45 protein-coding genes (1 of these 45 cut by a window edge) are annotated in these 48910 nt (G+C 66.2%); 38 read left to right on the forward strand and 7 right to left on the reverse strand.

Translation table 11 applies throughout. From position 1 onward, the window contains the following. From BM127_RS16930 to mobF, 4 genes are all read right to left on the reverse strand, one after another. Nucleotides 1-358 carry the 5' end (the start) of a cation diffusion facilitator family transporter gene (locus tag BM127_RS16930; protein ID WP_091200405.1) on the reverse strand. The gene continues 440 nt to the left of window position 1, outside the view, so 358 of the gene's 798 nt are visible here — the first part of the coding sequence; its start codon is at nt 356-358; its stop codon lies beyond the left edge, outside the window. Further along, nucleotides 358-735: an ArsR/SmtB family transcription factor gene (locus tag BM127_RS16935; protein ID WP_091200407.1), complete on the reverse strand. Its 378-nt coding sequence runs from the start codon at nt 733-735 to the stop codon at nt 358-360. The genes BM127_RS16930 and BM127_RS16935 overlap by 1 nt, the downstream gene beginning before the upstream one ends. A gap of 61 nt (nt 736-796) precedes the next feature. Continuing rightward, nucleotides 797-1114 carry a sulfate permease gene (locus BM127_RS16940; protein WP_139227769.1) on the reverse strand — a complete coding sequence of 106 codons (318 nt, stop codon included), beginning with the start codon at nt 1112-1114 and terminating at the stop codon, nt 797-799. Between the two features lie 114 nt (nt 1115-1228). Next, entirely contained in the window at nt 1229-4759 is a 3531-nt protein-coding gene (gene mobF, locus BM127_RS16945; protein WP_198554302.1) for a MobF family relaxase, read from the reverse strand. Nucleotides 4760-5169: 410 nt separating this feature from the next. On the opposite strand from mobF, the gene BM127_RS21935 reads away from it, so the two are divergent. The 34 genes from BM127_RS21935 to BM127_RS17115 all read left to right on the forward strand — a co-directional run bounded on the left by BM127_RS21935 (nt 5170) and on the right by BM127_RS17115 (nt 38543). Beyond that, nucleotides 5170-5739 (forward strand): hypothetical protein, encoded by a 570-nt coding sequence (locus BM127_RS21935; RefSeq protein WP_139227770.1) that lies wholly within the window; start codon nt 5170-5172, stop codon nt 5737-5739. Between the two features lie 14 nt (nt 5740-5753). Further along, nucleotides 5754-6680 carry a hypothetical protein gene (locus BM127_RS16955; RefSeq protein ID WP_231263394.1) on the forward strand — a complete coding sequence of 309 codons (927 nt, stop codon included), beginning with the start codon at nt 5754-5756 and terminating at the stop codon, nt 6678-6680. Between the two features lie 29 nt (nt 6681-6709). Continuing rightward, nucleotides 6710-7384, forward strand: coding sequence for an SAF domain-containing protein (locus BM127_RS16960; RefSeq protein ID WP_091200414.1), 675 nt, complete (start codon nt 6710-6712; stop codon nt 7382-7384). 4 nt (nt 7385-7388) lie between these two features. Continuing rightward, nucleotides 7389-8150, forward strand: a complete 762-nt coding sequence (locus BM127_RS16965; RefSeq protein ID WP_091200416.1) for a CpaE/TadZ family protein — start codon at nt 7389-7391, stop codon at nt 8148-8150. After that, nucleotides 8147-9622, forward strand: a complete 1476-nt coding sequence (locus BM127_RS16970; protein ID WP_091200417.1) for a TadA family conjugal transfer-associated ATPase — start codon at nt 8147-8149, stop codon at nt 9620-9622. The genes BM127_RS16965 and BM127_RS16970 overlap by 4 nt, the downstream gene beginning before the upstream one ends. After that, nucleotides 9619-10476, forward strand: coding sequence for a type II secretion system F family protein (locus tag BM127_RS16975; RefSeq protein ID WP_091200419.1), 858 nt, complete (start codon nt 9619-9621; stop codon nt 10474-10476). Before BM127_RS16970 ends, BM127_RS16975 begins: the two co-directional genes overlap by 4 nt. Further along, entirely contained in the window at nt 10473-11375 is a 903-nt protein-coding gene (locus BM127_RS16980; RefSeq protein ID WP_091200421.1) for a type II secretion system F family protein, read from the forward strand. Before BM127_RS16975 ends, BM127_RS16980 begins: the two co-directional genes overlap by 4 nt. 31 nt (nt 11376-11406) lie before the next feature. Continuing rightward, nucleotides 11407-11592: a hypothetical protein gene (locus BM127_RS16985; protein ID WP_091200423.1), complete on the forward strand. Its 186-nt coding sequence runs from the start codon at nt 11407-11409 to the stop codon at nt 11590-11592. Further along, nucleotides 11561-11965: a TadE family protein gene (locus tag BM127_RS16990; RefSeq protein ID WP_091200424.1), complete on the forward strand. Its 405-nt coding sequence runs from the start codon at nt 11561-11563 to the stop codon at nt 11963-11965. The genes BM127_RS16985 and BM127_RS16990 overlap by 32 nt, the downstream gene beginning before the upstream one ends. An 8-nt stretch (nt 11966-11973) precedes the next feature. Continuing rightward, nucleotides 11974-12414: a TadE/TadG family type IV pilus assembly protein gene (locus tag BM127_RS16995; protein WP_091200426.1), complete on the forward strand. Its 441-nt coding sequence runs from the start codon at nt 11974-11976 to the stop codon at nt 12412-12414. Then, nucleotides 12411-12827, forward strand: a complete 417-nt coding sequence (locus BM127_RS17000; protein WP_091200511.1) for a TadE/TadG family type IV pilus assembly protein — start codon at nt 12411-12413, stop codon at nt 12825-12827. Before BM127_RS16995 ends, BM127_RS17000 begins: the two co-directional genes overlap by 4 nt. After that, entirely contained in the window at nt 12824-15934 is a 3111-nt protein-coding gene (locus BM127_RS17005) for a LysM peptidoglycan-binding domain-containing protein (protein WP_091200428.1), read from the forward strand. The genes BM127_RS17000 and BM127_RS17005 overlap by 4 nt, the downstream gene beginning before the upstream one ends. 124 nt (nt 15935-16058) lie before the next feature. Continuing rightward, on the forward strand, nt 16059-16742 hold the full coding sequence (locus BM127_RS17010; protein ID WP_157829558.1) for a DUF305 domain-containing protein: 684 nt from the start codon (nt 16059-16061) through the stop codon (nt 16740-16742). 387 nt (nt 16743-17129) lie between these two features. Beyond that, a complete protein-coding gene (locus BM127_RS17015) occupies nt 17130-18056 on the forward strand; it encodes a bifunctional DNA primase/polymerase (protein ID WP_091200433.1) in 927 nt (308 codons plus the stop codon). A gap of 364 nt (nt 18057-18420) precedes the next feature. After that, entirely contained in the window at nt 18421-19266 is an 846-nt protein-coding gene (locus BM127_RS17020) for a hypothetical protein (RefSeq protein ID WP_091200435.1), read from the forward strand. Then, on the forward strand, nt 19259-20293 hold the full coding sequence (locus tag BM127_RS17025) for a ParB N-terminal domain-containing protein (protein WP_091200437.1): 1035 nt from the start codon (nt 19259-19261) through the stop codon (nt 20291-20293). Before BM127_RS17020 ends, BM127_RS17025 begins: the two co-directional genes overlap by 8 nt. Before the next feature lie 119 nt (nt 20294-20412). Continuing rightward, the gene (locus tag BM127_RS17030) at nt 20413-20928 is read left to right on the forward strand and encodes a hypothetical protein (RefSeq protein ID WP_139227771.1); all 516 of its coding nucleotides are present in this window, start codon (nt 20413-20415) and stop codon (nt 20926-20928) included. Between the two features lie 2 nt (nt 20929-20930). Then, nucleotides 20931-22010, forward strand: a complete 1080-nt coding sequence (locus BM127_RS17035) for a M23 family metallopeptidase (protein WP_091200439.1) — start codon at nt 20931-20933, stop codon at nt 22008-22010. A 56-nt stretch (nt 22011-22066) separates the two neighbouring features. Further along, nucleotides 22067-22357: a DUF6112 family protein gene (locus tag BM127_RS17040; RefSeq protein WP_198554301.1), complete on the forward strand. Its 291-nt coding sequence runs from the start codon at nt 22067-22069 to the stop codon at nt 22355-22357. Nucleotides 22358-22453: 96 nt separating this feature from the next. Then, nucleotides 22454-22753 carry a DUF6112 family protein gene (locus tag BM127_RS17045; protein WP_091200440.1) on the forward strand — a complete coding sequence of 100 codons (300 nt, stop codon included), beginning with the start codon at nt 22454-22456 and terminating at the stop codon, nt 22751-22753. A gap of 28 nt (nt 22754-22781) precedes the next feature. After that, nucleotides 22782-24203 carry a TrbL/VirB6 family protein gene (locus BM127_RS17050; protein WP_091200441.1) on the forward strand — a complete coding sequence of 474 codons (1422 nt, stop codon included), beginning with the start codon at nt 22782-22784 and terminating at the stop codon, nt 24201-24203. Continuing rightward, the gene (locus BM127_RS17055) at nt 24200-25663 is read left to right on the forward strand and encodes an SCO6880 family protein (RefSeq protein WP_091200443.1); all 1464 of its coding nucleotides are present in this window, start codon (nt 24200-24202) and stop codon (nt 25661-25663) included. Before BM127_RS17050 ends, BM127_RS17055 begins: the two co-directional genes overlap by 4 nt. A gap of 570 nt (nt 25664-26233) precedes the next feature. Then, nucleotides 26234-27343 (forward strand): ATP-binding protein, encoded by a 1110-nt coding sequence (locus tag BM127_RS17060; RefSeq protein WP_338061339.1) that lies wholly within the window; start codon nt 26234-26236, stop codon nt 27341-27343. A 257-nt stretch (nt 27344-27600) separates the two neighbouring features. Further along, nucleotides 27601-28092, forward strand: coding sequence for a SigE family RNA polymerase sigma factor (locus BM127_RS17065; RefSeq protein ID WP_091200447.1), 492 nt, complete (start codon nt 27601-27603; stop codon nt 28090-28092). Next, the gene (locus BM127_RS21940; protein WP_139227772.1) at nt 28089-29150 is read left to right on the forward strand and encodes a hypothetical protein; all 1062 of its coding nucleotides are present in this window, start codon (nt 28089-28091) and stop codon (nt 29148-29150) included. Before BM127_RS17065 ends, BM127_RS21940 begins: the two co-directional genes overlap by 4 nt. A 310-nt stretch (nt 29151-29460) precedes the next feature. Beyond that, nucleotides 29461-30519 carry an ArdC-like ssDNA-binding domain-containing protein gene (locus tag BM127_RS17075; RefSeq protein WP_091200452.1) on the forward strand — a complete coding sequence of 353 codons (1059 nt, stop codon included), beginning with the start codon at nt 29461-29463 and terminating at the stop codon, nt 30517-30519. After that, nucleotides 30516-31058 (forward strand): hypothetical protein, encoded by a 543-nt coding sequence (locus BM127_RS17080; RefSeq protein WP_139227773.1) that lies wholly within the window; start codon nt 30516-30518, stop codon nt 31056-31058. Before BM127_RS17075 ends, BM127_RS17080 begins: the two co-directional genes overlap by 4 nt. Nucleotides 31059-31270: 212 nt before the next feature. Then, complete coding sequence (locus BM127_RS17085) at nt 31271-32839, forward strand: type IV secretory system conjugative DNA transfer family protein (RefSeq protein WP_231263364.1); 1569 nt, start codon at nt 31271-31273, stop codon at nt 32837-32839. 43 nt (nt 32840-32882) lie between these two features. After that, complete coding sequence (locus tag BM127_RS17090) at nt 32883-33314, forward strand: single-stranded DNA-binding protein (RefSeq protein ID WP_091200456.1); 432 nt, start codon at nt 32883-32885, stop codon at nt 33312-33314. Nucleotides 33315-33328: 14 nt separating this feature from the next. Beyond that, nucleotides 33329-33988, forward strand: a complete 660-nt coding sequence (locus BM127_RS17095) for a hypothetical protein (protein WP_175507436.1) — start codon at nt 33329-33331, stop codon at nt 33986-33988. A gap of 39 nt (nt 33989-34027) precedes the next feature. Continuing rightward, complete coding sequence (locus BM127_RS17100) at nt 34028-34333, forward strand: hypothetical protein (protein WP_231263363.1); 306 nt, start codon at nt 34028-34030, stop codon at nt 34331-34333. A gap of 353 nt (nt 34334-34686) precedes the next feature. Beyond that, nucleotides 34687-35670: a hypothetical protein gene (locus tag BM127_RS17105; protein ID WP_139227774.1), complete on the forward strand. Its 984-nt coding sequence runs from the start codon at nt 34687-34689 to the stop codon at nt 35668-35670. A gap of 316 nt (nt 35671-35986) precedes the next feature. Then, nucleotides 35987-37708, forward strand: coding sequence for an Eco57I restriction-modification methylase domain-containing protein (locus tag BM127_RS17110; protein WP_091200460.1), 1722 nt, complete (start codon nt 35987-35989; stop codon nt 37706-37708). Between the two features lie 376 nt (nt 37709-38084). Beyond that, nucleotides 38085-38543 carry a hypothetical protein gene (locus BM127_RS17115; RefSeq protein WP_139227775.1) on the forward strand — a complete coding sequence of 153 codons (459 nt, stop codon included), beginning with the start codon at nt 38085-38087 and terminating at the stop codon, nt 38541-38543. Between the two features lie 198 nt (nt 38544-38741). Here BM127_RS17115 and BM127_RS17120 read toward each other — a convergent pair whose 3' ends face one another. Together BM127_RS17120 and BM127_RS17125 are read right to left on the reverse strand one after the other, a co-directional pair. Beyond that, a complete protein-coding gene (locus tag BM127_RS17120; RefSeq protein WP_139227776.1) occupies nt 38742-39251 on the reverse strand; it encodes a hypothetical protein in 510 nt (169 codons plus the stop codon). A 189-nt stretch (nt 39252-39440) separates the two neighbouring features. After that, the gene (locus BM127_RS17125) at nt 39441-42002 is read right to left on the reverse strand and encodes an AAA family ATPase (protein ID WP_091200466.1); all 2562 of its coding nucleotides are present in this window, start codon (nt 42000-42002) and stop codon (nt 39441-39443) included. 438 nt (nt 42003-42440) lie between these two features. On the opposite strand from BM127_RS17125, the gene BM127_RS17130 reads away from it, so the two are divergent. From BM127_RS17130 to BM127_RS17140, 3 genes are read left to right on the forward strand one after another with little or no spacing between them, the layout of a single operon-like run. Further along, on the forward strand, nt 42441-43250 hold the full coding sequence (locus tag BM127_RS17130) for an adenylate/guanylate cyclase domain-containing protein (protein WP_198554300.1): 810 nt from the start codon (nt 42441-42443) through the stop codon (nt 43248-43250). Nucleotides 43251-43255: 5 nt separating this feature from the next. Next, entirely contained in the window at nt 43256-43870 is a 615-nt protein-coding gene (locus BM127_RS17135; RefSeq protein WP_139227777.1) for a type II CBASS E2 protein, read from the forward strand. A gap of 40 nt (nt 43871-43910) precedes the next feature. After that, a complete protein-coding gene (locus tag BM127_RS17140; RefSeq protein WP_091200469.1) occupies nt 43911-44390 on the forward strand; it encodes a Pycsar system effector family protein in 480 nt (159 codons plus the stop codon). Between the two features lie 618 nt (nt 44391-45008). Here BM127_RS17140 and BM127_RS17145 read toward each other — a convergent pair. After that, a complete protein-coding gene (locus tag BM127_RS17145) occupies nt 45009-47705 on the reverse strand; it encodes an ATP-dependent DNA helicase (RefSeq protein ID WP_198554299.1) in 2697 nt (898 codons plus the stop codon). Between the two features lie 970 nt (nt 47706-48675). On the opposite strand from BM127_RS17145, the gene BM127_RS17150 reads away from it, so the two are divergent. Then, the coding region (locus BM127_RS17150) for a leucine zipper domain-containing protein (RefSeq protein WP_175507437.1) at nt 48676-48910 on the forward strand (235 nt) is incomplete at its 3' end.

The following is a 48910-nucleotide window of genomic DNA, read 5'->3' on the forward strand; positions in this document are numbered from 1 at the left end:
CTACCGGCGATGAGTCCGGATCGTGGCCACTGGCAAGCGTCCGAACGGACTCGAAGGTCACGTAGGCAGCGAGACCGAAGAAGGAGAGCGCCATCAGGCGCAGGGCGGATCGCTCACGCGACTCCGGGATGGGGTGCCGGAACTGCCACAGGATGATGAGCCCGGAGGACACCTCGACGATGGAGTCCAAACCGAACCCGACGAGGGCGACCGAGCCGGCGACGATGCCCGCCGTGATGGCGACAACGGCCTCGATGGCGTTGTATGCCACGGACGCGCCGGCAAGGAGCTGAGCCCGTCGACCTAGCCGCCTCCTTTCGGCGGAATCCAAGGCGGGGGCGTGCGCGTGCGCGCTCATCAGGATTCCTTGCCCTTCGTGGTTCCGAAGGTCGGGCAGAGCGTGACTGCGTCTCCGGTCAGCGCGAGCAGCCGCTCCGCTGAAGCGAGCAGGTCAATCACGGTCTCGGCGTGGTTGAGGGTCCACATCGATGCGCGTCCTTCTGGACGAGAGGTCACCAGCCCACAGTCACGCAGGCACGCCAAGTGCTTCGAGACGGTGCTCTGAGCAAGGCCCAGGTGAGCCGTCAAGTCCACAACTCGATGCTCGCCAAGTGCCAGGTGTCGGAGGATCGCCAATCTCGAGGGCTCGGAGAACCCATGGAAGAGGCAGGCTGCTGCCGTGAGCGCGGCCGCTTCGTCGAGGTTTGGACCCGCGTCCCGAATTTGCATCGTCATGTGGCGATGTTAGCGCCTTTGAGGCATTTCCGGCAAGTTGCTGACCGGGTCCCATCGTTCCCTATCCGTGCCTCGACGACCTCTCAAGCCACGGGGTCGACGAACGCACAAGAGCCCACAGCCCCGCACCGGCGAACTTGATCGAGTTCCAGGCGAAGATCGCCACCAGACAGTTGAGATACCCCGGACCACCTCGCTCGACGAGCGTGGCGCAGATGCTCATGGCGAACAGGTACGCCGGGACCGCAACCACGGCAACAGGGATTGCCCACACCGTGCCGCCCGGGGTGCGGAGCCAGTCGACGACACGGTTGGTGGGCATGTGCGAGCGCAGGCAGCCACGCAGGGAAGTGCTGGTGTTCCACAGCAGTGCGAGCATGGAGGTCCCCTTCGCGAGACGGTTTAACCGCACCTTGCACACCACATTCGTGAGGACGGGCGCTGGCGTGCCCGTCCTGTGGAGAAGTCCCGCACGACAGTCCCGTGGACCCGGTTAGACGATCGCCCGTCTTTGTCGATCGATGCTGAGGTCACCGCCGTTCTGCGTGTGGCGCGTGTTGTCAGCGATTGCCCGCGCTCGCCGGATTGCCTGCCGTGCTCGGGCCGCATCGAATTTTTGCGCCGTGTGCCGGACCTCTCCGAGAGCGCTTCGACCGTCAACCCGGTAGCGATCGCGATAGGCGGCGACAGTCCTGACTTCGTTGAGCCAGCTGCTGCGGGCTGCATCGCTCCTGGGCGGCGCCCCAAGGCGCTTGAGCCAGGGCGCGTCCGCCTCGACCGCGTTGAAGGCCAATGCGGCGGCCCGCGACTCCATCAGCGTGTGTCGCTCGGTGAGGGCGGTCATCATCTCCGAGCTGATCGGCCCCACGGCCATAGGCACCAGCCCGACGATGTGTCTGGGCTCGGCGCGGCACTTCCCATCCTTGGGCGGCGATGTCTTCCGGAGTCGACTGATCAGCACGGCCCCCACGTCGTCAGCATCTTCAAACGATCGCCGGCCGACGAGCACCGGCAATAGCCGGTCGACGTCATGACGGTTCGCCTCAGCACGTCGCAGCTCGGCAGTGAGCGGACCGAACGAGTCGGACCCCAGAACTGAGTCGACCTGCTCGTCGGTCAACCCGCAATTTCTCACCAGTCCGACCCATCGGTCCCGCTGTGCAACAGCAGCGATGGTCTCGTATTCCGCCGCGAGCTGCGCGATGGATGACCACTTCTCCTGCTCCTCAACGATCATCTGGTGGGCGGACAGTTCCGCGCCGGAGTGCTTGAGCACGCCGTACAACACGGTGCGTGCGTTCACCTCGTCGGACTCTGGCGGGGCGTGAACCTCATCGGGCTTGTCGAGTGCGACGTAGGCGATGTTCGCCTCTCTCCCCCGTGTCATGGAGACGTAGAGATTCTCGCGAGTGGTTGCGCATGAGACGACGACGTGCGAAGTCTCGACGGTGAGCCCCTGGGCGCGGTGAGCCGTCACGGCGTACCCAAGGTCGACGTGCTCTGCGACGTAAGCTGCTGGCAGCGTCACGCTTTCCCCCTTCGCGTCGAGCCGCTGGACAGTCATCGAGCCGTCCTTGTTCACATTGGTGACGCGCCAGCGGTCGCCGTTGCGGACCCATCCGCCACGCATCGTTGACAGACGACGGTCGTTGCTGCGGGTGATGACGAGATCACCCGTCGACGCACGCGTGCCCTCTGCGAGATTCACCTCGATGCTTCCCGCTGGATCGCCCCCGGCGATGCGGTCGGCGCGGGCTCGTGTGTTGAGGTACTTCACCGTCTCGGTCGCCTCTGCCACGAGGATCGCGGCGCGACCGGACCGCACGTCGTCGCTCCAGGCGAGGTAGGCGGCATCCATCATCTCGTCAGTGGTGCCCTCACGGACCCGGTCGTGCCGGACGTACGTGCCGATGACCTCGGTGCGGCCGAAACGCAGGTCGAGCGACGCGGTCTTCTCCCACTCGTTGGTGAAGCGGTGGACCTCGGTGAGCTCGGGAGTGTCGGGACGGGCGGCGGCCAGGATGGTGAACGCCCCTCCGGCCTCGACGGACTGGAGCTGCGCCCAATCCCCCACCAGCAGTACCTTCGCGCCGGCTTCGGCTGCGAGGGTGGCGAGCCGGTCGAGAGCCAAGGTGCCGGCCAGTGTGGCTTCGTCGATGATCACGAGTTGTCCGTGCCGGAATTGCGCCCGTCCGCGTTCGTACTCATGGAGCCACTTAGCGGTGTTCTCGCACCCGATGCCGAGGTCTTCCGCGAGCACGTGAGCGGCGACAGCGCTCGGGGCGAGGCCGACGACGCTGCCCCTCCCGTGCTCCTCCGTCCATGCTGTCTTCAGAGCGTGCATGGCGGTGGTCTTGCCCGCACCAGCCGGGCCGACGAGAAGGTCGATCTGCCGCCCGGACGCGGCAATCCGCGCGAGCGTCTCGACCTGCTCAGCACTCAACCGGCGTTGCCTGCGTCCCACGCGCTCGAGGACATCCAGGCTGACTGACGGACCGGTGAGGTCGGTCGATCGAGCCAGCAACCGGTCCTCAGCCGCGAGCAACTCCTCGGACGTAAAGACCACCGAGTGCCGCGGTCGGAACACGGTGGAGTCGTCCTCTCGACGGAAGACCTCGGGGCTGATGGCCAACTCTGGCGGGGTCAGGGACTGCGACTCCCCTTTCGCAGCATCGACGACCATCCCAATGACTGCTTCGCGGTCCTCGACACTGGCAAAGCGCCATCCCATCGTCTGCCGAGACGCCTCGGCCCAGAGGTTCCAGTGCCGCCACGTGGAACGCTTCTCGCTGACCGCCCCGACTACCGAGATCCCCACCTCAGCGACGACGTTCAGCGGTATGTCGTCGGCCTGGAGAGTTGGGCTGGCGACCGGACCAGCCGTGACCCTGCGTGCCCATTCAGCTGCGCTGGCACCAAGAATCGGGTGCGCCCGTTCCCTCCATTCCGTGGTGAGGTCGAAGAGCGATCGAATGACCTTCTCGGGACGCGTGGACAGGGTCGCCCCCGCTCGCAGCTCGATGATTCGCGTCGCGGAGGGGCGGCGCCCGCGCCGGGCGACATATTCGTCGATGAGTCGGTCGGTCTCTTCATCGACCATCCGTGAGCGACTGGAGAACTCCCGGATGAGCGATTCTGGGACGGGCTCCAGCTCCCAGGCAGCGTTGTGGTTCTTGCCTCTGTCGCGCTGCTCCCACTCGATCCCGAAGGTGCGGGTCATGCGGTCAGCGAGCACCGCGTTGTAGTGCGCCGACAGCGCCACCACCGCCGCATGAAGCGGCCGTCCGTCCAGGCTGCGCCACCGCCCGTCCTCTGCGGTTCTAACCTTGTTGGAGATGACGACGTGGGTGTGGAGCTGCGGGTCACCAAGACGTGAGTCCCAATGGTCGTACGCCGTCGCGACAATCCCGACGATGTCGGCCTGCGCCACGGCACCGTCACCGGCCGCGACGCCTCTTCGAGTCGTGGCGACCTCACGCTCGAGAAACGCGACTACCTCGTAGAGCGCCTGGTGGTGAGCTTCGAGGATGAGCGCCTGGGTTCCCTCGTCCGCGACACCCCAGAGCGCAGAGACCGACTTGGGCACGCTGAAGGTGAAGTCGTAGCCCGCGACGGCACGTCGCGTGCCGGCCGCGACCTCCTCGTGCGCGATCGTGGCCGTGGCCTCGCGTCGCTGCTCCTCGCTGAGGTCAAGAGGGAGATTGGCTACCCGGGTCGCCACCCGAGCCTTCGCCGCGTCGTACTCCGGGAAAGCTCGACCGAGCGATTCGCCAGTCACGGGATCCCGACCTGAGCCGAGCAGCAACGCGAGCTGCTGGGGCGTCACCTCGTCCCCTCGTTTGATCTCGCCACCACCGAGTGCATGGAGTCCCGAGCCGAGCCAGCGGCCGGGTGGCGTGCCCTCCTCGGTGTAGTACCTCGTGAGCGGGGTAAACCCGCCCATGTCGCGATCCCGACGGACCACGCTCTTGAGCAGGTAGTCGTATCCCCTGCCCGCCGACATCACCCGCATCGAGACGGTCACCGGTGCACACCTCCCTGGCATGCAGGTGCCGAAGTTGTTCCACAGGTCGGCCAAACGCCCGGTTGTCCACAGGCCGCAGGCCCACAGAGCCCCCCTCGTTCTGCAAACGGTGTATGTCGAGAAGGACGACGAGCTCGAGGAGGACGGGCGAGCGACGGCGGATCGACCACCGCACCTGGAGGACAGCGAGCAGATCAGGTCAGAAGCGAGGAGGGAAAATCATGGGAGACAGTTGCGTGGGACGAGTAGTCAGTGCGTCAATTGGTCCTGACGGAGTTCAATCCGGAAGTCACAAAGTTCTCCGCCAGTTCCTTCTCGGGGCGCCCTCGAGAGGGGAAGTCAGGAACTCGGCGATGACAATCTCACGGGGAGCCCGCGCACTCGCGGCTGCAGCACTCCTGCTGGCCGCGATGACTGCATGCGCCGGCGACCGCAACAGCAACAGCCCCGGCGCGCCGACCAGTCCCGCCTCGAGCACGCCGGACTCAACCGGGTCGACGACCCCGCCGCCTACGGAGACCGAACTTGCCTCCCGGGCCGCGTCCGAGATTCTCCGCAGGTACTACGGGGTCCGCAACGACCTGCGGCAGGACCCGAAACTGCCTTTGACGCGTCTGGGCACGGTGGCAGTCAGCGGCGAGCTCACTGCACAACGTCTTCTCGTGAAGAAGGAGCGAGAGGCCGGGCACCGTCAGGTGGGTGACACCAAGGTCGCCCAGTTCAAGGTCCAGTCGGTCAACCTCGACAACTCCGACCCGGCGTCCGGGAAGGTCCCCACCGTCCAGATCGATGTCTGCGCCGACGTGAGTGACGTGGACTTCATCGACTCCGGCGGCGACTCGATCATCAGTTCTGACCGTCCCGACAGCGGATGGATTCGATTCCTCGTGTCGAACTACGAATGGGACGCTGATCCCGATGGCGGATGGCGGGTTGCTTCCAGCCAGGACCTCGAGCGCGAGCCATGCGACGTGTCGTAGGAACCACGTTGGTGATGTTGCTCGCGCTTGCGGGCTTGCTGCTCGTTGCCGAACCGGCGTACGCCGACCAGGTCTGCCAGGTCACTGATCTGGAGACAGGTGTGTGCGTCGTCTGGGTCGAGGTGCCTGGCACTCCAGGCACCCCCGGCGAAGAAGGTGATGACGTTCCGGAGCAGACGGGCGGCGGCGAGGGCTGCGTCTGGGATGGCACGGCTCTCGGCATCACGCAGCCCCCGCCAGGGCCGGTGCCATGTTCGACGGATGCTGGCTATTGGTCCAACGGCTTGAACTGCTACATCCAGCTGGCGACGCCGGTGCCACCAGCTGGCGACCCCGCGTGGCAGGGACACGAACCAGGCGACGGCGCCGTCTATCACTGCTACCAACCGCAGACCGGGATCTTGGTCTACCTCTGGTCGCAGGATCCGCCGCCCGACTCGGGCACCACGGCGACACCCGGAGAGGTCGCCCGGATTGCGATTGAGGACATGGAGCTCAAGGCGATCAACATCGGACTGGCCCCCGAACCTGGTCCGGGCAGTGTCGGCCTGGTCGGGATGCCGGTCTGGATGTGGGCGGCCAGTCCGGACGACCACACGTTCGGGCCGATCACGGCGAGCGCCTCGGCCGGCGGGATCACGATCACAGCCACGGCGAGGGTTCACAAGGTCACGTGGGACATGGGGGACGGCACCCAGGTGGTGTGTCGCAACGCGGGAACTCCATACAGGGCGGAGTACGGCAAGCAGGAGTCGCCCAGCTGCGGCCATGTCTACGTGACGTCGAGCTCACGAGAGCAGGACGGCAAGTTCTCCGTCACTGCGAGTTCGGACTGGGTCGTGGAGTGGACAGGGGCTGGGCAGTCGGGAGTGATCCGGCTGAACGGACTGAGGCGATCGGTCGCGATCGCGGTCGGGGAAGCGCAGGTGCTCGTGCAGTAGCGAGCGCCGCGACGGGAGAGGTATCGAACATGACCAGCACCATCACGAGGGACGGTAGGAGCGTCGCCCACGGGTCGACACCGCCCTCCCTTCCGCTCGTACCGCCTCCCAAACTCCGTCGCAGGCCAGCCTTGGTGGCGGGTGCTGTCGCCGCGATCTGTCTCGGGGCACTGCTCGCCGCTTGGGCGTGGACGTCGACCACGAACACGCAGGAGGTTCTGGTCGCGCGGTCCACCATCGAGCGCGGCTCACTGATCACGGAAGACGACCTCGCGCGGGTCCGGATCAGCGCTGATCCAGCCCTCTCCCCCGTGGCTGCCTCCGCGTTCGACGACCTGGTCGGGAAGCGGGCAGCGCTCGACATCGCTGAAGGTGGGCTGATCACGGCTGGGGCCACCACGACGGAAGCGGTTCCTAGGGACGGGGCATCGATCATCGGGGTGGCTCTCTCCGCAGCCCAGTCGCCGGGAATGGCGCTCCAGGCCGGAGACCGTGTACGGCTCGTGGTCACCCCACCGCCCGGTGGTGAGCAGTCGTCAGGACCCCCAGCGTTCAACAATGCCGAGGTCGTGGAGGTCAACTACGACTCCGAGAGCGGCGTCTTGGTCGTCGACGTACTGGTCCCGCATGCCGACGCCACGGTGCTCGCCGCCCGTGCCGCGACCGGCAACGTCGCGCTCATCCTTGATTCGCGGGAGAGGTGAGGTCGTGGCCGTCATCGCGCTCACTTCGGCGTCCGGGTCGCCGGGTGTCACCACGACCGCAGTGGGCCTGACGCTTCTATGGCCGCGACCTGTGTTGCTGGTTGAGGCCGATCCGACGGGAGGCTCGGGTCTCCTGTCCGGCTTCTTCCGCGGCGCACGGGAGTACGACTTCGGGCTGATCGAGCTCGCCTTGTCGTCGTACGACATCACCGACGCGCTACCGGGGGTGGTCCAGCGGTTCGAAGGCTCTGCGGCGGGGTTCATCGCTGGCACCCGGTCTCACGCTCAGTCCGCGGGCCTGCGCGACCTGTGGCAGCCACTGGCGGGAGCGTTGGCCGATCTCGACGCGACTGGACAGGACGTGATCGTCGACGCCGGACGTCTCGGTCTGGTCGGGGCGCCCGAACCGCTGCTTGCGAACGCAGACGTGTCTCTCCTTGTCACCCGGACCACGCTCCCCGCCCTGGCTGCGGCGCGATCGTGGTCCGAGACGGTGAGGAAGGCCGCCTCATGGCGTGATGCATGCGTCCTGCTCGTGGGTGAGGGCCAGCCCTACTCCCGCAGGGAGGTGGCGTCCGTGCTGGGGCTGCCGGTGGTGTGCGCTGTCGCCGATGACAGGGACGCCGCAGCTGTCTACCACCGTGGAACGTCTCCCCCGCGGCGCTTCGAAACCGGTCCGCTTGTACGGAGTCTGCGGGCGGCAATCGAGGCGATCCGGGCACGCATTGCTAGCGAGCGCATCGAGCTGGCGGAGGCCACTCGATGACCAGCCGGGCTGAGATCGACATCCCCGTCGACGCGGCCGACGTCGCCAAGCTGCCGCTGTTCGCGCAACCCATCCCGCCGCTCGAAGGCCCCGTGGTTGGACGTGAGCCGGCAGGCGATAGCCCCCAGGATCCGTCAGAACCGAACCTCGACTGGGGTTTGGTGGCTGCACTGCGTGCTCAAGCCTCCGAGCAGCTGAGCCAGTCGATCGCTGCCGATCGCGCTCGCCTTGGTCCGGCATCGCAGCAGGAGCTCGGCCGCTCGATCGTGCTGGAGCTGATCGACGGCGCACTGGCCGACGAGGTCAACGCCGGTGGCATGGCCTGGACGATCGCCCATCAGGACGCCATGGCACGTGCGGTCTTCGACGCCCTGTTCCGGCTCGGTCGTCTCCAGCCGCTCGTGGACGACGACCGGGTGGAGAACATCATCATCACCGGGCACGACCGAGTCATGCTCGAGCTCATCGATGGTTCCGTCACCCGAGGAACGGCCGTCGCGGACTCCGACGAGGAGCTCATCGACTTCCTGGTCTTCCTCGCCTCCCGTAGCGAGGTCAATGCCCGCGGTTTCTCCGCGGCCCAGCCGAAGCTGCACCTGCGCCTCGACGGCGGTGCGAGGCTGGCCGCGGCGGCGTGGGTGACGCCTCGACCGTCGGTAGTGATCCGCCGCCACCGCCTGATGAGCATCACTCTCGATGAGCTCGTCGATCGAGACATGCTGTCGCCGGTCGCGGCCTCCTTCCTTCGCGCCGCCGTACGGGCTCGCAAGAGCATCGTCGTGTCCGGCAGTCAGGGAGCCGGCAAGACCACGTTGGTGCGCGCCTTGTGTGCCGAGATCGACTCGCTCGAGGCCATCGGAACGTTCGAGACCGAGTACGAGCTGCACCTCCACGAGCTCGATCGCCACGAGATCGTCCACGCCTGGGAGGCCCGACCAGGCTCAGGCGAGCGGGGCCTCGACGGCAGGCAGGCCGGGGAGTTCACCCTCGACGAGGCCCTGGTCGACTCGTTCCGCTTCAACCTGTCGCGCCAGATCGTCGGCGAGGTCCGAGGCAGGGAGATCTGGGCGATGATCAAGGCGATGGAGTCCGGGACTGGCTCCATCTCCACCACCCACGCCTCGGACGCGGTGGCAGCTGTCCGCAAGCTGGTCACCTGCGCGATGGAGGCCGGGCCCCACGTCACCCACGGCTTGGCGACCAGCAAGCTCGCCGCCACGATCGACCTGATCGTGCACCTCGACCTCCGCACGACGACCTCCGACGGGGTCTCACATCGGCACCGGCAGGTCGCCGAGATCATCGCCATCGAACCGGGTGAACGCGACACCGGCTACGCCACCACGCACGTCTTCACCCCCGATCGCAGCGGTAGGGCCGCGCCGGCGGTGTTGCCCGACGCCTACCGGAGTCTTGTCGCTGAAGGCTTCGATCTCTCCGGCTTCCTCACCCAGCAGGACGCGCGGTCATGATCGTCCTCGTCCCTGCACTCAGTGGCGCGCTGATCGTGGCCGGGATCCTTGGACTCGCCGCCGGACTACGACGCGTGGAGATCCCCGCAACCAAGCCGTCGACGGCGCGCTGGGTACGGCTCGGTGGCATGTCCCGGCGAACGCGGACCCTTCTGGCGGCGGGTGTGGTGTCCGGGCTGGTGGCATTCCTAGTCACCGGGTGGGCCCTCGCCCTCGTCGCCCTCCCCGTCGCTGTCGTCGGACTGCCGACTCTGCTCTCCTCGCCGCCCGCAGCTGCTCGCATCCGCCGGCTGGAGGCGATGGAGGAATGGACCCGCGCCTTGTCCGGCGTACTGACGGTCGGCGTCGGTCTCGAGCAGGCCCTCGTGGCCACGTTGCGCTCGACCCCGGACGCGATCGCTCCCGAGGTCACTCGACTGGTGGCTCGCCTCCGTGCCCGCTGGGTCACCGAGGACGCCATCCGTGCCTTCGCCGACGAGCTCGACGACGCCACTGGCGACCTCGTCGCAGCCAATCTGATCCTCGGTGCTCGCCGACGCGGCGCAGGGCTGGCAGCGGTGCTGGAAGGACTGGCCGAGTCGGTCGCAGCCGACGTCCGGGCCCGCCGCCAGGTCGAGGCCGACCGGGCCAAGCCCCGCTCGACGGCACGGTGGGTCACCATCATCAGCGTCGGGGTCCTCGTGATCCTGGCGGTCTCTGGGACGTACGTCGAGCCATATCGCAGCCCGTTCGGTCAGATCATCCTCGCGGTCCTCCTCTCGGCCTATGTCGCCACACTCGTGTGGATGCGGCAGATGGCGATCGGTCGTCCACTCCCCCGCTTCCTTGACCACCAGCCGGGAGCGAACCGATGACGACCGGGCTGCAGCTCGCGCTGCTCGCGGGAGCCATGGTCGGGCTGGGCCTCGTCCTCCTGACGGCCCGGCTGATGCCGGCCGAACCCGACCTCGCCGACGCCCTCCGCCGCTTGACGCCGACCCGCGCGCCGCGGGCAGAGACGTCAGGATCCGCGGCCGCAGGCAAGGAACGCATCGGGGTCTGGGCAATCCGCGCGCTCCCTCCCGGCGTGTGGGTCCGCACCCCCACACGGGAGCTGGCGCTCCTGCGAGTCCCGCTCGCACGGTTCTACGGGGACAAGATCGTCTTCGCGTTCCTCGGATTGCTCATCCCACCCCTTCTCGCCGCCTTCCTGGAGTTCCTCGACCTCGGGCTCCCGGCGACGATCCCCGCCTTCGCGTCCCTGGGGCTGGCCGTAGTGATGTTCTTCCTGCCCAACTACAACGCCATCGATGAGGCGAAGAAGGCGCGCCTCGAGTTCACCCGCGCACTCGGCGCCTACATCGAGCTCGTCGCTCTGGAGCGCAACAACGGCTCGGGTGTACGCCAGGCCATGGAGGCAGCGGCCGAGATCGGCGACTCGTGGGTCTTCCAACGCCTCAAAGAAGAGCTGACGCGCTCCCGATGGTCCGGGCTCCCACCCTGGGAGGCCCTGCACACATTGGCCGACGAACTCGGGCTCCCCGAGTTGGACGACTTCGCCGACATCATGCGTCTGTCCGGTGAGGAAGGCGCGAGCGTGTACGCCAACCTTCGTGCCCGCTCCGCAGCGATGCGCACCGCGATGCTCAACGACGAGCTCACCCAGGCCAACGCAATCGGCGAGCGGATGACCATCCCCGGCTCATTGCTGGGCGTCATCTTCATGGCGCTGCTCGTCGCCCCATCGCTGCTCCGGATGTTCAGCAACACCTAACCCAGAACGAACCAGAGGAAGGAAGCAAACGATGCTCCAGATCTGCACTGCACTGATCAGACTCAAGATCGAGTTGACTGCCCGGGCGGGCCCCGACGAGCGTGGTTCGGTCACCACCGAGCACGTCCTGTGGGCCGTGGCCGTGATCGGGATCGTGGCCATCGTCGTCGCGGCGGTGAGGACCTATGTCACGACGCAGGCCGGAAACATCCAGTAGGCGCGGCGACCGCGGCTCGGCCACCATCGAGCTGGTCATCCTGCTGCCCGCACTGTTTGCGGTCATGTTCATCGGAGTTCAGGCCGCGCTCTACCACCACGCCCGCGAGGTGGCTATCGCTGCCGCCCAGGAGGGCGCTCGCGCCGCCGCAGGCGAACACGGCAGCGAAGCCGCAGGAACCACGGCCGCGACGTCATTCGTCGCCGATGCCGGCGGTGACGACGTCCTGGCCAATGCCACTGTCTCGACGAGCCGCTCCGCCGGCACCGCGGTCGTCATCGTGACCGGACGCAGCCTCAGCGTGGTTCCCGGCTGGAACCCCGTCGTACGGCAACGCGCCAGCATGCCGGTGGAGAGAGTGACGTCTCCGTGAGCTGGCCAATGAGACCGCCGGCCAGCAGGCGCGGCAGCGAACGTGGATCCGCGTCAGTCGAGGCAGCGATTGCCGTGCCCGCTTTCGCGTTGTTCGTGGGCCTGATCATCTTCGGTGGCCGTACGACGGTTGCCCACCAGGCCGTCGAGTCGGCGGCTGTGGACGCCGCCCGATCCGCGTCGCTTGCACGAACCAGGTCGACCGCCGAGACCGCCGCCGCCGCGGCCGCCACGAACAGCTTGGCGAATCAGAATGTGGCCTGCGTGAAGGTCACCGTCAAGGTCGACACCGCCGCCTTCGCCGCTGCAGTAGGCCAGAACGCTGCTGTGCACGTCACCGTCGGCTGCCTGCTGGACCTTGAGGATCTTGCTGTGCCGGGCGTACCAGGTAAGCGCACCCTCGAAGCGAGAGCGAGTAGCTCTCTCGACACGTGGCGGGAGCGCTCATGATCCGCGATGAGGATGGCTCGATAACACTGTGGATGGTCACCGCGAGCTTCGCGATGATGATGCTCGTCGGGCTTGCCGTCGACCTCGGCGGGCAGGTCCACGCCCAACAGCGCGCCCACAACGTCGCTGGCCAGGCTGCGCGCGCCGGCGGCCAGGAAGTCCAAGCCGCACCGGCAGTCCAGGGACGCTACGTGGCCATCAACGCTGCGGCCGCGCGCAACGCTGCCCGGGACTATCTCTCCACCGCCGGCGTCAACGGGAGCGTGTCCATCACCGACGGCACCACCATCACCGTGAACGTGACCGACACCTATCGCCCCAAGTTCCTGAGCATCATCGGCCTCGGCGACCTGCCCGTCACGGGTGAGGCCTCGGCACGACTGATCCGCACCGTCGCAGGGAGCGAACAATGACCCCGCCCACCCTCCGCCAGAGACTCCACGGACTCGCGGCCACGCTCGTCATCCTGCTGCTCGTGATCGGCATGCCGCTCATGCTGATCGGGATCGGCGCCCACCCGTGGGACACCGAGTTCAGCGAGCTCGGACTTCTGCTTTCCGCCCGAGACGACGGCACCCTCGCCCTCACCGTCATCGCCGTGGCCGCGTGGACGGCGTGGATCGTGGTCGCAGTCTCGGTGGTCGTCGAAGGCGTCGCCCGCTTACGCGGACTGCCGGCCCCGTCGCTTCCCGGGCTCGGCCTCCCGCAGCACGGTGCCAGCCAACTTGTCGCTGTCGCCGCCCTGTTGTTCATCGCGACTCCGACGGTTTCCCTCGCAGTCTCGCCTGCGCCCGTCCACGCGGCCTCCGCGGCGCCCGTGCCGCACACGCCGCACACGCCGCAACTAGAGTCCGCTGACACTGCGCCCGTCCTCGTCGAGTCAGCGCCTGCCGCGACCGGTGTCTCTGCGGCTCCAGTGCCGTCGTTCATCGACTACACCGTCAAACGGGGCGACAGCTTGTGGCGGATTGCTGAACGCATGCTCGGTGAGGGTGGGCGATACACCGAGATCGTCGAGCTGAATCGCGAGGTGCTCCACGGGCGACCTGACTTCATCGTCGCTGGCACTGTGCTCAAGGTCCCTCAGGAAGCGGACTCCTCTTCCACCAACCACCCGGTCGAGGAGTACGAGGTGCAACCCGGCGACACTCTCTCCGAGATTGCTGAAACGCAGCTGGGCGACCCGCTGCGCTACCCCGACTTGTTCGAGGCATCGAGCGACACGATCCAGCACAACGGGGCACATCTCACGGACCCCGACCTGATCCAGCCCGGATGGACGATCACGATTCCCAACACCACGCATCGCGGCGGTAAGACCGGGGCACCTCAAGACCGAGTACCACTAGTCGTCGTCCCGCCGGAGTTGCAGCCCACTCCTGAGGCCGACCCCACCCGGGCAGCGGTGCCGGAGCCAGAGCCGACGCCTTCGGCGGAGGCGACGGCCCCAGCGGCCGACGAGACCGCTACCCCCGGCTGGCTGCTGCCCGGCCTCACGGGCGCCGGCGCACTGCTCGCCGGTCTGGTCCTGCTCGCGGTAAGAGCCCACCGCAACACCCAGCTCCGCTACCGCCGCCCCGGTCAGACCATCGCACCTCCCCCGCCAGAGCTGCGCGCCGTCGAGAAGACAGCGATGCACGCGGGAGCCCCGATGACAGGAACCATCAAGCAACTCGACCAGGCATTGCGTGCGCTCGCCGCCGACACGGCAGCCGCCGGGCGCGCCGTTCCACGCCTGGTGCGGGCGGTCCTCGCAGACGACACCGTCACACTGCATCTCGCAGAGGACTCCGAGCTCCCTGCTCCGTGGGCCGGCGCCGGTCAGGTGTGGTCGACACAGTTGCGCTCGGACGGGCCAGTGACCGACGTGCTCGCCCCGTACCCCCTGCTCGTCTCAACCGGCCAGGACGAAGCAGGCGGGCTCCACCTGCTGAATCTGGAGGCGTTCGGTGTGGCAGACCTGAGCGGTGACATCGACGCTGCGACGGCCCTCGCACGCCACATGGCCGCGGAGCTCGCACTCAACCCGTGGTCGGTGCTCGTGAACGTCAACGTCATCGGATTCGGGCAAGAGCTGGCCGAGCTCGACACCCTGCGCCTTCATCACCACGACAACGGGGACAAGGTCATCGCCTCGATCGCCGAGACCCTCGCCACGGCCCAGGAATCGGACTCCAACGAACCCGATCCGTTTTGGGCAGTGATCACCACCGGCGACGGTGCTAGCGAACTCGCGATGCTGCTGACTGCCTCTGCGACCGCTCGACTGGGCGCAGCCCTCGTGACCGTCAACGTGCCCGTCCCCGGATCGCTCCTCCTCGAGATAGACAGCCGCGGACGCCTGCTCGCGCCCGCCTTTGGTCTGGACCTACAAGCCGCCGGCCTCACCGCCCTCGAAGCGTCGGCGTGTGCGGCCATTGTCGATCTCACCCGCGAGAGCGAAGCGATACGCATCCCCACTACCACCTCGGTCCCGGGCGGGTGGCGGGCCATGACAGATCACGCAGGAGCCATTCGCTCCGACCTAGCAAAAGCCCGCGAGGTTCAGGGAACCAGCGAGGGCTCACTACTGCCACGACCGGTCGAGGAGTACCTCGACGCTGCCGCCACAACAGCGAAGGACGTGGTCACCCTCGCTCCGGTCGTTCCTGCACAGGTGCGCAGGCAGGTCGAGCAGTCCGACCCCACCCTGGACCAGGACGTTGCCGACTGGTTCGACACCGAAAGCGTCCGTCCCCGATTGATTCTGCTGGGCCCGGTCACCGCCCGCGCGTACGGCATCGTCGCCCCAGCGATCACCAAGCGCAGGCCCTACTTCGTCGAGCTGCTTGCCTTCCTTGCCCTGCATCCTGAAGGCGTCACCGGCAGCGCGGTGGCCGACGCCTTCTCGATCGCGGGCTCGCGAGCAAGAACTGACCTCGGCTCGCTGCGTGCCTGGCTGGGAGAGAGCCACCGAACCGGCCACGAACACCTGCCGCCAGCAAACGGTTCCCCGACCTTCCGAAGGACCGGAGTTAAGGCCTACCAGGTCCAAGACGTGCTGGTCGACCTCGACCTCTTCCGCCGACTGCGCGCCCGAGGCGAAGCCCGCGGCTCAGAGGGCATCAGCGATCTCAAGACCGCGCTGAGCCTGGTCGAGGGCTTGCCCTTCAGTCACTTGCGTGAACGAGGATGGAGCTGGTTGCTCGACGGCGAACGCCTTCACGAAACAATCGGCTGCGCGATCGTCGACACCGCACACGTCATCGTCGTCGACGCACTGGCAAACGACGACCTGACCACGGCCCGGAGATCCGCCGAGACCGCGTGCAAGGCAGCGCCGTACGACGACATCTGCCGCCTCGACCTGGTGAAGGTCACGGCCGCCGAAGGGCACGGCGAAGCTGCTGACCGGATGCTCGACGACGACATCTTCAACCGGACGGACGACCACCTCCCGCCCATCGACCTGCCCGTCAGGACGGTCGACGTAGTCGGTAATGCGGGCTGGAACACCCGGCGCCCATCCCAGCAGACCTGACGAGGGTCTTGTGGCGGGCGTGTGGGCCTTATGGCACTGGGTTGTCCCGTCGAGCAGGCGCAGAGTGGAGTCATACCGAGGCTTGGAGGCCGTGATGAGACGCCGCGTTGCTGTGCTTGTGGCTGTGCTGGCTGTACTGCTGGCAAGTGTGACTGCCGCCGTTGCCGTCAGTGTCACGAACGATGACGAAGACCGGTTCGGTCACCGCGACGGAATGATGTCGTCGCAGTGGGACGACCGGACGGACCGGCCCGGTGACAGCGGGCAGCGGGGCTGGCGGGGACCGGGCGGGATGATGTCCGGCTCAGGCACCATGCATGGGATGCGGGCGGGTAGCGAGTACGCCTACCTTGCTGCGATGGTCGCCCACCATCAGGAAGCGGTCTCCGCTGCGCGGCAGTTGGAACGCTCCGACCGCGCCAAGATGCGTGAGCTCGGTCGATCGATCGTCGCCTCTCAGACCGCGCAGATCGACCAGATGCAGGGGTGGCTCGCCGACTGGTACCCCAACCGTCCGGGCCAGGTGGCCTATCAGCCGATGATGCGGGACCTGAGCGGCCTCGAGGGTGATCGGCTCGACCGGGCGTTCCTGCAGGACATGCTCGGGCACCACACGGGCGCGGTCATGATGTCGCAGCAGTTGCTGATACGCGGGGTGGCCGACCATGACCAGGTCGAGGTCCTGGCAAGGACCATCCGCGACGAGCAGCGCGCCGAGATCTTCCAGATGCAGCGGTGGCTGCAGGCGTGGTTCGGCGGAGACTGGCAGCAGGGCCTCTGCGGCGGCGGGATGCACGGCGCGCGATAGGACGATCACAGGACGATTGGTGGCGGTGTCGTCGCGCCGTGTGTGATCGGTGCCAGTCCGAATCGGGGCGCCTTCGGCGTCCTGCTTGGCTTGACCAAACGCAGCCTACCTACGCGCCCTGCATGGGCACGCGAACACCCGGTACGAGGCCACCACCGGTCGGTGCTTGCCCGCGGTGGGCAAGGTAGAGGCCGTACCAACCGATCTCTCCACCACCGATACCGCGACCGCGCGCACCGGGCAGTACCCGACGACGTTAAGGACGCCTACGTGACCCACGCCTCCGTGCCAGACGGGCTTCGCGTGTCCGCCCGTCCCACCCTCACCAAGGACGGGCGCTACCAGGGAGGGCGGTTGTTGGTGCCATAGCTGTGGACAGTCGAGTCCATGGACGACCAACCACAGCGGCAAGGCTCTGCAGGCTGGAGTCCGCAACTCTTCGACTCCCACGCACAAGCGCCGGACCTGGCGACGGCGGCGACGCATATGGCAGACCGCGGCATCCCAGTCTTCCCGTGCGTCCCTCGTGGCAAGCAACCCCTGACCGTCCACGGCTTCCATGACGCCAGCACCGACACCGACACCGTTAGGTCATGGTGGCGGCGATGGCCTGACGCCAACATCGGCGTCCCGACAGGTTCGGCCAGCGGCGTCGACGTGGTCGACGTGGACGTCCACGGCGCCCAGTCCGGGTTCGGTGCCTTCGAGCGTGCGCGACGGGCCGGATTCGTCGAGGGATGGGCATGGCTGGTCCGCACTCCCTCCGGCGGCCTCCACGCCTACTTCCTTCGCACCGCAATCACACCCCAGAGGTCGTGGCAACTGCCGAGTCAGCACATCGACTTCCGCGGCGACGGCGGCTACATCATCATCCCGCCCTCCTGCGCGCGTACCGACGAAGGCGTCGACCGCCACTACCAGCAGATCGCGGTCGCCAAGCACCACCGGCCCACACCGGTCGACGCCTCGGGGCTACGGCGGCTCCTTGACCCGCCCAGAACGATGCGCCCGTCCACGGCCCCGCCCTCGATCGGCAGGGCTCCGGACAAGCTGGCCGCGTGGGTTGCCTCTCGTCCTGAAGGCGCTCGCAACGGTGGACTGTTCTGGGCAGCGTGCCGGATGGCTGAGGACGGACACGACCTCGGCAGCACGACGTCGCTGCTCGGTCATGCGGCTCATGCTGCAGGGCTGCCCGAGCCCGAGGCACTGACCACCATCCGATCTGCCTTCCGGATCGTCGCGCGAGTAGCGCCAGCCTCGCAGGCACCGCCGCCGTCACGCCCTACGAGAACGGTTGAGGGGGTGGGACTGTGAACACCCACGCGCCCTACCAACGCCGTCTTGATCGCGCGCTTCCTGAGCCCATGTCGACGGCCATACCCGAGCCCGGACCGAATGCCCTCGCGCTTCACGGCGACCCCTCGCTCCCCCGGCTATTCCGACCATCTGCGGAGCCGGTCCGACCGACGATCACGTGGGTCCGACCCAGCGAGGTCTCCACGCTGATCGGGGCCCGATGGGCAGGCCGCGGGATAGACCTTCAGCACGAACTGACTCGACGCGCTCGACGCGTCCCAGCCGCTGCCGCGACCAGAGCAGCCAGACGCCTGACCCATCCCGCTCAAGGCCGGTCGCTGCCTTCCGCGACGACGGCCACCCCACCGGAAGGACTCGGACTGTGAACAACCCGATCTACGCCACCGCAGAAGGACTTCGACTCCTGCTACTCGACCTCGCCTATGCAGGACAAGGTGCGTGGGAGAACGACCCCGACGCCGCCGAGTTGATGGCGTACGCGATGGACAAGTACGGCGCGCTCGCTCACAAGTACGGGCTGGAACCCACAGACGCCGCGACGTACGCCTTCGAGATCATGAACGCCCGGGCGACCCGGCTGGCCGAGGATCCGTGGGCAGTGATCACGCACGCGGTCCACCTGAGCCTCGTCTATGAGTCCCGGGCTCGAGGGCTGCTCTGCTCAACACAGCAGGCGCGCCACAGCTCCGGCTCCAACTATCACGACGCCGAGCGGTTCAGCGAGCGCGACGACGAGCTTGCGAACTACCACCCGGCCTTCCAGATTGAAGACGACTTCAGCGCAATCGACGATCCAGCGCAGGAGTCCATCGAGGACGAGCCGACAAACGCCTACTTCGCCCTCGACCTGGCGATCCAGTTCTTCGTCGAGCTGGGGTGGTCCCACCGCACTGCACGGCTCGGGTTGGAGTACATCGCCGCGCGCCTGATCCGCACCGGCACCCGCCTGAGCGCCTTCGAGTCGCTGCGGCGCGACGGGAATGGACCCGCGCTCCTGGACGTCGATCACAGGTCCTGGCTTGCCGTCCTGCGTGGTGTGCTCGGAAACCAGCATCGCGACCGATCCCACACCAGCGAGGGGCGCGGGATCCTGCTGCGTCTGATGTCCGGCGAGGGTCTCGACGAGCTGTTCGAGGACGTGGCACTCGCACGCCTCATCGAGCACTCAGCGCCCGAATACACGCCAGCGAGCCCGGGCCGTGTCTGACAAGGGGTACGTCGAGCTCGAACGACAGATCGACTCGATCGTCGTCGGTGAGCGTCACCGTCGGCATCCCGGTGACCTGACCAAGCTGAAGGAATCGCTCACCCGCGTCGGCCTTCTTCAACCGGTCACCATCACCCCGGACGGCTACCTCATCTGTGGCTACCGTCGATTGGCGGCCGCCAAGGAGCTCGGCTGGCAGACCCTGCGCGTCTGGGTGCGCTCGGGCATCAGCGACGAGCTGACCCGGTTGCTTGCCGAGCGCGACGAGAACATCACCCACCAGCCACTCACCCCCGACGAGGCAGCCAAGCTCTACCAGGAGCTTCTCGACCTGGTGAAGGAGGACGCACGGCGCCGACAAGCCGCCACCCAGTACGGGGCGAAGAACGATCAAGCCGCAGGTCAGCACGGTCATGCTGAATCAGCATCACCGGGGCCAGGAGCCCTGGGGTCGGCCCGCCGCCGGGCCGCAGAATTGGTGACGGGCAAGGCGTCGTACGCACGGCTCGAGCAGATCCTGGAGATGGAACGCATCGCCGCGGATCGGTCCCAACCCAAGACGATCCGCCAGGTTGCGACCGACGAGCTCGGCGTGATCCGCAACGGCGGTCCTGTCGATCCCGGCTACCAGCGAGTCAAGGCAGCACAGCGCGTCGCAGCGCGGATGACCTCGAGCCAGGATTCGGACGTGGACGCCCTCACGGACGAGGCGCTTGCCGATGCGAGGGCTGATCACAGGCGTCGGGTCCGGGAGAACCGTGCCAAGCGGGCGTCGGCGGCGGCCAGCGCCAAGCGATCCACCCGCGCATTCGTCCTGACCTGGGCAGAGCTCGACGGCTGGTCCAAGCGGTACGACGTCGAGCAGGTGGCACGCGAGGTGAAGCCGGACGACTGGACCCTCTTCCTCCGAGTCGTCGACGAGACGATCGCGTTCGTCGAGGCCGTCAAGCGCGCGGGGGAACACGCGGCCACCTCAGACACATGCGCTACCCGACACGTTCCGAAGTTGTCCGCCGACGTCACCTGATCATCGCCGGCCTCGCGATGGGCTCCTTGTTGGTCGCCCTCGTCATCTACTCGCTACAGGTACGTCCCTCACCGGCGACGCCGGGCACGACCGGGGTCGCACCCGCCACACCCAGGGCGATGACGACCAAGGCCCACGTCTCCCCCGTCGGCGACCTTGCTCCGTTGGGCCCTACGAGTGACCCCGACGCGTTCGCGCGACTCGTCGCCGACGCCCTCTTCGAGTGGAACACGGCAACGCTTGTCGGCCGGTCCGAGCACGTCGAACAGCTCGTCGCCGTGAGTGACCCCACGGGTGAGTCCTCCCCTGGTCTGGTATCCGACCTCGACAACTACCTGCCCACCGAAGAAACTTGGGCCGGACTGGCCCAGTACGAGACCGCGCAGTGGCTCGCCATTGACTCGGTGGTGACACCCACGCTGTGGGACGAGGCGGTCGCCCAAGCAGGCAACGAACTGCTCCCCGGCACCGCCGCCTTCACGATCGAGGGCACTCGACACCGCTCCGGACTCTGGGAGAACCAACCCGTCGCCTCCGAGCAGGGGGTTGCCTTCACGGTCTTCATCGTGTGCGCACCGTCCTACGCCCAGTGCCACCTGCTGCGCCTCTCGAGGCTCGATGAGCCGCTGGACTGAGCATGGTGAAGATTGCGCTCACCATCGTCCTTGCTCTCCTCTTCGGCCCCGCGATCCTGTTGCTGAGCCTCGGCGTGGTGCTCAACCCGGCCGCCCAGGCCTCGTGCCTGTCGGCCACCTCCTCGTCCCCGTCGACGCGCGCGCCCTCAGGCACCGAGCCAGAGACCTCACGCGTGGTCTTCCCGCTCCCGGCCGGGTCGTGGACACGCTCGAGTGGTTTCGGGATGCGGGTCCACCCGATCACTGGCGAACGCACGCTCCACACGGGGGTGGACCTGTCAGCAAATGCGGGCACCCCCATCGTCGCCGTTGCCGACGGACGCGTCGTCTCCGCCGGGCCCGCCACCGGTTACGGACACCTCATCGTGACCGAGCACACGGTGGATGGACAGCCGGTGGCAACCGCGTACGCCCACATGTACGCCAAGGGCATCCGCGTCAGCGTCGGTGACACGGTCACGGCTGGCCAGCACATCGCAGACGTCGGATCGGACGGCTACTCGACCGGCGCCCACCTGCACTTCGAGGTCCGACCCGGCGGAACTAACGCTGCGCCGATCGACCCTGAACCGTGGCTGAGCACGAACGGAGCAGCCGAGATGAACGGTAGCGAAAGCAGCAGCTGTGACGAGACCACGAGCGGATCGGCGGCGCCCTACTCAGGAACCAACCCGAACGGCCTGGTCGACGACCCCACGACCGACGGGCTCATCACCGAACAGACCGCCCACGTCCTCGCCCAGGTCCGGGCCACCTTCCCTGACACGGCCTGGGCATGCTGGTCACAGCGCCCGGGCAACGACTCCGAGCACGAGGTCGGACGCGCCTGCGACGGGACGTTCGGCAACTCGATCGGGACGGCTGCCACCGGGCCCGCCCTTGACCTCGGATGGAAGGTCACCAACTGGCTCAAGTCCAACGCCGGCAGGCTCGGCGTCGAGTACCTCATCTGGCAGGGCCGCATCTGGTCGGTGGCGCGCAGCAGCGAGGGCTGGCGTCCCTACGACGGTGGCGGGGTGCACGACCCGACAAGCGTGACCGGCGGACACTTCGACCACCTGCACTTCACGGCCGTGAGCTGAAGTCGCGAACCACCCGGCCATTTCGTACGCTGGTCCTGGACGAGCACCTGCATGGCGTGAGCACCACGACAGCCCTCCTCCCACTGGTAGGACCCGACTTCGGTGCCGTCAGCGGCGCCGGCGACCTGCGGACGATCATCGGCGCACTGCTCACCTACGGCCTCGTCATCGCCGTACTCATGGTGGTCGCATGCGCGGCGACATGGGCGATCGGATCCGCACAGGGAAGCTGGCAGACGGCCAGCAAGGCAAAGACCGGCCTCTTCGTCGCACTGGGCGGAGCCGTCCTCACCGGGGGCTCACTCGTCTGGGTCAACTGGCTCCTCTCCATTGGGGCATCTCTGTAGCCACCTGTAGCGAGTCCGCATCTCCCGCCGTTGCCTTCGCTCCGGCGTCGCGCACGCACCTGCACTACAAGACCCCGTCCCTGCCCAGGAGGAACCGTGCTCTACCGCGCCCCGCTGCTCCCTTACGACATCACCATCAGTCCCAACTCCAACGGCCTACCGGGCATCGGACAGCTCCGAGATGTCGTCGGCGCCGCCATGACCGTGGGCCTCATTCTCGCGGTGCTGGCCCTCATCATCTCCGCGATCGTGTGGGCTCTCGGCGCAAACTCGTCCAACCCGCACCTCGCCGGGCGAGGCAAGGTCGGCGTCCTGGTGGGCCTCGGCGCCGCGATCATCACCGGCGCGTCCGTCACCCTCGTCAACTTCTTCTGGAACGTCGGCCAGTCGGTCTGACCCGCGTCTAAGACGAGAGGACGACACGATGGTCGACGTCTGCGACATACCCGTGATCTCAGGTGTCTGCGACGTGGCCGGAGAAGCGGCCGGCTCCCTGGTCTCGGCTCCGTTCGACTACCTCGCGCAGTCCATGGGGAACGCCGCCGGCTGGATGTTCGAATCGGTCTGGAGGGTCTTCGACTCGACCACCATGGTCGACGTCACCAGCAGCCACTACACCAAGGTCTACAACATCCTGTTCGGCGTCGCGGTCTTCGTGATGCTCGGCTTCTTCATGCTCCAGGTCATCGGCGGCATGATCCGGAGAGAACCCGCAGCCCTGTCCAGAGCCGCCCTCGGCATGGCGAAGTCGGTCCTCGGTTCGTTCGTGGCGCTCACTCTGCTCGCAACCGCCCTGGAGCTGACCGACCAACTGTGCGTCGGCATCGTCAAGGCCGCCGGGACCAACATGGAGGAGATGGGCGACCGGATCATGCTCCTGGTCGCAGGCCTCGGCGCGATCAGCCTTGCCGCCCCCGGAGCGGGGGCCATCGTGACCATCTTCATCGCCGGGCTCGCCATCGGAGGCGCGGTGATCGTCTGGATCAGCCTGCTCGTACGAAAGGCTCTGCTTCTTATCGCGATCGTCTTCGCGCCGATAGCGCTCGCAGGGGCGAGCTGGGACCACACACGCGGCTGGATCGGCAGGTGGGCGGGCTTTGTCCTCGCCCTCATCCTGTCCAAGGTCGTGCTGGTGGTGATCTTCCTGCTCGCGACCGCGCAGGTGTCCGCACCCATCGACTCCGACCTCGCGTCGGCAAGCGAGCCGATCGCCGGCGTCGTGCTCATGCTTATGGCCGCGTTCGCCCCCTACCTCACCTACAAGGCGATCAGCTTCATGGGCTTCGACATGCACCACGCGATGTCGGCCGAACAGGAGACCAAGTCGGCGATGAACCGCCCCATGCCCATCCCCCTGAACCGCCAGTCCGGGTCGACGCCCCGCAAGGTCCTCGGTGGCGGGCCGCAAGGCGGGAGTACGGCGACGGGTGGCGGAGGTCCCTCGCCTGCCCCAGCCGCAGCTCCTGGGGCTCGAGGCGGGGCTCGAGGCGGGGCTGGAGGCAGGGCTGGAGGCAGGGCTGGAGGCGGGGCTGGAGGCAGGGCTGGAGGCGGAGGTGGAGGCGTCGCGGGCGGAGGCTCTGGGGCCGGAGGCTCAGCTGGCGGGCTGCCGAGCGGGCGGACGGGCGGGCGGACGGGCGGCGCGGCCGGGGGCGGCGTGGCTGCGGGACTGGCGGTCGCGAAGCAGTCCTTCTCCGCTGGCGTCAGCACCGGCCGCTCGGTGGGAGCTGCGGCTTCGCAGCAGATCGATGCCGCCAACCAGGCACCACCTAGCGCCGCGGCACCGCCGCCACCTCACGTGGCTGACCCGGTGCCCGCGTCGAACACCAAGAAAGGCCGAGCGCGGTGAGTACAGGTTCGGCGGGGCGCGACTACCACCTCGCGCCGGTGAAGTTCTCCCGCCTGGCCCGTCGCGGAGTCCTGCTAGGTCTCTCGGGCTCACAGCTCGTCGTGGTCGGCACGGGTGCCGTCACGCTGGTCGTCGCGCTGTACCTGGGCGGCGGCACCCTTTTGCTGTACGTCCTACCGATGTTGCTCCTGTGCGCCGCCCTCGCGTGGGTCGGCGTCGGTGGCCGCAAGCTGGTCGAGTGGCTCCCCGTGGTGGCTCGCTGGGTGTGGCGCTCGACCGGCGGCCAACTGCTCTTCCGACGCCGGATCGTGACACCGCGGCCTGTGGGGACTTTGGCGCTGCCAGGCGATGCTGCGCGGTTGCGGCAGTGGCTCGACCCCGAGAGCGGAGCTGTGATGATCCACGACCCGCACCGCTCGACACTGACGGCAATCGTCAGCGTCACCCATCCGGCGTTCATCCTGCTCGACCCGATCGAGCAGCAGCGTCGCGTGGCCAGCTGGGGCCGTGTTCTGGCAACCGCCTGTCGATCCGGACGGATCGCGTCGCTGCAGGTGATGGAGCGGACGCTTCCCGACTCGGGCAGAGGGCTGGCGCAGTGGTGGTCCCAGCACGGTTTGCAGGACGACTCGTGGACGTCCACGACGTACGCCGAACTCATCGACCGTGCCGGTCCCGCCGGCGAACGGCACGCGAGCACCGTCTCGATCTCGCTGGACATGAAAGCGGCTGGTCGTGCGATTCGCGCCGCGGGCGGGGGCAACCGCGGCGCTGCCGCCGTGCTGCGCCAGGAGATGTCGACGACCACCGCCGCCCTGAGGGCTGCCGACCTCGCACCATCGGCGTGGCTCGAGCCGGGCGACCTGGCGGTGATCCTGCGTTCGGCATACGACCCCGTCGTCGCCGGAGCCCTCGAGCGGCACGGTGAGCTCGGCCGTGATCTGGCCGCGGCAGGGCCGGTCGGTGTCACCGAGCAGTGGTCCAGTGTGCGCAGCGACTCGGCCCACCACTGCGTGCTGTGGGTCAGCGAATGGCCGCGATCCTTGGTGTACCCCGGGTTCCTCTCGCCCGTGCTCTTGTCCTCGGGCGTACGACGCACCTTCACGTTGCTCTACACCCCGATGCGTACCGACCAGGCCGCGCGCGACATCCGCAAGAAGAAGACCGAGTACGTCTCCGACGCCTCGCAACGTCAGCGGATCGGCCAGATCGAGGACGCTCAACAGTCCGCGGAGTACAGCGACGTGCTCCAGCAGGAGGCGGACCTGACTGCAGGTCATGGCATCCTGCGCACCACTGGACTGATCGCCGTCAGCGCCGCGGACCTGGATGAGCTCGAGCGTGCCGTGGCTCACCTCGAGCAGGCAGCCATCCAGGCCTCTTGCGAGACCCGTCGGCTCTGGGGCCAGCAGGCGCAGGCGTTCGCGGCAGCAGCGCTTCCGCTGTGTCGCGACGTGTGAGGGTGCGCGCGAGCGACAAGCGACGGGCTTCCGGGCACACCTCCTTCCCGACCACATCAAGGAGGAGGCGCCGATGCCCACGTTCGAGGATCCGGCTGTTGACGGCGACATGGCGCGGAGCGCGCTGCGTGGGCTGGCGCACGCGACCCGGTCCGTCCATCCCATCGCCGTCGTTTGTGGGCTCTCGTTGTGACGGGCTGGGATGAAGGCCGCCTGCACAGCACCGTGTTGGTGTCGCCCCGTCGTGAGCGACGCCGTGACCGTCGCATCCGGCAGAGTGCTGCGAAGTCCTTGCTCTCCACGGACCGCGAGGCACGGAAGGCGGCAGCCAAGGCAAAAGCCGGCGAGCTGACAGCCGAGCGCCGCGCCACGGTCGTGCTGCCCCGGGCAGGTGAGCCCGGCCCGGCGGCCCTCCGTACCCCAGGGCGATTGCGCCTACGTCGCCATCAGGACACGTCAGCGACGTTGGCGGGTGCGTACCCGTTTCTCGCCGAGGGTGGTCTCGGGAGTGACGGCGTCTTTGTCGGTCAGGATCTCTACTCAGGCAGCTCCTTCGTCTATGACCCGTGGGTGCTCTACTCCCGCGGTCTCATCACCGCACCGAACCTCGTCCTCGCCGGAATTGTGGGTGCCGGCAAGTCCGCACTGGCAAAGAGCCTCTACACCCGTTCGATCCCGTTCGGGCGCCGCGTGTACGTGCCGGGCGACCCTAAGGGTGAGCACACCGCGGTGGCCGAGGCCGTCGGCGGCAAGGCCATCGCGCTCGGGCACGGCATGGCCAACCGGCTCAACCCCCTCGACGAGGGCCTCCGCCCCAGCGGTCTCGATGACGCGCAGTGGACGGCGCAGGTCACGGCCAGGCGGCGGGACCTGGTCGGTGCCCTGGCCGAGACCGTGCTGGACCGACGACTGACTCCGCTGGAGCACACGGCGATCGACGTCGCCCTCGGTGACGTCGTCCGTGCCTCACCAACGCCTGTGCTGCCGATGGTGGTGGACCGGCTCCTCTCCCCCGACGCGGCCACCGACACGGACGGTCGGCTCGCAGAGGACGGACGACTCGTCGCGCACGCGCTCCGGCGTCTGGTCGCCGGCGACCTGGCCGGGCTGTTCGACGGCCCGAGCACGGTGCGGTTCGATCCGACACTGCCGATGGTGTCGCTCGATCTGTCTCGCGTCACAGAGAACGCCACCCTGATCTCGGTGCTGATGACGTGCGCATCGGCGTGGATGGAATCCGCGCTACTCGATCCGTCCGGCGGGCAGAGGTGGGTGGTGTACGACGAGGCCTGGCGCCTCATGTCTCACCCGGCACTCCTGCGCCGGATGGACGCGCACTGGCGACTCGCGCGCCACTACGGCATCGCGAACATGCTGATCTTCCACAAGCTCTCCGACCTCGACAACGTGGGCGACCGGGGCTCAGCGATGCGCGCCCTTGCGTCGTCACTGCTCGCCAATGCCGAGACACGCGTCGTCTACCGGCAGGAGTCGGACCAGCTCGGTTCGACCGCGACAGCCTTGGGCCTGACCGGGACCGAGCAGTCGCTGCTGCCGACGTTGGGGACCGGCCAGGGGCTGTGGCGGATCAAGGACAGGTCCTTTGTGGTGCAGCACCAACTGCATCCCGCCGAGCTCGAGCTGTTCAACACATCTGCGCGAGCGTCCGGCGCAGGTTAGAAGTTCGCGCGAAGTTTGACAGTTCAGAAGGCGCCGGTTGGGAAGCGCGTCACGTGCCGGGTGGGGAACCGTGACCCAGAACCTCTCCGGACGGGCTATCCGGGACGCTTGCGTAACGCCGAGCGGGCCGGCCTGCGGCGTCACCGTCGTGGGTTCGCCGAGCAGGAGCTCGCATCAAGAGCGACAATCTGCGCATTGCGGATACTCGACGAAGGTGTGTCTCAACCTTTGGGGCGCGGAGGGTCTCTAGGTAAGTGATGGATCACGACGCTGAGTTTGCCGAGTTCATGGCTGCCCGATGGAGCGCGCTGTACCGCACTGCGTACCTCCTGATGGGTCAGCACCACCAGGCCGAAGACCTCCTGCAGGACGTCTTGGCACGAACGTGCGTGCAATGGCCCTCGATCAAGGACAAAGGACTGGCCGAGGCCTACGTCAGGCGAGGACTGGTGAACGCTGCCTCCCGTCAGTGGCGCCGTCGTGGCCGCGAACGCCTCACCGAGCACGTCCCAGAGCTCAGCCACACAGGTGACATCGAGCTCAGCGCCGACAAGCTGGTGCTGTGGGAGGAGGTCCAGCGTCTGCCCCCACGCATGCGAGCAACGCTGATCCTCCGCTACCTCGAGGACCGGTCGGAGCATGACACTGCCGCAGTTCTCGGGGTGTCGGTCGGATCCGTCAAGAGCCAGACCCACCACGCCCTGAAGCGGCTCCGCGCCGCCATGCCAGAGATGGAGAACCTCCGATGACGGATATCCACAACCTTCTGACCGAGATCCACGACACGATCGTCGTGCCGTCGCCAAACCACGGGGATCTTCAACGCCGCGTCACACGACTTCGCAGACGCCGCCGACTGGTTCGGGCTGGAGCGGCGGCGACGGCGAGTGCATTCGCTGTCGCGGCCCTTGCCATGTCTTCGCCATGGGATAAGCCCTCCGCGGAATCTCCGGTAGCCGCACTGCCTGCGAACCCGACGGGCGTGCCTGTCGTCCTCGATGGGCGGCTGGCCCTGGTTGACGCCGATGGGAACACCGTCGACACCGGTGTGGTCGGAGCGCTACTGGGGGTCTATCGCGACCGGCCGGTCGTACTGGCCGGCGACCAGCTAGTAGGTCTCGACGATGCGCCCATCACCACCTCCGTCCGGACAGCGTTTGTGGACTCCTCTGGTGCCACATTTCAGAGGGAAGACGGCACACTGGGCGCATTCGGTGACCATCAGGTCTTCTACATCACCAATTGCAGGTCGTGCCATAACTCGGGATCTGCAGGATCGCCTGATGCCGAAGCGCCGACGGACGGGGTGTTGGTCGGGGCAGGCGAAAGGGCTTACGTGGTGCAGCGCACATCGGGGCTCTTGGTGGTCGACGCCGCGGGCGTTCATCCGATTTCGCTCACAAGCGACGGCGCGAGCGCCGAGGTGAGCAGTGTGCAAGTTGGAGGCGACACGGTGTCCGTGGCGAGCGACGGCACGGTGCAGTTCTTCAATGCGGACGGTACTCGCCGCTCGGGCTTCCTCGGAGGAGTCGTGGGTGCACTGTCTGCTGACGGCACGACGTACGCCTATGCGCCGACAGTCGACGAGCTCGCTAACGGTATGAAGCCAGGATTGAACTTCTACGACACCACGACAGGGAAGCTTCGACGGACTTCGCTCGACGGTGCCGTCGACTCGATCGTTTGGCGTGGCGGTGACCTGCTATTGGTGACGGACCAAGGGGCCGAGAGGACTTTGTGGCGCTGCAAGACGCGCGGCTGCGAGAACCTGTTTGAGGCTCCGGGAAATTCACTCACTTTGCGCTAAGGACCGACCACGCTCGGTCACAGTTGACAACCAACGCGTGGAACAGGCCCGATTGTGCACATTCCCCTTGCGACTTTGGCGGGCGACGTCATCCGCTCACGTTGGCAGTCAACCGAGCGGGAAGTGCACATTGCCCATGTGGAGCGTCGGGGACGCTAGCTGTGCCAGGAGCCCACTGCCACATGGCGTCGATGATCGCCGCGAGCCCATCCCGCACCGGCACGCTCCACGAGTCCATCCCGCACTGGTTCGCCCCGCGAACCCATGGTGTCGGGGACACACCTGTCGTCTGAGAGACAGGAGTTCTCCGATGAGACCTCAGCCCCGTGGCGTCGCTTCACGCGAGGAGAAGCTCGACGCGCTGCAGCAGAAGCTGGCCCAGTCCGTCGGCAGTCTGGTGACCGGAGATGACTGGAAGCGGGCGATCGAGTTCGCGGCCAGATTTCGCACTCGTTCGTTCAACAACACGCTGCTGATCTATGTCCAGCACGCCGCCGCCTATCAAGAAGGTCGCGTGCCTGAGCCTGCACCGTCGTACGTCGCTGGCTTCAAGCAGTGGCTCAGCCTGGGCCGGCACGTCATGAAGGGCCAGTCGGGCTACGCGATCCTTGCGCCCGTGACGGCGCGGTTGGCATCATCGACTCCGACCAGCGCGGAGTCGTGGCGACCCCTCGGCCAAGGTGAAACAGCCAAGCCCGGCGAGATCGTGCGCACGCGCCTGGTTGGTCTCAAGCCTGCCCACGTCTGGGACCTGAGTCAGACCGACGGTGACGCGGTACCCGAACCACCGCGCCCCGTGCTGCTCCAAGGACAGGCCCCAGCAGGATTGTGGGACGGCCTCGCGGATCAGATCACCTCCCACGGTTTCGACCTCCGGCTGGTGTCACACGCTGAGGCGATCGGTGGCGCCAACGGCCTCACGGACTACACGACCCGCAACGTGTCGGTCCGCGTGGACATGGACGACGCCGCCCAGGTCAAGACGCTGGCCCACGAGCTGGGCCACGTCATGCTTCATGGACCTGACAACGCCGATGCCGCGACGCACCGCGGCATCGCGGAGGTCGAAGCGGAGGCCGTCGCGCTCATGGTGGGCGCCGGGCACGGCCTGGCGACCGACGACTACACCGTGCCGTACGTCGCCACGTGGGCCGGCAGCGTCCCAGGCAGGTCTCCCGTCGAGGTCGTGCAGTCCACGGCCGAGCGAGTCCGCCGAGCAGCCGTGACGATCCTCGACCAGCTGCAGACTCGCAAGATCGGCAATGGCGATCCCTCAGGACTCGACCGCGAGGCTTTGACGAGCCGCCACAGCGTGGCACCGGCAAGGGCGCCCGCGCCGCCACAGCCGTCGGAGGTGCTGGGCCGATGAGCATGCTGAACGCTGCCGCCTCCTACCGACGCGAGGACCGCGCAGCCCCACGTGTGGCACAGCGTGTCCCCGTCGTCATGCCACTGGTCGATGTCCAGGTCGACCTCGACGGAACCGTGGCGGTCCGACTCGATCGAGAGCCGTACGCCACCGACACCCCGCTGCACCGTGAGGACCTCCAGCGAGTGCTCTGCAAGGTTGCGACCGATCTTGATACGCCGATCCGTGTCGAGGTGCGCGAAGCGGACGGCTCGGCATTCACCGACATCGTTGCGCCGGAGTCTCAAGTCGTACGACCGCCCGAACCTCTCCGGCCAGCCACCGCTCCACCTGACCAGACGACGGGCGAGACGGCCAGCGGACGGTTCCTTCCTCTCGAGGACGTCGCCTTGGCGGTCGTCGTCGCTCACCAGACCGCGAGCGAGGACGGCGTGGCCAACCTTCGCCTCCCGCCCGCTCTCCTCGAGGCCCACGCCGGTCGTCTCGTGCTCGTGGGACAGCAGTCCGGGGCCGTCGTGATCAGCGGCCTCTCGGGATGAACCCCCGCGGTCGCGGAGCGGACGATGAGCTGGTCAACCTCGGTCTCGTCCTCGTCGCAGCGATCGGTGTCATCGCAGCGACCCTTCGACTGGCAGGTTCCGCGGCGGCTTGGCTGTCCGGCGCTGGTCAGCCGGAGCATGGCTGGCAGGCAGGATTGCAGGTCCTCGGCGACCCAACGCATCCTGCCGAGGCTCTGGGATCGACTGGTCTCGTGGCGTGGGTCTACTGGGTCGTCCTCGCTCTGATCGTGGCCATCGTCCTCGCCAGCTCACTCGTGCTGTGGCGACGCATGGGGATGATCCGGCATCGGATGTCGAGCGACCCGCGGCGACTGGCTGGGGTGGCGACAGGTCGCGACGTACGGGCGTTCGCCTCGCGCAAGGCGTTGCTGGCGCGCGGCAAGGCACTTCGGCCGTCGCTGGACCGACCGGAGCCGTCGGAGGTCGGCTACCGACTCGGCCGCTCGCGTGGTCACGACGTGTGGGCTTCAGTCGAGGACTCCATCCTGATACTCGGCCCTCCGCGATCCGGCAAGGGCCTGCACGTGGTGGTCAACGCAATCCTCGACGCCCCGGGGGCCGTCATCACCACAGCGACTCGACCGGACAACGTGGCCGCCACCATCCTCGAGCGCCAGCGACGCGGGCCGGTCGCCGTCTTCGACCCGCAGCGTCTCGCCGATGGGCTGCCTGCCGGCCTGCGCTGGTCACCTGTCAGAGGATGCAGCGATCCCCTGACTGCGATGATCCGAGCGACCGGGCTCGCGTCGGCCACTGGCCTCTCGACCGGTGGCGTGGAGTCCGGAGGCTTCTGGGAGGGCAAGACCCGCACAGCCCTTCAGGCACTGCTTCATGCGGCGGCCCTCGACAACCGCACCCCACGCGAGCTGTTCGGCTGGACGCTCGCGCCGTCGGCAGCCGCCGACGCGGTGGCCATCTTGTCCAGCGACCCGGAGGCGGCACCCGGCTGGGCTGACTCCCTCGAGTCGATGATCCATGCCGATCCCCGCACCCGCGACTCGATCTGGATGGGCGTCTCCCTCGCACTGTCATGCCTGGCGGACCCTCGCGTCCTCGACGCGGTCTCCCCCGATCCCGGCGAGGGCTTCGACCCGGATGACTTCCTCACCAACAACGGCACGCTGTACCTGCTGGCCACCGGTGCCGGAGCTGGCGCCTCCTGGTCGCTCGTCGCAGCCTTCATCGAGGACCTCGTCGAGACCGCCCGCCACCTGGCTGCGTCCTCCCCTGGCGCACGACTCGATCCGCCACTGCTCCTCGCGCTCGACGAGATCGGCAACCTCTCCCCACTGCCGTCCCTGCCCATGCTCATGGCAGAAGGGGGCGGGACCGGCATCACGACCATGCCCGTCCTCCAGTCGCTGTCACAGGCCCGAGACAAGTGGGGCGATCACGCTGCCGGCGCGATCTGGGACGCCTCGATCGTCAAGGTCATCCTGGGTGGCGGATCGTCAGCGCGAGACCTCCAGGACCTCTCCGCACTCATCGGCGAGCGCGACGAGCGCACCGACACCATCTCGATCGGCGATTATGGCTCGCGGTCGCTCCAGCGCTCGACCCGTCGGGTGCCCGTCATGCCGCCCGAGACCATCCGGACCCTCCCGTTCGGCAACGCGCTCGTCCTTCTGCGCAGCGCTCCACCGCTGGTCACCGACCTGCACGCTTGGACTTCGCGGGAAGACGCGGAGGAACTGCGAGAAGGGCGCGCCCTCGTCGAGGCTGCCCTCCGCCGTGGGTCTTCCCGCACACCTGACTGGTAGAGCGGTCGCCACCCGCGGCACCGCATGGCCTCAGGAGTCAGCCATGACGATTCCCACGCAGATGAGCATGCACGGCTACATCGCCACCGCGCCGGAGCTCAGCTTCACCGACAAGGGCCACGCACGGTTCTACTGCCGGGTGGGCATCGAGCAGCACCGCAAGGAGGTCGACGGGTCGTTCACCAGACTCGACCCCGTCTATGCCGACCTGGTGATGTTCGAGCGCACTGCCGAGCGCGCGTATTCGCGGTTCAAGCCCGGGGACCGGATCATCGCCTCGGGCTACATCCACGAGTACGAGCAGGACCGACCCGGCCAGCCCAGCGAGATCCGAGAGCAGTTCGTTGCACGCCGCATCGGCCACGACTGTGCCTGGACCCGCTATGTCGTCGACCGCACGCCGGCGCAGCAGCTTGAGGCGCCGCACAACGAGATGACGGTGGTCAACGAGCCCACGCCGGCCATCAGTCTCTGACAGGGCTGCCACTCATGAGCGCCGACCTGGATCGATCGGATTGGCAGGGGCTTTGGGCATCGGACTTCGATCAGGAAGACGACGCCACGTACGGAGACACCGGACACGAACTACGGTCCTCCGACTTCGACCCGGACGCCCCTCTGCGCCCTATCAACTGGAACCTGCTCTCGGCAGATGAGGCCCTCGCGGAGTGGATGGATCTCGACGCCTGGGTCGACTGGCTCCGCAAGACCTTCGGCCTGTCCCCCGCTGTCGTACCGCCGCTGTGGCACCGCCACGACGAGCTGGTGTGGGAGCTCTCCGCCCTGCACACGCACTGGCTCAGCGCGTACGACCCCGACAGCTCGCCGTCGAGTCCGATCGGATGGCATCGCGACTTCGCCGAGGCCCGGCACCGGTTGCGTGAGTGGGTCTCGACCGCCGGGTGCAGGCTCGACCGCGACCGCCCCACGCGGCAGACAACCTGGCCGGGAGAGGCACCAGCCGAGACGACCACAGAGGTTGAGATCACCGACCGGCGCGAAGACTTCCTTCGCTTCGTCAACGACGACATCACTGCCCGACGTCTAGTCGAGGAGCGGGCTCGAGCGCTGTCGTCGCCCCATCACAGTCCGCCAATTCAGCGTCCGTCCACAGGCCACGGATCTCGAGCCGAGGCACACGACCTGTGAGCGCACGGTGGTCGGATCGCCGGCTCGTCGAAAGGGAGAATGACCATGCTGCTCGCCCACTATGTTCTGCTCTCAGAAGCTCGCTCCTACGTCGCCGCCCTCGCAAACAACACGACGACTCCCGAAGCGTGCTCGGCGTACGACCTCGCGCTCATCGAGCTGGACTTGGTCCACGGTGACGATGCATTCGCGCTCGACGCCACCGAACACGCGGTGGGCCGCGACGTCTTGATGGCCCTCGCCATCTCCGCCGTTGAGCGGCTCACCACGTACGGCGTGGACGCCCTGCACTCCGAACTCTTGCTGGCCTCGCTCGAGGACGCCCGCGCGTTGGACATGCCCTGATGTACGGCGAAAACGGAGCTCTGCTGCGAGCCGAGCTGTCCGCACTTCTCGCACAGCACCGGGTCCAGCTCAGGCTGGGCGGCGGGGGCAGTCACTCAGTCCCTGTGACCACCAGCAGGGCGGAGCGTGAAGAGATCGGCAAGCAGATCCGTCGATACCGGCAATCCGTTCTGGTGTGGTGCCAGCACGCCTCACGGGCAGTCGCCCCGTACGCGTCCAGCAACCTCTCCCCCGCGCCGCCCACCCCATTCCGACTCCCCCCTACTCAACACGGCGGACTGGCGTCCCTGAGGCTCGCCCTCGACCACACGGTAGGCACTTCAAGCGCGCGGCTACCCGAGCTGCACGAGCTGGTGTCCCCACAGGAGCTGCCGCTGGTCGAGCACTGGCGACAGGTGGCCCGAGCTTCGGCCCTTGGCGAGCACGACTTCGCCGCTGGACTCCATCACGACAGCCTCGACGCCTCCCAGGCCCACACCCTCGTCGGCGACATCGCGGCCGTTGTCCGCGCGCTCGTGATCCTGGACCAGCGCTACAGGTCCATCCCGGGCTGGGAGAGACTCCATCGGGCAGAGCGGCTCGGCTGGAGCGCCCTCGCGTGTGCCCTGGACTCAAGCCTCGAGCCGCCAAGCTACGCGATAGACGCACTCGGCTGGAGGGCCCCGACGAACGTCATGCCAGGCCCGGCCCGTCCTGGACTGCTCGGCGTGCTCCAAGCCGAACGGAACCTCGCCGTCAGGCTGCGACCGCTGCCCAGCGCCATCAACCTGCGCCGGATCGTCCATTCACAGCAAGTGCTGTCCGGTGGCATCGCCGAGCTCGCCGCGAACATCGACATCGGTCTCCGCGACCGGTGTCTCACACGCCAACAAACGTACGCCGACCTCCAGCGAGAACTACGCGACGTCGGATCCCTCATCGGCACCGGTGCACTCGCGGTCGCTGACAGCGCCGACGTCATCGGCAGATTCAAAGCACTGCGGCCGGTCGTCGACCGTGACCTCCGGGTGCTTCGTGCCTTCATCACGCTGTTCGACAAGATCGACACCCAGATCGCCGAGCACATCGAGACCGGGATCGAGCGCAACGCCTACCTGCGTCGGGTCACACTCCCCCGCCTTGTCGAAGGCAGCGGCCAACTCGTAACACCCGTTCGAGAGCGGTTCACACCGTTCAGCGCTGCGGGACTCAGCACCATGACGGACCTAGTCCATGACCGCCTCCGACCCTCGTCCGAGCCGTCCGCTGCCACCCCAGATGCGGCCCGGAGCAGGGCCGAACTCCACTCCGCCATCGTGCATCGACCGCAGTGCCCGGATGATGCTCTGGGCATCTGAGTGAAGACACGACCGGCTTCCGCGTGGCAACTCCACTAAGCTGGGCATCGAGCTCCCCCGCGCACCTGTGGCTCGGAGCCAACCGTCCTTGCGGAACCCCTTAGGCCCAAGTTAGGCCCCGATAGGGGGCGCCGCACAGCGCCCACTTTGACGCGGCACCCAGTGCGCGCGTTGCGCCGGTTGAACGTGGTCACAGCCGGTGGCCTAACGGCTTGACTCCAACGCCGCCCAATGTCGGTGCTCCGTGAGACGTTTCCTAACGCACTACCCGCGGGTCGGATCTCGCGCGGCCGCAAGACAAGGGAGGATCTGTGACATGACGGAGCAACTGAGCGAGAGCCGTCGCCATCTCGCATCGCTCGGTCGAGACCACAGACGCGATCTTGGCGTCGTGTACACCCCTGACGATCTCGTCGAGTTTGTGCTCACCCAAGAGTTTGGGAGCGCCACTGGTCCAGCTGGCCCGGTGCTGGACCCGGCCTGTGGCACCGGGGCGTTCCTCAAAGCCGTTGTTGTCCGGATTGCCGACGATCTCGCGTGCCGAGGTCTCGCGATTGAGTCCACAGGGCGACGCCGCTTCTTAGAAGAAATCGCCCGACTCGTTTGGGGAGTTGACGTCGACGAACAGGCCATCGGCATCTGCCGGCGCGAACTGGGCGAACTGATAGAGCGGCTGGCGCCCGGGCCGATGCCAGCCGATCTCCTGGACAAAAACATCATGAGAGCTGACTTCCTTGATGTGCACCCTGAGCCGATCTCGGGTGTCCCGTTCCGGCACATCGTCGGCAATCCGCCCTATGTCGCCACTGACCGTATGGACGCCGAGGCTAAGAAGGAATACCGCGGCCGGTTCCAGTCGGCGATCGGGCGCTTCGACCTGTACTACCTTTTCATGGAGCGTGCTTCCGAAGTTGTTCATGAGGGTGGCACTTGGACCCTGATCACGCCAGATAAGTACCTGAACAGCAATTCAGGGCAAGGGGTCCGGACTCTTCTAGCGCGCAACGGCGCGATCCGAGTGATTAGTCGATTCTCCTCTCATTCGGTATTCCGGGATGCGGCGACGGTGCCGTGCGTGACAACATGGTCAAGATCCCGCTCCGTCACGGCTGATGCATCAGTGCGACAGGTTGACGTTTGCGAAGGTAGCGGTGGAGTTGAATTGAGGGAGGAGGTCCATGTTCCGACGGATAGTTTTCATGCGGGTGTATGGATCTTCCACAGTCGAAGCAGCGAAGCTCTTTTAGATACGATCCGAGCGGATCACCCGCCGCTGAATATGCACGTACAACGAATCTCGGCTGGCCTTACGACCGGTTTCAATCCAGCGTTTATCGTGAGTTACGAGACGGCTCAGGAAATCGAGCCTGAACTTCTGCATCCGACCATCCGTGGCCGAGACCTCGCTGCTTACGAAATCGGACAATCTGCCAGCATGATGCTCGTTCCCTACGTTTGGGATGCTCACGGGTCAGCCAAGCTCATTGACTTGAATGATTTCCCACTCGCCGCTCGCTGGCTTCGTCGGCATCGCTCACGTCTCGAGAGCCGCCATGCGGTCCGCAAGTGGGGTAAAGCGTGGTGGGACCTCCACGACCCAGTAGGCATTCCCCTTCATTGCACGCCGAAGCTGCTAGTCCCAGACGTTGCACGGTCGAATCGGTTCGCTTTCGACTCCGGAAATTTTGTGCCGCAGCACTCGACTTACTATCTGCTGCCGAAAGACATCAACGGACACTTCTTAACAGCGGTCCTCAATAGTCCACCGATAGAACTTCTGGTACGTTCAAGCGCCCCTCGCGTCAAGGATGGATTCAGCCGTTACCGCAAGCAGTTTTTGCTCGACCTGCCGCTTCCCGCCGCGGATCCGGACATGGCCGAGCGGATCATCGCCGCGGCGGTAGCCGGGGACAACGCCGAAGCCACGCGGTTGGCGACGGCGCTATTCAAAGTAGATGACAAAGACGTGACCAATGCCCTAGAGCGTCTCAATCACAGCAGACGGGATCGATCGATTGTCTCTCCCAGAGCTCGATGAGTTTCGACGGCAGGTCGCTCTCCTGCGAGACGACCCTTCGATTCAGGCGCAGCGCGGTAGGGACGGAAGGTATGCGCTGAGCTCGCTCAGTCTCGATGATGTGGCCCGACTGTTGAGGAGTGATCCTGCGTACTACTTTCTCCTTGCTGCCGCGTCCCTCAACCGGACTTCTTTGCGACGCGCAACCCTGGACGAGGAGGCGCAACTCGTAGCTGTTCGACATCGAAAGGCGTTCGCCGTTCGTGGTCGACTTCCCGTGAGTGGGGATCTTGATTCAATCGTTGCGAACGCTGTATCGCTTCGACAGGGGGACCTTCAACGGAAGGCACGAGGCCGGACGGAGCAGTACTTTCGGGAGCGTCTCGAGGCAGAAGGTGTGCCGCTCTTCATGAGCCCGCCTCGCCGCGTTGTTCCCGGCATCGTGATCGCCGGACGAAAGCCCGACGGCGTGTGGCCCGACCCTGCCACTGGCGAGCCACCAGCGGTGTACCTCGAGGTGAAGCGGATCCGTCGAGTTGCAGACGACATCCAAAAACGTCTGTACGAGCTCGCGGAAGCATCGCTCGAGATGAAGCTTCTCTACGGCGGGGCGACCATGACCGGTTTGGGAATCGATGACAACCGAAAGACGCGTGACCCCGGCGTCGCCAAAGCTCTCCGGGACCAGATCGAGGGCGTTCGTCCCATTGTCATCGGCCTGTTCTTGTGCCCGCGCGATGAGGCTGAGCGCTATCGGACCGGCGCAGAAGCTCTCATCGATCGAATCTTCTTTCAAGAAGAGATAGATGACTGCATCCGCTTTATCAGCTCGACTATCGAAGAATACGATTCCTAGTAGCCGAATACCAGGTAGATGAGATTTTAGCAACGACCAGCATTCTCGCCCACAGCGAAGGTGCGGCGCAGTCAGGGCGCCCCCGCCTCCGCGCTTCTGACTTCAGTCATTTGGAAAGTCGAGCATGGTCTGCGCAGCGACTCGTGGGTGAGTTCTAGGCAGCAACAGCGGGGTGGGATAATGATGTTGTACCGGATGTCAACCGTCAGTCGACATAGTCACTCTGTGCGAATGCAGCCTTTGGCTCATGGTTGCTAGCTCGTCGTTGACCGTGACGAGACGGCTCACGATACCTCGCAAATCCTTCCTCGTAACGAACTCACCCTGCATCCACTCGGATTCGTTCGCTCGTCTCTTCAGAGTTCGTGGACGCCACCTGAACGCGATCCTGAGAGTGGCCTCGGGCCAGAGGCTGTGAACAACGGCGTTTCGTTCCTCGATAACGACTCGTACCCGACGCAGCATGTCGCGGACGTCATCGTCCGTCGCGTCGGATCGGGACAAAGGTGGTTTCTCGATGAGGCGCAGCAGCTCCGCCACCGACTTGCCGGCATGGACAGGTTGGGGCTCGTCGTCGATTGCCCAAAGCAGTTCGAGCACCCTTTGCTCCAAGAGCGCGCCCAGCATGGTGACTCTGCCGATCACCGCGTAGAACTGGCCTGGTATGGGTCCAAAGAAGTGATTCGGGATGCCGTAAGAATCGGTCACGAGGAACATCCTGTCCTTAGTCCCGAGCATGCTCGGACGACAAGCTCATCGTCGTGTCTAGTAGCGTGGCAGCGTTCATTGGTCCGGGCCGCTGTAGAGGGTCAGATTGGCCGGCGATGAACCGGTACAGGTGGGGCCAGCGGGCTCCTGGTGAAGTAGGTAACGTCGTTCGTCTGGTGACTCGATTGCCTAGTCGCGATACTTCTTCACCCGCTTCTGCCAGGCCCGGATGCGCTCCACCTCGGCCAGCATCTCGTCTGGTTCGGGCGCAACGTAGTTGGTCTCCGGTGCCTTGTTGTGACGGCGTGCCCACATCGAGCATGCGCCGTACCCAGCCTGGAAGTCAGCGGCATCGTCAGCGGTGACTGCCGAGAGAATGCGAAACTTCATCACCCGCACCTGAGCAGTGCCTCGGTCGTACACCTCGTCGAGGATCTCGGAGTTCACACAGCTCTCCCAAAGTTCGGAGAGGTCACCGGCCCAAGATCCGACGGCCTTGTCCCAATCGTCTTGGCCCAGATCGTCACGTTGCCTCGTCAGACGGGCCAGTTCTAGTTCGATCTGGGTGAGCCGTGCAGCAAAGTCCTTCGCCTTCCAGGGAAGCGCATGCCGTACGAATCCTGGTACGTCGCCCTTGCGCTCGACGGACCGCGGCGTGACCTCCACTCCTTGCTTGGTTGCCGCTTGGAGTAGAGCACCTGCAAAAGTGACGTCGTGCGTGAAGACCACCACTTGGCGGTCCTTGGCGAAGTCGACCAGTCGCGACGCGACGTAGGTTCGCCGTCGATGGTCAAGGGAGTTCACCGGGTCATCCAAGATGAGGGCGGACCTAGTCGTGTCGAATGTGGCCTCGGTGAAGAAGCCCGCCAACCCCATGGCCGTCTGCTCACCCTCACTGAGGACATCGGACGCCTGTACGTTGCGTGCCTTTGCGCCTTCGAGGCCCGGCTGCTGCTCTAGCCGTCCCTTGTTGCCGCCGAGGTCCCGGATGGTTACACGTCGCAGCCGCAGTCGCTCGGTTTCGCGTACGAACTCATTCTTGATGACATCGCCCGCGTAAAGTTTCGTCAGCTGCGTGCTCTTGGCAGTTATCGCAGTGGTCGCCACGCTTCCCAGCGCAGCCTCAAGCATCCTGCGATTCTTGAGCCGGTCCACCTCAGCGCAAATGCCGTCGCGTGACTCGCAGATCCGGATGTGCGAGTCGAGGTCCCGAACTGCAGCCCTCGTCTGTGCCAACGATTGACGGAATGCGTCGACATCGACAGCCGCGGCAGCCGTACTCAGTGAAGTGGCAAGTTCATCCAGCTCGGCAATCTCTCGCGAGGCGGCGAAACCCAACGGTCGGCCGCCGGCACCTCGGAGCCAGGCATCTGCTTCGTTACGAAGGGTCCCTGCTGTCTCCAGCAGTGCTTGCATTCGCTCCGTGAGGTCTAATGCACCAGATCGGTGGGAGGCAAGGTTCGCCACTCCAGCGCCGCCGCTGACGGGGAGGTCCTGAAGACGGCGGATTCGCGCAGTGATTTTCGCTTCGGCCTCGGCCGCATCGCGCTCGGTGGTGTCCCGCATGTGGGCATCGAAGCGCTCCAGTCGACTGCGAGCATCAGCGTCGAGGGCCTGCTGACACAGCGGGCAACGAGCCGCGTCGTGAGTGACCGGGAAGGCCTCTTCGTGGTACCCAACAGCGGTGGAGTATGCCCGCGCGGCCTCCCATAGAGTCCGCCAGGTCGCTCCACCTACGCCAGGCAGCTCATCTGCGAAGTCCGCAGTGGCGGCCAGAACGGCAGCTTCTCGCAGCTGTTTTGCATTGTCGCGCTCTTGAGCGGCGATCTCGAGGTGTTCTGTGTCCAACTCTCTAGCAACGCCCTTGAGCAACGCTGACATTGACGAAGCGGCTTGGGCGAGGCCCTCAAGTCGCGCGCGCTCAGCGGCGGCGCTGCTCCCTTCCAAGCGCGCAGCCTCGGCAATTGCGACAGCTCGCTTCTGGTTAGCGATTGGGTCGAGTGTCGTCGCTTCCTCTATGGCGCTGGCAGTCGTCTCGGCCGTGAGCGATGCGACGAAGGCTGAGGCGTCTGTCCCCTCTGGAAGGTTGAGATCAAGGGCACGCAAGCTGTTCTCGCGCATGCGGTCGGTCATATTGTTTCGCAAGCGGTCGCAGACCTCGATTAGGCCGTCGAGCAAGACCAACGCCGAAGGGCGGTACGTGATCACGGACTTGCGAGCGAGGTAAACGTCTCCACAGTGTTCGTCGTAGAAGTGCATCTGCCGGACGACAGGGTCCGCTGGGCCAGGCACCTTGTGTTCGCAAGTGTCGCCGTCCGCGGCGTAGTAAAGCACTGCTGACGGCTCGTCCGGCCGATCCTCGAAGACGTCCGGGAGAATCTGTGCCGGATGACGGGCTCCGACGGCCTCCTTGAGGATGCGGGCATACCCGGACTTCCCGCTGCCGTTGTCGCCGTACACGACAGTGAGCCCGTAGGGCGAGAGGTCGAGTTCTTGATCGTCAGTGAGGGCGTTGACTCCTTTGCAACTGCCAAGGGCGGCGACCGTGACCGTCGCGTCATCTACAGATGCGAGTGCGAGATCCAGCGGCTTTTCCGGTGTCGACTCCTCGTCGCCGTCCAAGAGGGCCGCGATGGCGGCATCGATCTCGGAGCCGGTAATCGCTTGACCGCCAGCAAGAAGCTGAAGGATCCGTTGCTGCCAGAGCGGTCGTGTCCCTGCCCACACCGCGATGTCATCCCCGATGGTCATGGTCGGAGTATCGCGGACCGGTCCGACAGATGCGTGAGTGAGGACATGTCGCCGCCTATTCCGCTGTCGCGTCACTTCGCCGCCTGCCGGGGACGCCCGCAACAGTTGGATCTGCCGGTGAGCGCGCGAGTGCTCTTGCGGAGCAAGCGGCCGCGGCAGACAACGTCCCCTTCTTTTGCAAGACGCCAAGGTTCAGTTGCGTATCGGCGCTCCGTGCCGCTGCCCGCCGGTCCTCGACTGCCCGCCCGTTCGGGGCCTGGGGGTGTCCGCCCATCGACTCCGCTCTGAGCGGGATCACGCTTGGGTCAACTGAACCGGCGCTGGCTCTTGACGGAACTTCGGAGAGATCTTCGGTGCCCCATTTCGCCCACCTGCTGTTGTCTGTGCGGAGAACTACACTGTTGGGATACCCGAACATACCTTCGATAGGCCAGGTCCATGAACGCAAATCGGTTCACTGCATCCGACTTCGGTCGGACCGTTCGCGAGGACTACGCGCGCCGCGGGGTGATGGAATCGAGCGTCATCCACGCCTCTGCAGGCAACTCTCTCGCGACGCGGTCCCTTGGGCATCCGTACTTCGAGGACCTCGCCATCGGAGAGCAGCGCTCGGCCCAGATCGCCTGCCTCTTCCTCGACCTGAGCAAGTTTACCGGTCGCACTTTCTGGGACGGCGCTTACGAGACGGCTCGCCTCGCCAACGCCGTCTCCACCGGCTTCATCGCGGCGGTCTCGTGGTTCGGAGGCTTTCCCCTGGGGCTGCGGGGCGACGGACTCTTCGCCGGGTTCGGTCCCGGGACCACGACGGTGGACGTCCTCGCCGCCCTCGGCGCGAGCGCGATCGCCCTCCAGGGCGTCCAGAACGAGGTCAACCCATGGCTGGAGCGCGAGGGCATGGCGCCCATCCAGGCCCGCGCTGGTGCCGACTTCGGCGAGGTCACCTTCGTCCGTTCAGGCAGCGAGCAGAGCAGCGAGGTCAACCAGATCGGCTTCGCCGCCAACTTCGCCGCCAAGTGCGAGAAAGAAGCAGCCTCGTGGGAGGTCGTGATCGGTGAGGCGATGGCTGCCCACGTCCGCGATCACGGCCTCCTGACGCATCACGCGAACTCCCCGAAGTACTACACGCGCAACAACGAGACGAAGTCGTACCGGTTCTACGACTACGCGTGGCGGCGAGGCCTCTCGGTCGTCACCTCCGCTGGAGATCAGATCGCGGGAACTCCAACAACCAACATCAGGATTGGGTGAAGCACATGACGATCGCGGACCTGCTGACGCACCACGGCCACAAGAAGCCCCGCTGGGTCGACGTCGACGGGCGCATGCTGTTCAGCGCCCCTGCGGCCACCTCTGGCGCTCTCGCGCTGAAGCCGCACACGTTCCACAGCGGCGAAGACCCCGTCGACAGCCCCGACCCCGGCGTCGCGCGCAGCCTCACCGCCGCCAACCTGCCATGGTGGAGCAATCCCGACGACCTGGAGCCGCACCGTGCCGCGATGGCGGCACACTTCCCAGGCTTCACCTACTTCGAGCCCGACGAAGATCGCGGCCCCGCGTGGATCGGCGTTCTCGACTCGGGTCGCGGCAGGTTCCGCATCGGTGTCGTACTGCGACGCGACCGCGGCCTGCCCTTCGTCACGGTCCTTAACACCAAGATCGGGAAGAACACCCGCTATGGCTGGACCAGTCCCTCACACGCCTACATCAGCGGCAACCCGTGCATCGCGGACCAGGACGACTGGAACCCTGACGAGGACATGGTCGCAACCGCCGTCGCGTGGACCGCGCACTGGCTCGCCGCCTACACCGAATGGCGCATCACCAACCGTTGGCCGATCGAGGGGTTTCACCCGAATGTGGCGGCCTGACCGGAAGGTACCCGACCCGGAGCCTACCGACGACGGGGCTATGAACGCGCTCTCAGAGATCGCGCAGTGGGTCCGATTCGCCGACACCAAGGCCGGACTCCTGGCAGCAGGACTGGGAGTCATACTCGCAGGCACGGTCGCGCAAGCCGCGACCATTGTGGACGCTGTGGCCAGCGGCGGGGCGCTCGGCGCGCTCACGGCCGTCCTGTTCGCGTTGTGGTCGGCGTCCGCACTGACGCTGGTCTGGTTCCTCATGAGCGCCATCGGCCCGCGGACCTCTACCAGTGGCCCGACCATCAACCGGTTCGCCTGGCCTTCCTTGCCGGGCATCCCAGTCGCGGACCTGACACAGCACGTGAGCGGGACGACACGAGACGCCGACGCATGGCGGCAGGTCGTAGACCTCTCCACGGTCGCCGCTTCTAAGTACCAAGCCTGCGGCCGCGCAGTCCTAGCTTTCATGATCGTTGTGGTGGTGACGGCTGCGATGGTCGCGCTCGCGCACGTGGCGGTTCGATGAAAATGGGTGGCGCATTTCATGATGTTGTTGGCGCTCAACGAGCGGATCTGCTCAGATGCGGATGAGCAACCACGGCGCGTAGTCCTCGAACTCTCAAGAGCCTAGGCGGGCCGAGCCGGTCATCGGCTTCGACCCATATCGGAGCCTCCGTTCGTCGGACTCGAGCTTCGAGCCAGTCTCGAAGCGCCATACGATCGAAGTCGCCGGGCTTGACCAACATGCCGTGGCGTGGGTCGTAGAGACGCCAAGTGCGTCGAGCGGACCGACGATCATCTGTGCACGGGGCGAAACCCGGCGGGGTCTTCCAGCAGTCTGGAGGGGTCCGATTCAAGGGACAGCTGCTTCAGCTGCGCACGCATTGCGCGATCGTCTCGCACAACATCCGCTCGTGCCGCGAAGGGTGCGGCATTCCGCCGCCGATGACTGGGTTCCCAGGTGTTGCTGACTCAGCCACCGAATCACACCCATCCAGTCGACCGATGCTCAACACTGGTCAGCCGCGATCGTTGCTCACTTCTACCTCAATCTAGGGCTTGGAGACGCCGAGGTCGATCTCTCAAAGCGTGACGGGCAAGCCGTCACGATGATGTGAGAGTTGAAGGCCCGGGCCGCATCTCGCTAGGGGCGACGTCGGACAGGAGTGAGACTCCTTCGCGACGACAGGAGCGCGACGTCTTTCTTGGTGTCAACGGCCTGGAGTCCGCTTATGACCGCTTGCTGCGTCTCGGGCGACCAGTAGATCTGAAGCTCCTGCCGGGCCCGGGTGATGGCCGTGTAGAAGATGTTGTGTGTGATGTCGTCCTCGTTGGCGCTCGTGATGACGACCTTGACCGCGTCGTACTCGAGGCCCTGGGCCTTGTGGATGCCGACGGCATACGCCACCTGGAATGGGACGGTGGTCGTGTCGGTGTCGTCGTCCTCGTCACTGATGTCGATGTCGTAGACCGCGAACCGCACGGTCGACTCGGAGACCCACTGCAGATCGAAGTACCCGTCGACGTCGAACTCGGTCACGGGGCGGTCGAGGCGAATGTCGAACTGGATGCTGCCGTCGTATGCCTGAATGTCAACGATGGTGCCCTTGAGGTTGTTGTAGATCAGCGGCTTGAACCGGTTGGTGTCCGAGAACAAGACCGGGTCGCCGGCCTTGTACGCGGCGGGCCCCCACGGGACGGCGGGCGAGGGGTTGCTGGCCTGCAAGAACCGGTTGATGTTGTTAATGCCGTACAGGCCGTCGTAGTTCAACGCCAGGATGATGTCGTCGGCGGAGTGGTTGTCGAAGAGGCTGGCATCTAGGACGGTGGAGTACCCGTTGCGGGCGATGGCCTCGGTGATGTTCTCGTCTAGGTTGCGGACCTTGGTCCAGAAGTCGACGAGCTCATCACTGCTGGTGCGGTACGGGGTGGTCAGCTCGAAGATGGAAGACGGCTCGATGTAGGAACGCACAACGTTGAACCAGTTGCCGAACCTGATGGACTCGATCTGGAAGACGTCTCCGACGAGCACGATGAGTTTGAAGCTGGTGTTCTCCAGGATGTCTAGGAGGTCGGCGTTGCTGACCGTCGAGCACTCGTCGATGACGAGCAGGTCGAAGTCGCCGCTGGGGTTGTGCTTGTGGCTGGCGATGGTTCGGAAGGTTGATTCCGGGGCGCTCACGCGGCGGCGGAGGTTCTCGACAGCGGGGTGGGTGTTGGCGAGGAACAGCTTCTGGTTGCCGCCGAAGTAGTTGGCGATGTGGTCGACCATGCGGGTCTTCCCTGTCCCGGCGGCCCCGTAGACGAGCGCCACGCGTGACTGAGCAAACAACGTGGTGAGTGCTGCGCGCTTGGCGACGTCGTCCACGGTGTGGGCCGTCGTCCCGAGCCACTGTTCGACCGCGGCCGTGTACCCGCTGATGCCGCTGGCCGCGTGCGCCTGGAGCTTCGTCACGATGTCGTGGGTGTCGTCCTCATAGTTCTGGATGAAGACGTGGCCGTTGTCGAGAACGAGGTCCCGGGCGGGCCGGTGTCTGTAGTACAGCTTGCTGTTGTAGGTGGCGATGAGGGCAGCCACGTCGCCCAGGTCCTCGAGGTCGACGATCGGGGTGTACAGAATCCCGCGGTCCTCGACATTGCGCTGTACGCGGCGAGCCAACAGTTCATGGGTGCGGCCGGCGGTGTCGAGGCTGTTGATGAGGTCCCAGAATCGCGGGTTGTGGGCCCGCGGTGCGGTGCAGAACGGCATCTCGTCGAACGGGATGCACGAGTAGCTGAAGTTGAGGTTCGACAGGCGGGTGTTGGGTTCCCAGTGGTACTGCGCCTTGAGCCAGTCGTTGCGCATCCGAAAAAGCAGGTAGCGCAGCAGGTTGTGGCCTGGCCGCTTCCCACGGATGATGCGACGCGCCTCGTCAATGGCCGGGAAGATCTGCGGACTTCGGGAGATGGCCGTTCCCCGGGCCTTGATGTCGTTGTACCACTCATCGGAGGCGTCGATAAGGTCCAGCAGAGTTGTGCCGCCGGTCAGGCCAGTCATCACGAACTTGTACTCGGCAGAGTCCGTCCGCACTTTCGTCGGCTTGCCGACGAGGCTCGCGAAATGGTCGACCTCGCACGGCCGGATGGACACTTCCCAGATGCGGATGAGGGTCACCGGCATCTGCTGCCCGAAGACCTCGATGGTGGCCGCCTGTAGGCCCAAGTTCGCGGAGTAATTGTCCGCAATGTCGATGTCGGTGAACCCGATGATGCGGTCGGCCTTGCTAACCCGGTTGACGGCCCTGTAGAACGTGACCTCGTAGTACACGCGGCCGCCGGTAACGAACGGCCGCGTCTTGTGGATGTAGAACCGATCATGGCGGGCCGAAGTCGCCCTGCCTGGCTTGTCGATCTCGACGGCAATCTTCTCGTGGTACTCGGCGAGCGCGGGGTCCTGGTCGAGCGGAAACAGCTCAAGGTTGCCGAGAACCGCGACACCGGCCTCGTTGTACAGGAGGGCGCGCAGACGCAGCATGTACTCGTAGTAGCGGAGCATGAGCCGCTCCGAGGTGTCCCCGTCGAACGTGTAGTGGGAGACCGACGGCTTCAGCAGGGTGTGGAACTTGGTGACGAAGTTCAATCGACCGTTCGCCTTCACCCACGAGAGTGCGGCCTCGATGGCGTCGTAGTTGTACTCAACGTCCCCGCTGGCGACATGCAGGCGCACAGCGACGCCCTCGACCAGGTTCCGTAGCTGCCCGAGGACGTTCTGGGATAGGAGGTCGCGCTGACTGGGTAGCGTGGCGATGTTGGCGCAGATGGCTGCGTCGGCGGCATCGATGTGTTGGGCAACGGTGGCCACGTCGAACCTCCAACAAAGCAGTGGCGACGCAGACGGCACCGGTACGAAGACCATAGCGATGGAACGACGACAGCGCAGGACTCTCAGCGATTCAGGGCCATCCGTCATCCGCCATCCAACGTGCGACCACGAGCGGACAGGTCGCAACAAGGCGCGAAGCCAGTAATTCCGGGGGTGACGCTCACGGTCACCAACCACAGCCCAGCACCTTCAGGCTGCGTTGGCGATCCTCACCGTCATTTCGCCGCGCACTAAACGCGACCTCTGCGGGGGTGTCGACGGCCGCATCGTTCGGGAGCTGTCAACACTCTCGCACGACGCGTCTGGAACGGTTGTACGAACCGGCGCTCGACTGCGTGAGCGAACAGCTTCGGGCACCCAAGGAGCAGGACTAGGTCCAATCCGCGCGTCGGCTTGGCGTAACGATGGCTGAACGATCGACTCGTCGAACCCGCCCCCGGGTCGTGGGCGTGGCCGCACATCTCGGTCGACTGCGCTTTCAAGGGACTGATCAGGCGCGTTCTTCGCCGCGTCACGGTGCCGCCTGCCAGGGTCGCGGCATTCGCAGCAGCGATGCGTCTCCAACGTCTCGTCGGAACACTCCCCGTGAACGCGAGCACCCGTACGGGACGCGTTGTCTCGCCCGTCAACCGGTCGCAGGCGGCGAGAGCAGAGCCGAGTGCGCCCATAGGCGGATGACCGTCCATCCCGCGCCCGTCTCGTCTGGTGCGGCCACGACAATGAGTCCGAGGTAGCCGCCGCCGGCGGCGCGACGCCATTGAAGTAGCAATGCTGGTTGTCTGCCCCACGGCGCGTCGTACCAGCACGGTCGCACGGGTTCGGCTAGCTGTGATGCCCAGGCACGTTGGTCGAGATCGTGTGACGAGACGATCTGAAGTTCTGGACTGGTGAAGACCTCCCGATGTGGAGTGGAGCTATCTAGGAACCGCTCCACATCCAGGAGGTCTTCGTGTCCCACGCTACCCATTCCAACGCTGCGCTGACGCCACGCGCTCGACTGCGGCTCGCTCGCCTGATCATCGACCACGGCTGGCCACCTGCCCGCGCGGCCGAGCGCTATGACGTGTCGTGGAAGACCGCGAAGAAGTGGGCCGATCGGTACGCGGCCGAAGGCGCTGCAGGCATGACTGACCGATCCTCGCGACCCCATCACCAGCCGAACCGGACACCAGCGCCGATGGTGC

Source organism: Nocardioides alpinus (assembly GCF_900112035.1).
GTDB lineage: Bacteria > Actinomycetota > Actinomycetes > Propionibacteriales > Nocardioidaceae > Nocardioides > Nocardioides alpinus.

Bases quoted from the DNA above. Each gene is read 5' to 3' on its own strand.
- BM127_RS16940 (WP_139227769.1), bottom strand. From the start codon at position 1,114: ATGCTCGCACTGCTGTGGAACACCAGCACTTCCCTGCGTGGCTGCCTG.
- BM127_RS17065 (WP_091200447.1), top strand. From the start codon at position 27,601: ATGGATCACGACGCTGAGTTTGCCGAGTTCATGGCTGCCCGATGGAGC.
- BM127_RS17135 (WP_139227777.1), top strand. From the start codon at position 43,256: ATGACGATCGCGGACCTGCTGACGCACCACGGCCACAAGAAGCCCCGC.
- BM127_RS16975 (WP_091200419.1), top strand. From the start codon at position 9,619: ATGATCGTCCTCGTCCCTGCACTCAGTGGCGCGCTGATCGTGGCCGGG.
- BM127_RS16970 (WP_091200417.1), top strand. From the start codon at position 8,147: ATGACCAGCCGGGCTGAGATCGACATCCCCGTCGACGCGGCCGACGTC.
- BM127_RS17075 (WP_091200452.1), top strand. From the start codon at position 29,461: ATGAGACCTCAGCCCCGTGGCGTCGCTTCACGCGAGGAGAAGCTCGAC.
- BM127_RS16990 (WP_091200424.1), top strand. From the start codon at position 11,561: ATGTCACGACGCAGGCCGGAAACATCCAGTAGGCGCGGCGACCGCGGC.
- BM127_RS17110 (WP_091200460.1), top strand. From the start codon at position 35,987: ATGACGGAGCAACTGAGCGAGAGCCGTCGCCATCTCGCATCGCTCGGT.
- BM127_RS17090 (WP_091200456.1), top strand. From the start codon at position 32,883: ATGACGATTCCCACGCAGATGAGCATGCACGGCTACATCGCCACCGCG.
- BM127_RS17000 (WP_091200511.1), top strand. From the start codon at position 12,411: ATGATCCGCGATGAGGATGGCTCGATAACACTGTGGATGGTCACCGCG.
- BM127_RS17100 (WP_231263363.1), top strand. From the start codon at position 34,028: ATGACCATGCTGCTCGCCCACTATGTTCTGCTCTCAGAAGCTCGCTCC.
- BM127_RS16960 (WP_091200414.1), top strand. From the start codon at position 6,710: ATGACCAGCACCATCACGAGGGACGGTAGGAGCGTCGCCCACGGGTCG.
- BM127_RS17080 (WP_139227773.1), top strand. From the start codon at position 30,516: ATGAGCATGCTGAACGCTGCCGCCTCCTACCGACGCGAGGACCGCGCA.
- BM127_RS16935 (WP_091200407.1), bottom strand. From the start codon at position 735: ATGACGATGCAAATTCGGGACGCGGGTCCAAACCTCGACGAAGCGGCC.
- BM127_RS17030 (WP_139227771.1), top strand. From the start codon at position 20,413: ATGACGACCAAGGCCCACGTCTCCCCCGTCGGCGACCTTGCTCCGTTG.
- BM127_RS17035 (WP_091200439.1), top strand. From the start codon at position 20,931: ATGGTGAAGATTGCGCTCACCATCGTCCTTGCTCTCCTCTTCGGCCCC.
- BM127_RS17095 (WP_175507436.1), top strand. From the start codon at position 33,329: ATGAGCGCCGACCTGGATCGATCGGATTGGCAGGGGCTTTGGGCATCG.
- BM127_RS16980 (WP_091200421.1), top strand. From the start codon at position 10,473: ATGACGACCGGGCTGCAGCTCGCGCTGCTCGCGGGAGCCATGGTCGGG.
- BM127_RS21940 (WP_139227772.1), top strand. From the start codon at position 28,089: ATGACGGATATCCACAACCTTCTGACCGAGATCCACGACACGATCGTC.
- BM127_RS17005 (WP_091200428.1), top strand. From the start codon at position 12,824: ATGACCCCGCCCACCCTCCGCCAGAGACTCCACGGACTCGCGGCCACG.
- BM127_RS21935 (WP_139227770.1), top strand. From the start codon at position 5,170: ATGACTGCATGCGCCGGCGACCGCAACAGCAACAGCCCCGGCGCGCCG.
- BM127_RS17125 (WP_091200466.1), bottom strand. From the start codon at position 42,002: ATGACCATCGGGGATGACATCGCGGTGTGGGCAGGGACACGACCGCTC.
- BM127_RS16955 (WP_231263394.1), top strand. From the start codon at position 5,754: ATGTTGCTCGCGCTTGCGGGCTTGCTGCTCGTTGCCGAACCGGCGTAC.
- BM127_RS17130 (WP_198554300.1), top strand. From the start codon at position 42,441: ATGAACGCAAATCGGTTCACTGCATCCGACTTCGGTCGGACCGTTCGC.
- BM127_RS16985 (WP_091200423.1), top strand. From the start codon at position 11,407: ATGCTCCAGATCTGCACTGCACTGATCAGACTCAAGATCGAGTTGACT.
- BM127_RS17140 (WP_091200469.1), top strand. From the start codon at position 43,911: ATGAACGCGCTCTCAGAGATCGCGCAGTGGGTCCGATTCGCCGACACC.
- BM127_RS17015 (WP_091200433.1), top strand. From the start codon at position 17,130: ATGGACGACCAACCACAGCGGCAAGGCTCTGCAGGCTGGAGTCCGCAA.
- BM127_RS16995 (WP_091200426.1), top strand. From the start codon at position 11,974: ATGAGACCGCCGGCCAGCAGGCGCGGCAGCGAACGTGGATCCGCGTCA.
- BM127_RS17050 (WP_091200441.1), top strand. From the start codon at position 22,782: ATGGTCGACGTCTGCGACATACCCGTGATCTCAGGTGTCTGCGACGTG.